This is a genomic window from Kineococcus esterisolvens, from assembly GCF_050871405.1.
Taxonomy (GTDB): Bacteria; Actinomycetota; Actinomycetes; order Actinomycetales; family Kineococcaceae; genus Kineococcus.
The window spans coordinates 1-43,751 of sequence record NZ_JBJLRI010000032.1 but is presented as its reverse complement, the minus strand read 5'-3'; the positions used below and the strand labels follow the sequence as shown (position 1 = coordinate 43,751).

42 protein-coding genes and 1 tRNA gene are annotated in these 43,751 nt (G+C 74.0%); 16 read left to right on the top strand and 27 right to left on the bottom strand.

Features of this window, described 5'->3' with window-relative positions; genetic code table 11:
* Positions 1-156: 156 nt before the first annotated feature.
* Both ACRYR8_RS11785 and ACRYR8_RS11780 read right to left on the bottom strand, forming a co-directional pair.
* Positions 157-900 (bottom strand): HAD family hydrolase, encoded by a 744-nt coding sequence (locus ACRYR8_RS11785; protein ID WP_432484755.1) that lies wholly within the window; start codon positions 898-900, stop codon positions 157-159.
* Positions 897-2,423: a mannitol dehydrogenase family protein gene (locus tag ACRYR8_RS11780; RefSeq protein WP_432484753.1), complete on the bottom strand. Its 1,527-nt coding sequence runs from the start codon at positions 2,421-2,423 to the stop codon at positions 897-899. The genes ACRYR8_RS11785 and ACRYR8_RS11780 overlap by 4 nt, the downstream gene beginning before the upstream one ends.
* Before the next feature lie 187 nt (positions 2,424-2,610).
* Between ACRYR8_RS11780 and ACRYR8_RS11775 the strand changes: the two genes are divergently transcribed.
* Together ACRYR8_RS11775 and ACRYR8_RS11770 are read left to right on the top strand one after the other, a co-directional pair.
* The gene (locus ACRYR8_RS11775) at positions 2,611-3,417 is read left to right on the top strand and encodes a formate/nitrite transporter family protein (RefSeq protein ID WP_432484751.1); all 807 of its coding nucleotides are present in this window, start codon (positions 2,611-2,613) and stop codon (positions 3,415-3,417) included.
* A gap of 97 nt (positions 3,418-3,514) precedes the next feature.
* Positions 3,515-3,587 (top strand) — tRNA-Thr (locus ACRYR8_RS11770).
* A 439-nt stretch (positions 3,588-4,026) separates the two neighbouring features.
* Here ACRYR8_RS11770 and ACRYR8_RS11765 read toward each other — a convergent pair.
* Entirely contained in the window at positions 4,027-4,839 is an 813-nt protein-coding gene (locus ACRYR8_RS11765) for an alpha/beta fold hydrolase (RefSeq protein WP_432484749.1), read from the bottom strand.
* Positions 4,840-5,121: 282 nt separating this feature from the next.
* Positions 5,122-6,936 (bottom strand): ABC transporter ATP-binding protein, encoded by a 1,815-nt coding sequence (locus tag ACRYR8_RS11760; RefSeq protein WP_432484747.1) that lies wholly within the window; start codon positions 6,934-6,936, stop codon positions 5,122-5,124.
* 247 nt (positions 6,937-7,183) lie between these two features.
* Here ACRYR8_RS11760 and ACRYR8_RS11755 point away from each other — a divergent pair, with 247 nt between their 5' ends.
* On the top strand, positions 7,184-7,774 hold the full coding sequence (locus ACRYR8_RS11755; protein ID WP_432484745.1) for a TetR/AcrR family transcriptional regulator: 591 nt from the start codon (positions 7,184-7,186) through the stop codon (positions 7,772-7,774).
* A gap of 105 nt (positions 7,775-7,879) precedes the next feature.
* On the opposite strand, the gene ACRYR8_RS11750 is transcribed toward ACRYR8_RS11755, so the two are convergent.
* From ACRYR8_RS11750 to ACRYR8_RS11740, 3 genes are all read right to left on the bottom strand, one after another.
* Positions 7,880-8,983 (bottom strand): NAD-dependent epimerase/dehydratase family protein, encoded by a 1,104-nt coding sequence (locus tag ACRYR8_RS11750; protein ID WP_432484743.1) that lies wholly within the window; start codon positions 8,981-8,983, stop codon positions 7,880-7,882.
* 789 nt (positions 8,984-9,772) lie between these two features.
* Positions 9,773-11,332 (bottom strand): MFS transporter, encoded by a 1,560-nt coding sequence (locus ACRYR8_RS11745; RefSeq protein WP_432484741.1) that lies wholly within the window; start codon positions 11,330-11,332, stop codon positions 9,773-9,775.
* Between the two features lie 199 nt (positions 11,333-11,531).
* Positions 11,532-11,804, bottom strand: a complete 273-nt coding sequence (locus ACRYR8_RS11740) for a hypothetical protein (RefSeq protein ID WP_432484739.1) — start codon at positions 11,802-11,804, stop codon at positions 11,532-11,534.
* A gap of 303 nt (positions 11,805-12,107) precedes the next feature.
* Here ACRYR8_RS11740 and ACRYR8_RS11735 point away from each other — a divergent pair, with 303 nt between their 5' ends.
* Positions 12,108-12,716 carry a hypothetical protein gene (locus ACRYR8_RS11735; protein WP_432484737.1) on the top strand — a complete coding sequence of 203 codons (609 nt, stop codon included), beginning with the start codon at positions 12,108-12,110 and terminating at the stop codon, positions 12,714-12,716.
* Positions 12,717-12,841: 125 nt separating this feature from the next.
* On the opposite strand, the gene ACRYR8_RS11730 is transcribed toward ACRYR8_RS11735, so the two are convergent.
* Positions 12,842-13,630, bottom strand: coding sequence for an SDR family NAD(P)-dependent oxidoreductase (locus ACRYR8_RS11730; RefSeq protein ID WP_432484735.1), 789 nt, complete (start codon positions 13,628-13,630; stop codon positions 12,842-12,844).
* Positions 13,627-14,295, bottom strand: coding sequence for a GntR family transcriptional regulator (locus ACRYR8_RS11725; RefSeq protein ID WP_432484733.1), 669 nt, complete (start codon positions 14,293-14,295; stop codon positions 13,627-13,629). Before ACRYR8_RS11725 ends, ACRYR8_RS11730 begins: the two co-directional genes overlap by 4 nt.
* A gap of 246 nt (positions 14,296-14,541) precedes the next feature.
* Between ACRYR8_RS11725 and ACRYR8_RS11720 the strand changes: the two genes are divergently transcribed.
* A complete protein-coding gene (locus ACRYR8_RS11720; RefSeq protein WP_432484732.1) occupies positions 14,542-15,681 on the top strand; it encodes a mandelate racemase/muconate lactonizing enzyme family protein in 1,140 nt (379 codons plus the stop codon).
* A 131-nt stretch (positions 15,682-15,812) separates the two neighbouring features.
* Here ACRYR8_RS11720 and ACRYR8_RS11715 read toward each other — a convergent pair whose 3' ends face one another.
* Positions 15,813-16,568: a F510_1955 family glycosylhydrolase gene (locus ACRYR8_RS11715; RefSeq protein WP_432484731.1), complete on the bottom strand. Its 756-nt coding sequence runs from the start codon at positions 16,566-16,568 to the stop codon at positions 15,813-15,815.
* A 491-nt stretch (positions 16,569-17,059) separates the two neighbouring features.
* On the opposite strand from ACRYR8_RS11715, the gene ACRYR8_RS11710 reads away from it, so the two are divergent.
* From ACRYR8_RS11710 to ACRYR8_RS11695, 4 genes are all read left to right on the top strand, one after another.
* On the top strand, positions 17,060-18,592 hold the full coding sequence (locus tag ACRYR8_RS11710) for an esterase-like activity of phytase family protein (protein ID WP_432484730.1): 1,533 nt from the start codon (positions 17,060-17,062) through the stop codon (positions 18,590-18,592).
* Between the two features lie 160 nt (positions 18,593-18,752).
* Entirely contained in the window at positions 18,753-19,058 is a 306-nt protein-coding gene (locus ACRYR8_RS11705) for a hypothetical protein (RefSeq protein ID WP_432484729.1), read from the top strand.
* A 96-nt stretch (positions 19,059-19,154) separates the two neighbouring features.
* A complete protein-coding gene (locus ACRYR8_RS11700; protein ID WP_432484728.1) occupies positions 19,155-19,943 on the top strand; it encodes a ferritin-like domain-containing protein in 789 nt (262 codons plus the stop codon).
* A 43-nt stretch (positions 19,944-19,986) separates the two neighbouring features.
* The gene (locus ACRYR8_RS11695) at positions 19,987-20,613 is read left to right on the top strand and encodes a histidine phosphatase family protein (RefSeq protein WP_432484759.1); all 627 of its coding nucleotides are present in this window, start codon (positions 19,987-19,989) and stop codon (positions 20,611-20,613) included.
* An 18-nt stretch (positions 20,614-20,631) separates the two neighbouring features.
* On the opposite strand, the gene ACRYR8_RS11690 is transcribed toward ACRYR8_RS11695, so the two are convergent.
* The 9 genes from ACRYR8_RS11690 to ACRYR8_RS11650 form a co-directional block, all read right to left on the bottom strand.
* The gene (locus ACRYR8_RS11690; protein ID WP_432484726.1) at positions 20,632-21,804 is read right to left on the bottom strand and encodes an ATP-grasp domain-containing protein; all 1,173 of its coding nucleotides are present in this window, start codon (positions 21,802-21,804) and stop codon (positions 20,632-20,634) included.
* Between the two features lie 131 nt (positions 21,805-21,935).
* On the bottom strand, positions 21,936-22,682 hold the full coding sequence (locus ACRYR8_RS11685; RefSeq protein WP_432484725.1) for a cupin domain-containing protein: 747 nt from the start codon (positions 22,680-22,682) through the stop codon (positions 21,936-21,938).
* Positions 22,679-23,632 (bottom strand): DUF6807 domain-containing protein, encoded by a 954-nt coding sequence (locus ACRYR8_RS11680; RefSeq protein WP_432484724.1) that lies wholly within the window; start codon positions 23,630-23,632, stop codon positions 22,679-22,681. The genes ACRYR8_RS11685 and ACRYR8_RS11680 overlap by 4 nt, the downstream gene beginning before the upstream one ends.
* Before the next feature lie 30 nt (positions 23,633-23,662).
* Positions 23,663-24,778 (bottom strand): Gfo/Idh/MocA family protein, encoded by a 1,116-nt coding sequence (locus ACRYR8_RS11675; RefSeq protein ID WP_432484723.1) that lies wholly within the window; start codon positions 24,776-24,778, stop codon positions 23,663-23,665.
* Between the two features lie 79 nt (positions 24,779-24,857).
* The gene (locus tag ACRYR8_RS11670; RefSeq protein ID WP_432484722.1) at positions 24,858-26,192 is read right to left on the bottom strand and encodes an ABC transporter substrate-binding protein; all 1,335 of its coding nucleotides are present in this window, start codon (positions 26,190-26,192) and stop codon (positions 24,858-24,860) included.
* 54 nt (positions 26,193-26,246) lie between these two features.
* Entirely contained in the window at positions 26,247-27,572 is a 1,326-nt protein-coding gene (locus ACRYR8_RS11665; protein WP_432484721.1) for an ABC transporter substrate-binding protein, read from the bottom strand.
* Positions 27,573-27,684: 112 nt separating this feature from the next.
* Entirely contained in the window at positions 27,685-29,001 is a 1,317-nt protein-coding gene (locus ACRYR8_RS11660; RefSeq protein WP_432484720.1) for an ABC transporter substrate-binding protein, read from the bottom strand.
* A gap of 68 nt (positions 29,002-29,069) precedes the next feature.
* A complete protein-coding gene (locus tag ACRYR8_RS11655) occupies positions 29,070-29,984 on the bottom strand; it encodes a carbohydrate ABC transporter permease (protein WP_432484719.1) in 915 nt (304 codons plus the stop codon).
* Positions 29,974-30,897 carry a carbohydrate ABC transporter permease gene (locus ACRYR8_RS11650; protein ID WP_432484717.1) on the bottom strand — a complete coding sequence of 308 codons (924 nt, stop codon included), beginning with the start codon at positions 30,895-30,897 and terminating at the stop codon, positions 29,974-29,976. Before ACRYR8_RS11650 ends, ACRYR8_RS11655 begins: the two co-directional genes overlap by 11 nt.
* A 213-nt stretch (positions 30,898-31,110) precedes the next feature.
* Between ACRYR8_RS11650 and ACRYR8_RS11645 the strand changes: the two genes are divergently transcribed.
* From ACRYR8_RS11645 to ACRYR8_RS11630, 4 genes are all read left to right on the top strand, one after another.
* On the top strand, positions 31,111-32,316 hold the full coding sequence (locus ACRYR8_RS11645; RefSeq protein WP_432484716.1) for a hypothetical protein: 1,206 nt from the start codon (positions 31,111-31,113) through the stop codon (positions 32,314-32,316).
* A 178-nt stretch (positions 32,317-32,494) separates the two neighbouring features.
* Positions 32,495-33,100, top strand: coding sequence for a F0F1 ATP synthase subunit B family protein (locus tag ACRYR8_RS11640; RefSeq protein ID WP_432484715.1), 606 nt, complete (start codon positions 32,495-32,497; stop codon positions 33,098-33,100).
* A gap of 23 nt (positions 33,101-33,123) precedes the next feature.
* Complete coding sequence (locus ACRYR8_RS11635) at positions 33,124-34,263, top strand: globin domain-containing protein (protein WP_432484714.1); 1,140 nt, start codon at positions 33,124-33,126, stop codon at positions 34,261-34,263.
* Entirely contained in the window at positions 34,260-35,033 is a 774-nt protein-coding gene (locus tag ACRYR8_RS11630; RefSeq protein WP_432484713.1) for a DivIVA domain-containing protein, read from the top strand. The genes ACRYR8_RS11635 and ACRYR8_RS11630 overlap by 4 nt, the downstream gene beginning before the upstream one ends.
* A gap of 316 nt (positions 35,034-35,349) precedes the next feature.
* On the opposite strand, the gene ACRYR8_RS11625 is transcribed toward ACRYR8_RS11630, so the two are convergent.
* Entirely contained in the window at positions 35,350-35,568 is a 219-nt protein-coding gene (locus tag ACRYR8_RS11625; protein WP_432484712.1) for a hypothetical protein, read from the bottom strand.
* A gap of 373 nt (positions 35,569-35,941) precedes the next feature.
* On the opposite strand from ACRYR8_RS11625, the gene ACRYR8_RS11620 reads away from it, so the two are divergent.
* Positions 35,942-36,106 (top strand): type II toxin-antitoxin system PemK/MazF family toxin, encoded by a 165-nt coding sequence (locus tag ACRYR8_RS11620; protein WP_432484711.1) that lies wholly within the window; start codon positions 35,942-35,944, stop codon positions 36,104-36,106.
* Between the two features lie 284 nt (positions 36,107-36,390).
* Here the strand turns inward: ACRYR8_RS11620 and ACRYR8_RS11615 are convergent, their stop codons facing one another.
* Together ACRYR8_RS11615 and ACRYR8_RS11610 are read right to left on the bottom strand one after the other, a co-directional pair.
* Entirely contained in the window at positions 36,391-36,735 is a 345-nt protein-coding gene (locus tag ACRYR8_RS11615; RefSeq protein WP_432484710.1) for a hypothetical protein, read from the bottom strand.
* Positions 36,736-37,039: 304 nt separating this feature from the next.
* The gene (locus ACRYR8_RS11610) at positions 37,040-37,210 is read right to left on the bottom strand and encodes a nucleotidyltransferase domain-containing protein (RefSeq protein WP_432484709.1); all 171 of its coding nucleotides are present in this window, start codon (positions 37,208-37,210) and stop codon (positions 37,040-37,042) included.
* 332 nt (positions 37,211-37,542) lie between these two features.
* Here ACRYR8_RS11610 and ACRYR8_RS11605 point away from each other — a divergent pair, with 332 nt between their 5' ends.
* Entirely contained in the window at positions 37,543-38,028 is a 486-nt protein-coding gene (locus ACRYR8_RS11605) for a GNAT family N-acetyltransferase (RefSeq protein ID WP_432484708.1), read from the top strand.
* Here the strand turns inward: ACRYR8_RS11605 and ACRYR8_RS11600 are convergent.
* The gene (locus ACRYR8_RS11600) at positions 37,989-38,555 is read right to left on the bottom strand and encodes a hypothetical protein (protein ID WP_432484707.1); all 567 of its coding nucleotides are present in this window, start codon (positions 38,553-38,555) and stop codon (positions 37,989-37,991) included. The genes ACRYR8_RS11605 and ACRYR8_RS11600 overlap by 40 nt on opposite strands.
* Positions 38,556-39,071: 516 nt before the next feature.
* Between ACRYR8_RS11600 and ACRYR8_RS11595 the strand changes: the two genes are divergently transcribed.
* Positions 39,072-40,016: a LysR family transcriptional regulator gene (locus ACRYR8_RS11595; RefSeq protein WP_432484706.1), complete on the top strand. Its 945-nt coding sequence runs from the start codon at positions 39,072-39,074 to the stop codon at positions 40,014-40,016.
* 248 nt (positions 40,017-40,264) lie between these two features.
* Here the strand turns inward: ACRYR8_RS11595 and ACRYR8_RS11590 are convergent, their stop codons facing one another.
* Genes ACRYR8_RS11590 through ACRYR8_RS11575 form a run of 4 tightly spaced genes read right to left on the bottom strand, consistent with a single transcriptional unit; the run spans position 40,265 to position 43,601 of the window.
* Complete coding sequence (locus ACRYR8_RS11590) at positions 40,265-41,170, bottom strand: NADP-dependent oxidoreductase (RefSeq protein WP_432484705.1); 906 nt, start codon at positions 41,168-41,170, stop codon at positions 40,265-40,267.
* A gap of 48 nt (positions 41,171-41,218) precedes the next feature.
* Entirely contained in the window at positions 41,219-41,833 is a 615-nt protein-coding gene (locus tag ACRYR8_RS11585; RefSeq protein ID WP_432484704.1) for a DUF624 domain-containing protein, read from the bottom strand.
* 5 nt (positions 41,834-41,838) lie between these two features.
* The gene (locus tag ACRYR8_RS11580; RefSeq protein ID WP_432484703.1) at positions 41,839-42,756 is read right to left on the bottom strand and encodes a carbohydrate ABC transporter permease; all 918 of its coding nucleotides are present in this window, start codon (positions 42,754-42,756) and stop codon (positions 41,839-41,841) included.
* On the bottom strand, positions 42,753-43,601 hold the full coding sequence (locus ACRYR8_RS11575) for a carbohydrate ABC transporter permease (RefSeq protein WP_432484757.1): 849 nt from the start codon (positions 43,599-43,601) through the stop codon (positions 42,753-42,755). The genes ACRYR8_RS11580 and ACRYR8_RS11575 overlap by 4 nt, the downstream gene beginning before the upstream one ends.
* Between the last annotated feature and the right edge of the window lie 150 nt (positions 43,602-43,751).

Below are 43,751 nucleotides of genomic sequence, written 5' to 3'. Positions count from 1 at the left end.
GCCTCGCCGTCGTCGTCGAGGACCTCCTGCTCCACCTGGGTGCAGGACGGTCCCAGCCGCACGGCCTGCATCTCCTCGTCGCGCGCGAACACCGGCAGCAGCCCGGGGGGTGCGTCAGGTCTCGGGCGCTGGCCGGTGGCCCGGCGCACCGCCGGCTCAGTCGCGGGCCAGGAGCCCGACGACCTCGTCCCAGGACGACACCACCGCGAGCGCCCCGGCCTCGCGCAAGGCGCCGGCGCGGGCCTCGCGCTCGTGCTCGGGCACGAACTGCACCGTGCCGATCGTGCGGACACCGGCGGCGACCGCTGACAGGGCCCCGTTGATGGAGTCCTCGACCGCCACGGCCTCGTCGGGGCTGATGCCGAGGTCCTGGACGGCGTGCACGTACACCGCCGGGTCGGGCTTGCTCGTCGGCTCGGGCAGCGAGTCCTCGGCGCTGTAGCGGCGCCCGGCGTCGAAGAAGCCGGCCAGGCCGGTGACCTCCAGGCACGCGTCCAGGCGGGAGGCCGCGCTGGAGGTCACGGCCGCGAGCGTGAACCGCTCGGCCAGGCCGACCAGCGGGTCGTGCACCGCGGGGTCCTCGCCCAGCACCGTGCGCAGGTGGGCGGTGACCACGTCCTTCTCCTCGGCGACCCACTGCTCCAGGTCGCCCGGAGCCAGGTCCCGCCCGTAGCCGCGCGCCAGCTCCTGCGCCGCGGCGCGGAAGTTCTTGCCGTTGGTCATCGCCTGCAGCTCGGCGGGGCTGTACGGCCGTTCGGCACCCAGCTCGGCCAGGAAGCGGTTCGTCACGTCCGCCGACGCGGCGTACGCCGGTTCCTCGGACGGGAACAGGGTCCCGTCGGCGTCGCACAGCAGGGTGGTGACCCCGGTGGGGTCGAGGTCGGTGGAACGGTCGGTCACGCGGCGCCCTCCTCGTCGAGCGTCAGGTACAGCTGGATCACCTCTCGTGGACCCTGCTCCTCCAGGGCCCGCAGCGCCACCTCGACCGAGGCGGCGAAGTGCTCGTCCCGGGCGAGGCTGTCGAACACCTTGCGCTCGCTGAGCAGCGAGTCGGGTTCCACGTGCCCCTCCCTGGCGAGGTCCACGAGCCGTTCCGACAGCGGGCCTTCCACGGGGATGTGCTCGCCGGCGTAGTCGTACCCGCGCAGGAACCGCATCCACCCCGCCACGGCGAGCACCAGCAGCTGGTGCGGCCGGTGCTGCTCCAGCGCGGCCCGCAGGGACGGGAAGACGTAGTTCGGCATCTTGGACGACCCGCGCCGGCACAGCCGCAGGAGCTGGTCGCCCATCCGCGGGTTCGACAGGCGCTCCACGAGGGTGCGCTGGTACTCGTCGAGGTCGATGCCGGGCACCGGCGGGAGCAGCGGCACGATCTCGTCGCGCATGAGCTGGACGAGGTACTCCCGGAAGACCTCGTCGGACAGGAGCTCGTCGATGGTCCGGTACCCCGCGAGGTAGCCGAGGTAGCCCAGCGCGCAGTGGCTGGCGTTGAGCAGGCGCGTCTTCATCGTCTCGTAGGGCGTGACGTCCTCGACGAACTGCACCCCGACCTCCTCCAGCGGCGGGCGGCCGGCGCAGAAGGAGTCCTCGACGACCCACTGGGTGAACGGCTCGGTGATCACCGGCCAGCGGTCGTCCACCCCGGTCGAGGCGGCGACGGCGTCGCGCTCCTCGGGGGTGGTGGTGGGGGTGATGCGGTCCACCATCGAGCTGGGGAAGGTGACGTTCTCCTCGATCCACCCGGCGAGGTCGCCGCCCAGCCGTTCGTCGCGCAGCCGCGCGAAGGAGACGACGGCGGTGCGGGCCGCGTGCCCGTTGTGCTGCATGTTGTCGCAGGACAGGACCGTGAACGGGCCGCTGCCGGCGCTGCGCCGGCGGGCCAGCGCCTCGGTGAGCAGGCCGAAGACGGTGCCGGGCCGGCCGGGGTCGTCCAGGTCGGCGCGCAGGGCGTCGTCGTCGGCGTCGAACTCCCCGGTGTGCGGGTCGATCCGGTAGCCGGTGCCGGTGATCGTCAGCGTGACCAGGCGGGTCCGCTCGTCGGCCAGGACGTCCAGCACCGCACCCGGGTCGTCCGCGGTCAGCAGGTAGCGGGTGACGACCCCCACCACGCGGGCGTGCTCGTCGTGCGGACCGCGCTCGACGACCGTGTAGAGCCGGTCCTGCGCCTGGAGCACCTCGCCGATCTGGGGGCTGTGCATCCCGACCCCGACCAGGCCCCAGCCGCGGTGCCCGCGCCGGGCCAGCTCGTCGAGGTACACGGCCTGGTGGGCGCGGTGGAAGCCACCGACGCCGATGTGGACGACCGACGGCACGAGCGCGGCGCGGTCGTAGCCCGGCACCGCCACGGCGTCGGGGAGGTCGTGCAGCGTGCGGTCCGAGAGGGGGACGGCCCGGTCGTGACCGGGGGTCGGTGCATCAGCCAACGCGGCTCCTTCCAGAGGTGCCCGCGGTGCGGGTCGTGTGCGCCCTCCTGCTGGAGCACTCGGCTCGTACCCGGCGGTGCGGCGTCCAAACCCCACCCGACGCGGCGGCGGGTGCATCACTCCGGCCGGGGAGGGTAGGGGAGGACCGGGTGGACGTGCACCGCCCACCGACCCCCAGGAGACCCCCGTGACCGATCAGTCCGCGGCCCCCACCGCTGAACCGCCCCACCCGGAGCAGGAGATCGAGGAGGCGTTCGACCGGCTCGTCAGCGAGGGCAGCGAGCGCCTCGACCGCCCGTTCCTGCCGCTGCTGAGCACCGGGCTGCTCGGGGGCATCGACATCGGCACCGGTGTGCTGGCGTACCTGCTGGTGCTGGACGCCACCGACAGCCACCTGCTGGCGGGCCTGGCGTTCTCCATCGGGTTCGTGGCGCTGCTGCTGGCGCGCAGCGAGCTGTTCACGGAGAACTTCCTCGTGCCGGTCACCGCCGTCGTCGCCCGGGAGGGGAGCGTGGTGAGCCTGCTGCGCCTGTGGGGGGTGACCCTGCTCGCGAACCTCGCGGGTGGCTGGGTGATCACCTGGTTGGTGATCGGCGGCCTGCCCGATCTGAAGGCCACGGCGATCGAGGCCGGGACGCACTACGCGGACCTGCCCATCGGCTGGCAGTCGTTCTGGCTCGCCGCCCTCGCCGGCGTGGTGATCACCCTGATGACGCGCATGCAGCACAGCACCGAGAGCATCGGGGTGCGCATCGTGCCCGCCATCCTCTTCGGTGCGCTGCTGGCGGGCGGTCAGCTGTTCCACTCGGTCCTGGACTCGCTGCTGATGTTCGCGGCCATCCACGCCGGGTCGGACTTCGGCTACGGCGAGTGGCTGCCGCGCCTGGGCTGGTCCGCCCTGGGCAACCTGGTCGGTGGGCTGGTCCTGGTGACGGCGCTGCGGCTCCTGCGCGTGCCGCACCGCGTGGCCGAGGCGCAGCGCGAGGCGTCCTGAGGAGCGGCGACGCGCCCGCGGCCGCGTGGACCCGCCGACCGGTCGGCCGGTGCGCGGGGCGGCTACGATCGGCGTGCCGGGCTTCGCGGCCCGGCACGCCGGCATGGCGCAACTGGTAGCGCACCCGACTTGTAATCGGGCGGTTCGGGGTTCGAGTCCCCGTGCCGGCTCTCCTCCGACCTGCGGAAGCGCTCGGCGCGACCTCGATCGGGTGTCGGGGTGCAGCCAAGGCCCCGATCGGCACGATCGTCACGGCTCCTCACCCCGCGGCGCCGACTGCATCGACGTCGCCGCCTCCCGGCGGGTGCGGCGCAGCTCGCCGGTGTGCACCGGCGGCAGCTGCCCGCCGGCCATCAGCTCGTGCACCTGTCACCGGCTCACCCCGAGCACCGTGGCGGCCTCGTCGGTGGTCGGCGGGCAGCTCGTCCACGAGTGGTTCCCGCGCTCCGTCGAGGGCCCGCTCCGCGGGCCGGGCAGCAGGAGGCCCCGGGCTGCGGCGCCGGCGCGCCGGTCCCGGGGCTCGCTGCTGCCCGTGCGAGGGGGTGACGAGGTCGTCGAGCGGTCGGTGGTGCGCGGAACCCGGTTCACGTGCGAGCAGCTCGGGGACGGTCAGTCGCGGTCCAGGAACGCGAGCACGGTCGCGGCGAACAGCGGGGAGGAGGCGATGTCGTAGTGCGTCAGGCCGGGGAGGACGGCGAGTGCGTGGCCGCCCCCGGGGCGTCCCTCGCCGGTCCAGCCGCCGTCGCGCTGGCCGCCGCCGAGCAGCCCGAAGACCTCGGCGAAGTGGCTCGGCGGGGCCATGTCCGCGTCGGCGGCCATGATCAGCGTCGGCACGGCGAGCCCGCGGACGTCGTCGGTGAGGTCGAAGTCCTGCGCCAGCGCCGCGCCGATCTTGTCCAGCAGGCGTGGGAAGTCCTCCGGGCGAGGCGCGACCCGCTGGTACAGCTCGTGCATCGGGGTGCCCTTCATGAGCTCCGCGGCGGCCGCACCGACCTGCTCCTGCTGCGCGAGGACGTCCGGGTAGGAGGCGTCGCGGCGGATGGTGACCGACGCGGCGACCAGGCGGCGCACCTCGCCGGGGTGCCGGATCGCGACCTGCAGCGCCACCCTGCCGCCCAGGGAGTACCCGGCCACGTCTGCTTCGTCCATGCCCAGGTGCTCGATCAGCGCGGCGACGTCGTCGGCCATGAGCCGCACGTCCAGCGGCCGGTCGACGTCCGCGGTGCGGCCGTGTCCCTGCAGGTCGACGAGGACCACCTGGTGGTCGGCGGTGAACGCGGGCAGGAGCGGGGCGAACATCTCGCCGGACGCCAGTCCGCCGTGCAGCAGGACCAGCGGGCGCCCGCTGCCGTGCGTCTCGAAGTGCAGGTGGACGCCGTTGACGTCGGCGTAGCGACCGGGAGCGGTGGTCGTGGTCGTCATGGTGTGCTCCTCGCGTGTCTGTGTGAGCTGACCGCTGCGTAGACCGCCGTCGTGCCGCGGACTCATCGCAGAGCTCGTCGAGCGGCGCCGCTCGGCTCGGAACCCCTGGGGTCCGGACCGACCGGGGCGGACCGCGCCTCGTTCGGTCCGGTGATGTCCACCCTCGGTGCGGACGTGACGCCCGAAGTGCTCGGTGGGGGCATCGATGCTGCTCCGGGAGGACTGTGCCGACTGCGTGGACCGTGGGTCGAGCACGTCGGCGGTGACGTACCGACGTGGTCTTCACCGGTGGCTGGGGGCGGTGATGCGCAGGGCGGTGATCAGTTCCCTGTACAGGCTGTCCGCGTGCAGGAGCTGCTCGTGGGTGCCGCTGCCCCGGATCCGGCCCGCTTCGACGACGACGATGAGGTCGGCATCGATGACGGTGGACAAGCGGTGAGCGATGGTGACCACGAGCCGGTCGCGAGCCAGGTCGGCGATGACGTCGTGCACGGCCGCTTCGGTGAGGCCGTCCAGTTGCGCGGTCGCCTCGTCCAGCAGGAGCGCGCGAGGTGCGTGCAGGACCGCCCGCGCGAGGGCTACGCGCTGACGTTCCCCGCCGGAGAGGGCGGTGGCGCTCAGCGAGGTGTCCAGGCCTTCGGGCAGGGTCTTCACCCGTTCGGTGAGCTGCACGGCAGCCAGTGCGTCCCACAGGCCGTGCTCGGGGGCCGAGGGGTCGGGCAGCAGCAGGTTCTCGCGCAGCGTGCCGGGGACCAGGGGGCTGTCCTGCTCGACGTAGGCGAAGCAGCGGCGCACTTGTTCGAAGGTCAGGTCCTCGTACCTGGTGCCCTCCAGCTCGACGGTTCCGCGCTCAGGGGTCAGGAAGCGCAGCAGCAGGGCGAACAGGGTGGTCTTGCCCGCTCCGGAGGGGCCGACGATCGCCACTCGGCCGTGGTGCGGCAGTTCCAGCGAGACGTCGGTCAGGGCGGCGCGCCCACCGGGCAGGTGACGGGCGGTGACGTTCTTGAGGGCCAGCAGGGGTGCGTCCGCCGATGACGTGGTCCTCGCAGCGGCCGTGGGCGCTGCGGCGGTGGTGGTCGCGGCACGGAGGGGGCGGTCGCTGCGGGCGGGGCGGGGTTCCGTGGTCTCGGGTTCTTCGAGTTCGAGCTGCTGCACCTCGCGGATGCGGCGGGCCGCGGCGGTGCCGGCCTGCAGTTGCCCCAGTTCCCGGGCCAGGCCGGTGACCGGCTCGACGATGCCGAAGGCGTACAGCAGGAAGGCCACCAAGCTGGACACGCTCAGCAGGCCGGCGTCGATGCGCCAGGCGCCGATGGCGAGCACGGTGATGACGGAGAGGTGGGCGCCGGCGGTCCCGGCGGTCCAGGTCAGGGCCTCGATGCGCACCGCGCGCACGCTGTGCTCGGCGGAGTCACGGGCCTTGCCCAGGATCGTGCCCACTTGGCGGTCCTCGGCACGGTTGGCCTTGACCGTGCGCACCGCACGCAGGGCGCCCTCCAGTGCTCCGCCGAGTTCGCCCAGGGAGGCCTGGGCGGCCTCCTGCGCCCGGCCGATGCGGGGCAGCAGCACACCCACGACGACGCCGACCACGGTCAGGACGACCGCAGTGGACAGCAGCAGCACGCGGTCCAGGACAGCCATGAGCACGATCGTGCCGACCAGCATGACGATCGAGTTGATGATCTCGATGACACCGGAGGAGGCGGCTTCGCGCAGCATGACGGTGTCGGAGGTGACGCGGGTGACCAGTTCCCCGTTGCTGCGCCGGGTCAGGGCACCGGGGCGGGCGGCGAAGTAGCGGCGCACCATCGAGGTGCGCGCCTGCAGGACCACGCGCTCGGCCAGCGTTCCCAGCAGGATCCACTGCCACACCCCCAGCAGGGATCCCGCTCCCAGCAGCACCACCAGCAGGGTGATGGCCGGGGTCAGGGGGGCGTCGGTGCCCAGGGTGTCCAGCAGGCGCTTGGTCACCATCGGCAGGGCCAGCGCTGCGCCGGTCGAGGACAGCCCGAGCACCAGGCCCAGGGCCAGGGCTCGCCGGTGGGGGTGCACGAACTCCCACAGCACCGCCAGGCTGGAGGTGCGCGTTGCACGGTTCACGGTCCGTCCCTTTCCGAAGGTGGGGCGCCGTGCGGCAGCGGTGCTCGCGTGCTGATCGGCAGCGAGCAGGGGGTGGGCCGAGATCCGGGGCGCAGTGGATCGGTGCGACCGAGCGGGCACCGGCACCCGACTGTACCGACCAATTGGGCTGTATTGCAAACCATTTGGTCGGTATTAGTCTGGTGCCGCACGCGCTCGTCGGGAGTGCCGCAGCAGGCCTCCTGAGGGCCGTGGACGGGGGGACCGGTTGCCGGGCAAGGAGCGCGACACCGCCAGGACTCGACGGCTGGTGCTGGACGCGACCGCGCGAGTCGTCGCCGAGCAGGGCGTGGGAGTCAGTCTCGACTCCGTCGCCCAGCTGGCCGGGGTCTCCAAGAGCGGTCTGCTGCACCACTTCCGCTCCCGCGACCTGCTGCTGCTCTCCCTCGCCGAGGACCTGGTGGAGCGGTTCCGCGCCGCGGTCCACGCGGCGATCGACCCGCGTGACCACGCGCGGGGCCGGCTGGTGCGCGGCTACGTCAACGCCACCTTCGACGAACTGCTCGACGGGACCCCCGTGGCCGAGCACGCGCTCGTCATCGCCTCGCTGGCCGTGGTTCCCGGGGTCGGCGAGCTGCTGCGCGAGGACACCCGGCGCTGGGAGGAGGAGTTCGCCGATGACGGCCTGCACCCCCAGCGGGTCACGCTCATCGTGCGGGCCGCCGACGGCGCCGGCATCGCGACCCTGTACGAGGGCAGCAGCGACGCCGCGGAGCTGGAGAGCACCCGCCAGCTGCTGCTGGCCCTGAGCCGCGCCGAAGGGCCGCTGGTCGAGGTCGAGCCGCGCACCGTCGCGTAGGTGCGCGCGGGTCGCGGCCGCGTGCGTGAGCGGGTGGCGGTCAGGGCCTCGCCCCGACCGCCGGCTCCGACCGCCGGCCCCGATCGCCCGCTCCCGCGGATCCGGTCAGGCCGGGTTCGCCGTGGCCGCCGCGCCCGACACCGGGTGCACCGATCGCGTGAACCGGGCGTCGACCTCGCTCAGGCGGCGCAGGACGTGCGAGCCGTGGAGGAGGTGGTCCGAGTAGTGGAACCCCGGGTCGGGGGGGAGGCCCCCGTCCAGGCCCAGCAGGCGCTCGACGAGCAGCGCCGCCCCCAGGCCGGTGAGGTCGCCCAGGCCACCGGGGTGGACGAGGTCGTAGCGGTTGACCGTCGGTGCGCCGTGGCGGTTGCGCCCGCGCAGCAGCACGACGACGTCGTGGGAGGGGTCTTGCCCGATGAGGGTGCAGCTGGAGTCCTCCACGGCGATGGCGAAGCGGGTGCGGGCCGGACGCAGAGCGTCGCCGAGCACCAGGACGTCGACGGAGCTGAACTCGCGCGCACTGGCCCGATCGCCGCTGACGGTCTCGAAGGTGAGGCGGGAGCGGGTGCGCTTGCGGGTCCAGGACCATCCACCCCCGTTGGCGGTCAGCGGTAGGGGGTGGGCCCCGGCGATCTCGGCCATGACCGACTCGTCGTTGGCGGGACCGAGCTCGTCGTGGGGATCGATGCTGGCGACGAGCGTGGCGACGGTCAGGTCGTGCAGGTGGCTCGCCGAGCGGAGCGTCAGGGCGGACACGATGCCGGCGGCCCAAGAACTCGCGTGCACCACGGTGCTCGATCCGGGGTCGGCCAGGTGCACGGTGAGTTCCTGGGCGATGGTGTGGATCCCGCCCGCGAGGTTCACGAACGGGACGCCGAGGCGCTGGGCGTGGCGCTGGGCGTGGTGGCCGGCGTCGGGGACCGCTGCGACGATCGTGGAGAAGCTCCGGTGGGCGGGCAGCAGCAGTCCTGGAACCGTCACGTCGACGGCGAAGGGTTCGGTGCAGTCCACGGCGGCGCTGGCGGCCTCCAGGCGTCGGGCGTCGCGCGCGCCGATGGCGAGGGGCAGGTTCGGGTGCAGTCGGCGCAGGTGGCGGGTCAGGGCGGACCCGACGACGCCGGTGCCGCCGAGAACCAGGACGGGGTCCAGGGCGGCGCTCCAGTGCGCGCCGCGCGGCGTGCGGTCAGCGGCGGGTGCGGGGGTTGTCATGACTCCTCGTTCCAGGTTTAGCAGACCGTCTGGTCGGTATAGTAAGCCGCATGATGAACGAGCACCAGAACCCCCCGGCACCCTTGACCTCGCGCCGGCTCCTCGCAGGGCGTTCCCGCACGCCGAACGTCCCCTCGGTCCCCGTGCGCGTGTGGCGACTGGAGGGCGGCGGAGGGGGGCGATCCCGCCCGCTGCCCTCCTCGGTGCGGTCGTTGCTGAAGTGGGCGGTGCGCCGGATCGTGGCGCGGCGAGGGGTGCAGTCGGTCGACGCCGAGCGGATCTCCTTGCAGGTCAGGGCGGCGGTGCGCGCCTGGGGAGCTCGGAGCGCCTCGCGACGACGCACCCGGAGCCGGTGACGAACCTGCATCGAGAACTGCGGGAGCCGGACCGGGAGGCGCACCGGCAGGGGCGGGAGTTCACTGTCCTGCTCGCACCACGTCGCGACGGGCTCCACCCGCAGCAGTCGCTACCGGCCTGCCGGGTGGCCGACGGGATCGCGGGCTGCGGGTTTCGCCGGGAACCTGGTCGCGCGAGCTGTGCCGGAGGGTCCGGGACCTCCTGCTCGGGCTCGCTCGACCAGGTACACCGCGGAGCCGGTCACCCGGATCGGGGCCCGACGACCGGGCGCCCGGGTGTGGCCGGTCGCGGGGTGGGAACGCGCGACGGCGGGGACGGCCCGCTGTCCCCGGGCCGTCCCCGCCGTCACCTCCTCCGGTGACGTCTCGTCGCGGCGCCCTCGCCGTGCTGCCGGGTGTCGTCGGTTCGCGCAGGTCCGCCGCACCCGCACCGTCAGGGGCGTCGCGCGGCGGAGGGCACGACCCGCCACGCGACGACCGCGGCGATCGAGAGCAGTGCGGCGGCGATGACGGACGTCGTCTGCATGGCCTCGGTGAAGGCGTGTCGGGCCGCGGCCAGGGCCAGCTCGCCGGTCCCACCCAGACCCTGCAGGGCTCGGGTGCCGTTGGCCAGGGACTCCTCGACGCCTTCGACCGCGCCGCGCGGCAGGTTCGGGAACTGCGGCAGTGCTGCGCGGTACAGCAGGGTGTGCAGGGTGCCCAACAGCGCGATGCCCAGCGCCAGCCCCAGCTCGAAGGACATCTCCGAGATGGCTGAGGCCGCACCGGCGCGTTCGCGCGGCACGACGCTGAGGATCGCGTCGACGGAGACGGTGAAGGTGATCCCCACGCCCGTGCCGATGATCACCAGGCCCAGGGCGAGCACACCGTAACCGGGGCGACTCTCCCCGGCGGCCAGGACGAGCAGGCCGGCGGCGGCCACCAGCAGCGAAGCGCCCAGGGAGCGCCCGACGCCCAGCCGGTTGACGACGCCGGCCACGACCGCCACGACCGCGATCGAGGCGATCGTCATCGGCAGTTCGCGCAGTCCTGCCTGCAGCGGGGAGTAGCCGCGCACCAGTTGCAGGTACTGCGAGAAGAAGAACAGCAGGCCGCTGAAGGCGAAGATGGCGATGAGGGAGGCGACGACGGTGCCGGTGAAGGCCGGACGGGTGAAGAGGGTGACGTCCACCAACGGGTCCTCGAGCCCGCGCTGACGGCGCACGAACCACACCACCGCGCTCGCGCCCAGCAGGACGGCGGCGCCTCCGAGCAGGTCCACCCCTTCCTGGGCGGTGTGCTTGACCGCCCACACCAGCGGCACGATCGCACCGATCGAGAGCAGCGCGCTGAGGAGGTCGAAACGCCCCGGGGCGGGGTTGCGCGACTCCGGCACCAGGACGGCGACGCCGACGAGCACCAGGGCCATGACGGGTAGGTTGATCAGGAAGACCGAGCCCCACCAGTAGTTCTCCAGCAGCGCTCCCCCCACCAGTGGCCCCAGGGCCGCACCGCCGGAGGATCCCGCGGCCCACACCGCGATGGCGCGGGTGCGCTGGACGGGGTCGGGGAAGATGTTGCGCACGATCGACAGGGTCGAGGGCATCAGGGTCGCCCCGGCCACGCCCAGCAGCACCCGCGCCACGATCAGCGTGCCGGGGGTGGAGGCGAGAGCGGCCAGCAGGGACGCGCCACCGAAGCCCGTCACGCCGATCATGAGCAGCTTCTTGCGTCCGATCCGGTCGGCCAGGGTGCCCATGCTGATCAACAGCCCGGCCAGGGCGAAGGAGTAGGCGTCGCCGATCCACAGCAGCTGCGTGGAGGTCGGCTCCAGGTCTGCGGTCAGCGACGGTACGGCCAGGGCCAGGACGGTGCCGTCCACGGCCAGGAGGGTCACGGCGAGGGTCAGAGCCGCCAGGGCGGCCCACTGTCTCGCGCCGGCGCGCCCGGCGCTCGGGCGGGCCGGGGGAGTGGGGTGCGGGGCGTCAGCGGTCCCGGCGGGCAGGGAGGACATGGCGGCAACATACCGACCAGACGGTCTGAGTTGCAAACCATTTGGTCGGTAAATGGGTGACGTCCACACCTCCCTCGTGTCTCACCGACCGCGCTGGTCCGGCTGGACCGCCCACCCTCGGATCCGTGCGCATCGACGTCGCCCTCGAAGACCGGGTCGGAGCTGTCGCCGTCGCAGCCGTCGCTCTCGCGGTTCACCGTCAGCGCGGGTGGCGGCCCGTCCCCGAGGCCGTGGTCGTCGGCCTGCCCGCCGGTTGAGGCGCCCAGGCGTCGACGCCCGAGCGGGGGCCACCAGCACCGACCTGCTTGTCGGAGTCGCCGGGGTTCTCGGTGCGGACGAGGCGTGGGTGAGGGGAGTCGACGGCGGCCTCGCCGGAGGGGATCAGCCGCGCACCGCTGCGGCCCTTCGAGACCCGCGCCCCCGCAGGTCGCTGCACCCGGCACGCGCCGTCGTCGCCGTGCCGCAGCAGCACCCCGCTCCGGCCCTGCAGGCCCGCGAGGACGCGCAGGTGCTGTTCGTCGAGCGGGACGCCGACGCCCTGGACGCGCAGTCGCGGAACACCGACCTCGGTCCCGTCCTGGTCACCGGACCGGAGCAGGCCCTCGGTGGGATGATCGGCCGTGCCCGGGGTCCGGGGTGTTCGGGCCGCTCCGGACCTCGGTGGGGTGGTCCTCCTCGCCGGCGACGAGAGGAGACGGTGTGCGGTTGCGGGTCACCCGGGCGTGGTCCGGTTCAGCGGCGCCGTCGGGTCACCGGCCGGAGGAGTGGTGAGCGCGTGAGCGCGCCCGAGGGCGGGGCTCGTGTCCGTTCGCCGCGCGCCCGGCGCGTGGCCGACGTGGTCAACGACGTCCTGGCGCCGTGGAACCTGGCCGTGGTCGTCCCGCCGCTCGTCGGCGCGATGACCACCGTGCCGTGGTCGCGCGGGCTCGCGCTGGGGCTGGTGACGAGCCTGTTCGTCGGCGTCGTGCCGGGGCTGCTGATCCGGGCCGGTCGGCGCTCGGGCCGCTACGGCGACAAGTTCCTGCACGAACGGCGGCACCGGCCGCGGTTCCTGGCCGTCGTGACCGCTCTCGTCGTCCTGGCGGGGGTGGTCACCCGGGCGCTGGGTGCCTCCGGCTCCTCCCTGGTCTTCCTCGGGGTCATGGCGCTCATGGGCGTCGTCGCGGCGGTCGTCTCGCGCTGGTGGAAGATCTCGATGCACGCGATGGTCGTCACCGGCTCGGTCGTGCTGCTGGCGGTGCTGAACTCGTGGCTGGTGCCGCTGCTGGTGCTGGTGCCGGCGGTGTGCTGGGCGCGGCTGGTGGCCAGTGCGCACACGCCGGCGCAGCTCGCAGCAGGCGCGGCCGTCGGCGCGGTCCTCGGTGCCGCCGCGGGCGTCACCTGATCGACACCGCCGTCGGCCTCCACCACGACGACCCGCAGTCCGGCCGCCGCTCCACCGCCGACGGGTTCGCCGACGACGGTCGAGCGGGACCCGGGCGGTTCCGGCTGCTGGAGCGTGGAGGGCGGTCAGAAGGTGTTCGCGCCCTTGGCCATCAGCCCTCCGTCGCAGGTGAGGTGGCTGCCCGTCACGTAGGAGGCTTCGTCGGTGAGCAGCCAGATCGCTGCGTGGGCGATCTCGCCGGGCTCGGCCATCCGGGCCAGCGGGATCTGCTGTGCGGCGGCACTGCGCAGTCGGGCGCGTTCGGCCTCGAGCGCGTCGCCGTCGAGGCCGGAGTAGAGCATCGGCGTGTCGGTGGCGCCGGGGACGACGGCGTTGACGCGGATGCCGTGGGGTGCCAGGTCGAGGGCCGCCGCCCGGACGAAGGCGGAGATCCCGCCCTTGGAAGCGCCGTAGGCGCTGTTGGAGCCGCCGGCGAAACCGACGAAGGCCGAGGGTGAGGACACGCAGACGATGGACCCCGCCCGTCCGCTGGCCTGCAGTGCTCGCGCTGCGGTGCGGACGGTGAGGAAGGTCCCGGTCAGGTTCACCTCCAGGACGCGGTGCCACGTGTCCAGGGACGTCTGCGAGACCGCGGCGCTGATCTCCAGGCCTGCGCCGGCGACGACCGCGTCCACCGGGCCCAGCGCGGTGCCGGCGCGCTGGAACGCGTCGGCGAGCTGGTCCTCGCGGGTGACGTCGCACTCGCCCCACCAGACGTGACGGGCGCCGAGGGCTCCCGCTCCGGCGGCGGCGAGCTCGGCGCCGGCACCGTCGCGGTCCAAGGCGGCCACGGCCCAGCCGCGCCGGGCCGCTCCCAGCGCGGTGGCCTTGCCGATACCGCTGGCGGCACCGGTGATCAGGACGGTGCGGGTCACCGCCCGGCCTCCTGCGCGGTGCTGAAGTGGGTGTGGATGTGCGCGGTCACCGCGCGGTCGAGGGCCTGTTCATCGCCTCCGCGCAGGGCGTCGACGAGCGCCACGTGCTGCGTCGCGACCTCGGTGGGGTCGGTGTAGCAGCGGGCGTCGCGGCGGAAGTAGGCGCGGACGCGCGGCTGGATGCTCCGCCAGATCTGCAGGCAGTGCTGCTGACCGGACAGGGTCACCACGGCTTCGTGGAAGCGGATGTCGGCATCGGCCAGCAGGCCCGCGTCCGCCGCCGCCGCAGCGGTCCGCATGCCGGCGATGAGGGAGTTCAGGTGGGTGTAGTCGGCCTCGCTCAGGCGCGGCATCGCCTTGCGGAAGGCGAAGCGCTCCAGGGCCACGCGAACGGGCACGAGCACGTTGTCGATCTCCTCCTGGGAGACCCCCAGGACCTCCGTGCCGCGGTAGGGGTAGGAGACCACCAGGCCCTCCTGCTCCAGCTGCCGCAGCGCCTCGCGCACCGGTGCGCGGCTGGTTCCCATCTGCTCGGCCAGCGACGTCTCGGTCAGGCGTTTCCCCGGGGGCAGGTGCCCGGTGGTGATCGCCTCGCGCAGGACGTCCGCGACGCCCGCGCGGCGCGAGGCGAGCGCGGGAGGCGGCAGCGGGAACGGATCGCTCACGCGCGGACCCCGCACGTGGGCGGCAGGTGCCGACGGGGGTGGCGGTCCGGCGACATGGCGACCTCCTGGTCGTGTCGGGTGGCGCGGGGCCCGGGGTGGGTGCCCGGGTGGTCGACGGCGGGCGGCGACGTGCCGTGATCGCCTCTGCGGACGGTACCCGCATCGTCGATTGTCGACAACCGGTCGGGTGGCTGGTTACCGTGCGGCAGGTACGCCGGTGCGTGGAACTGCGGACGAGAGGTGCTCATGAGAATCACCCGGGTCGAGACGTGCGGTCTGCGGGGCGCCACCCCCGAGGGGGGCTGGTCCAACGAGCTGCGTCCGGACGACGTCGTCCACACCCTGGTCGCGGTGCACACCGACGACGGCGTCGTCGGTGTCGGCAGCGCCTTCACCAGCGAGGACCTGGTGCGGGCAGCGGTCGACCTGCTGCGGCCGCACCTGCTGGGGCAGGACCCGGTGGAGGTCGAGCGGATCGTGGAGACGTTGCACCAGAGCGCCTTCTGGATGGGGCGTGGTGGCGCGCTCACCCACGCCACCAGTGCGATCGACATCGCCTTGTGGGACGTCGCCGGTCAGGTGCTGGGCCAGCCGGTGGGTCGCCTGCTCGGCGGGCGCCACCGCGAACGGGTCCGCCCCTACGCCTCGGTGCTGATGGACGAGGTGGGGCCGATGACCGAGAACCTCACCGCACTCGTGCAGGAGGGCTTCACCGCGTTCAAGATCGGGTGGTGGAAGTTCGGGCGCGTCGACACCGCCCTCGACGAGCGGACCGTCGCCGCTGCCCGCGCGGCGGTCGGCGATCGGTTGCTGGCGGTCGACGTCGGCGGTTCGGAAGCCTTCTTCCCCGGTGACCTGGCCTGGGCCAAGCGGACGGCCCGCATGCTCGCCGACCACGACGTCGCCTGGTTCGAGGAACCCCTGAGCCCTGACGACCTCGAGGGCTTCGCCGAACTGCGCAGCGCTTCACCGGTGCCCATCAGCGGTGGCGAGGTCCTGACCCGCAGGCAGAGCTTCGCCCCCTACCTGCAGCGGCGGGCCTTCGACATCGTCCAGCCCGACACGACCAAGGGTGGGGGGCTGAGCGAGTCGCGGCGCATCGGCTGGCAGGCCCAGGACCTGGGCATCCGGCTGGTGCCGCACGGGTGGAACACCGGCATCGGCCTGGCGGCCGACCTGCACCTGTCGTCCGCGCTGGTGGCCACGGACCTGGTCGAGCACAAGACCGGGTCCGCCTACGTCGACGACCTCGTGCGCGAAGGCTGGCACCTGGACGCCGAGGGCTTCCTGCGGATCCCCACCCGCCCCGGGCTCGGGGTCACCCTCGCCGCCGATGCGCTGCAGCGGTACGGCACGCGCCCGGCCTTCGCGCAGCCCGCAGCCTGAGCGAGCCGCCACCGCCCCCGGCGCGCGCCTGAGCACGTCGGCCCGCCCGCGAGCGGTGCACGACTCGTGCGTCGTGGTGCTCGCCGGGGTCGGGCCGCGAGGACCTGCGCGGTGGGGCCGGTGCCTCCGCTTCAGCCGGGCAGGGGCGAGAAGCTCCGGCCGCCGTCGGTGGAGCGCAGGATCGTCTCCCCGTCCACCACGACGACCTGCAGCTCACCGTCGTCCGTGCGCGTCCCGCTGATCGCCTGCACGGAGCCATCGATCCGGCCGCGGTCCCGCCACGTCGCACCGGCGTCCTCGCTGACCGCGACGACGCCGTCGGGAGTCACGCCGACGACCTCGGACCCGCCGCTGCCGCCCTGGACGAAGTCCACCAGCACCAGCAACGGCGCCTGCGGCACCTGCGCCCACGTCCGGCCAGCATCGGTGGAGCGCGCGGGCCCGCTCTCGCTCGTGACGACGATCGTGCGGGCGTCCGCGGAAACAGCCAGCGAGTAGGGCCTCACCGGCGGCTCCAGCGACGTCCACTCCCGGCCGTCGGTGCTCGCCCGCAGCGCGCCGTCGAAACCGACCACACCTGCGGAGGAACCGTCCAGGGCGTGGAAGTCGGACTCGCCCTCGCGGGACAACGGGGTCCACGTCGCGCCGCCGTCGCGGGACTCGATCAGGCCGACGGGGTCGGGCAGGTCGGTCCCGGGCCCCGGGTGGCCGGACGCGTAGAAGTGATCGGGACCGGCGATGGAGAAGCCCATCAGGTCGATCACCGGACCGACGCGCACGGGACCGCTCGGCTCGAACCGGAACAGACCGTCGTGGCTGGCGAGGTGGACCAGCCCGTCGGCGGGGTCGACGCCGACCCCGTGGACGTGGGCGCTCGGCAGCGTCACGGCCGGACCCCCCGGAGCGGTGCTGCCGGCGCCGGTCCCCGCGGACGCCGGTGCGCTGCTCGCAGGACGCGTGCCACCGTGGTGCGCGACGCCCTCGCCGGCGTCACCACCACCGCAGGCTGCCGGAACCGTGCCGACGAGGGCCGCCAGTGCGCAGAGGCGAGCGCGCCGAGCGGGGGGACGCCGAGACGGTGCCGGCGCGCGCCCGTCCTGCGCCGCACCGGCGGATCCTGGTCGAGTCCTGAGAGCCACGCCGTCGTCAACGCACGTGTGGCTGCGTTCGTGCCCGGGGCACGCGGTGCGCGCCGGGGCGGGGGTCGACCACGAGCAAGCATCCGGCGGCCGCGGCATCGGCGGGCAGCGCAGGTGCGTGCGGCCCCCCGAGCCGGGGGCGGACGGCCGTGCTCACTCGTCACGCACATCGCTCGTCGTCGAGCGATGTGCGTGACTGAGTCACACCCTGTTCGTGCTCACCCTCGGGGGGGGGGGGGGTGACCTCAGGAGCGGCACTCGCCGCCGGCGCACCCGCCGGCGGACCGCAGGCCTTCGACGACGTGTACGCCGCCGCGGCCGGGACGCCGCTGCGCGTGGCCGCCGGTCAAGGCGTCGTCGCCAACGACGTCACCGACTACCAGGCCGGGCGCACCGTCGTGTGCAGCACCGACGCCGCCCACGGCAGCGTCACCGTCGCCGCGGACGGCTCCTTCACCTACGTCCCCGACCCCGGCTTCACCGGCGAGGACACCTTCACGTACACGGTCACCGACGCGGTGACCCTCCACCCGACCGTCGTCGCACCGCTGGCGACGATCGGCGGCACCACCATCCCCGGAGGCGCGTTCGGTTCCGCGTTGACGCCCGTGCCGGGCGTCGAGGGCGAGTTCTACGGCCTGACCGACCGCGGCCCCAACGTCGACGGGCCGAACGGGGAGAAGGTGGCGCCGCTGCCCGGCTTCGTGCCGGCCATCGGCCGCTTCCGGCTCGTGCGCGACGCCGACGGCCCGCGCGCGGAACTGCTGGCGACGATCCCGCTGCGCGCCGCCGACGGCGTGCCCTGCGACGGGCAGGTCAACCCCCTCGCCCGGACCGGGGAGACGATCGTCGACCTCGACGGGCAGGTGCTGCCCACCTCGCCGCAGGGCTACGACCCCGAGGGGCTGGTGGCGCTGCCGGACGGCACCTTCTGGGTGTCCGACGAGCAGGGCCCGTTCCTCACCCACTTCGCGGCCGATGGCCGTGCGCTGGAGCGCCTGTCCCCGCGGTTGGGGACGCTGCCCCGTGAACTCGCCGACCGCTTCCCCAACCGCGGCATGGAGGGCCTGACCCTCACCCCCGACGGCCGCACGCTTGTCGGCATCCTCCAGTCGGCGCTGCAGGTCCCCGGCGGGACGGGCAACACCTTCGACGATCCGCTGCTGCGGATCGTCACCGTCGACCTGGAGACCCGGCGAACCCGGCAGTTCGCGTACCTGCTCGACGACCCCTCGACCAACAGCGGTGCGGTCAGCGAGATCACCGCGGTGTCGGACACGGAGTTCCTGGTCGTCGAGCGCGACGGGGGTTTCGGTGCCGACAGCTTCAAGCGGCTGTTCCGCATCGACCTCGCCGGCGCCAGCGACATCAGTGGCCGAGGCACCGACGAGCTGGAAACCCGGACCGCGACCGCCGACACCGCGACCGCCGCCGGGCTGCTCGCCGCAGCCGGTGTAACCCCGGTGGCCGAGGAACCGGCGCTGGACGTCAGCGGCCTGGTGTGGGACCTGGACCCGCAGGGTGGCTTCTTCGCGCACGACAAGATCGAGGGCGTCGCGACCATCGACGGCGGCACGACGCTCGTCCTGGCCAACGACAGCGACTTCGGCATCCCCGGGGTCGTCGGGGACGAACCGCCGTACCAGCTGGAGCCGAAGCTGCTGCCCGACGGCCGCCAGGACGACGGCGCCGTCCTCGTCCTCGACACCACCCGTCTCACCGACGGCCGTGCCCGTACGGCGCAGGCGACGGTGCGGGGCCAGGTCCGCTGAAGCCCGGCCCCCTGTCCGCCCCGACGATCGCGGCGATGAGCCCGTCACCCGGGTCGCGCTCGCCGGAGGCCGTCCAGCGCCTCCGGCAGGCGTGCTCAGCGGCGGGGGCGTGACCTGGTTACGGTGGGGCAGCAGCCGCCCACGCCGGAGAGGACGCAGCATGAGCACCGAACCCCACCACGAGGCTCCCGTTCCCCGTGAGGCTCCGTCCCCGCCCGGTGCCGAACTGCCCGCCCTCGTCGACGAGATCGAGGAGCGGGTGGACGCCGAGGTCCGCGAGGTCGCCGCGCGCAGCCGCCGGGAGGAGGGGGCCGGCGACCCCTCCGGCGACCCCTCCGGCGACCCCTCCGGCGACGTGGTGCCCGACGCCGCCGGCGCCGGGGCCGGGCAGGCCGCGGACCCGACGCTGCGCGAGGACGGCGGCGACGGCGACGGCGACGCCCCGGTGTCCGAGCCGACCGGCTGACACCCCCCCCTGCGGGCTCGGCCGGATGCGGCACCGCTGGTGCCGTGCCAGATTGAAGGTCGATCAGCTGAGACCCGACGTGGAGGAGAGCGCACGATGTTCGAGCGACTGAACAGCCCCGAGGAGATCTTCAGCTACAAGCTGGGGGCGGCGCTGACGATGGAGAAGGACACCCTCGCGATGCTGGGCCGCCTCGAGGAGGCCGCCCAGCGCGAGGAGCTGAAGCAGCTCCTGCGCGAGCACGCCGCCGAGACCCGCGAGCAGATCGAGGTCATCGAGCAGTGCTTCGCCCTGCTGGGCGAAGAGGTCGACGACTCCCCGTGCCCGGTGACCAAGGCGCTGGCGGCCGAGGCCGAGACCGTCCTGAAGAAGACCGACGACTCCCTGGTCGACGCGGTGATCCTCTCCGGCGCCCTGGAGACGGAGTACCACGAGCAGGCCGTCTACGAGACGCTCGTCCTCCACGCCCGCGCCCGCGGCGCCGAGCGCGTCGCGACCCTGCTGGAGACCAGCCTGGGCGTGGAGCGCACCGCCGGCTCCCGCGTCAAGGCGATGGCCGAGCGGATCGCCGTCACCGGCGTGGCCACCACCCCCCGGGACCAGGGCATGAGCAGCGGCGTCAAGGCGGGTCTGGCCGCCGGGGTGGCCGCCACGGTCGGCGCGGCCGCGGCAGCGGCGTCGAAGGTCGCCGACAACAAGGGCAAGGAGGAGGCCCGCGAGGCGGCGGCCGAGTCGCTGCGCACCCAGCCGGCCACCACCACCTCCACCACCACCACGACCTCCAGCACCGCGACGCCGGTGGGGGCCGAGCTGAACGACGCCGCCCTGGAGGAGCGCACCGCCGCCAGCGACGAGCGCGGGGGCCGTCACGCCGCCGGCAGCTGACAGCGGCCGGCCCCGGCCGGGCGCGGCGGAGGGCACGACCTTCCTGCTGGCCCGGCACGGGGCGACCGCCCACACCGCGCAGGGCCGCCTGAGCGGGTCCACGGGGCAGGACCCGCCGCTGTCCGAGGTGGGCCGCGACCAGGCACGCCGGCTGGCGGGTGCGCTGCGCGCGGCCGGCGGCGCCGACGTCCTGGCGTGCAGCCCGGTGCTGCGCGCGCGCCAGACCGCCGAGGAGGTCGCGACCGCCCTCGGGCTGGGACTGCGCGTGGAGGACGACCTGCGCGAGATCGACTTCGGCGACTGGGAGGGCCTGACGCCCGCGGAGGTGGACCGCCGCTGGCCGGGCGCCCAGGACGCCTGGCGGCAGCGCAGCACCGAGCCCGTCCCCGGCGGCGAGTCCCTGGAGCAGGTCGGTGACCGGGTGGCGCGGGTGCGCGAGCGCCTGGCCGCCGAGCACCCCGGCGGGCGGGTCCTCCTGGTCAGCCACATGTACCCCGTCAAGCTCACCGTGGTGGACGCGCTGGGGGTGCCGCGGGTGGTGATGCACCGGGCGCACGTGGACCCCACGGGCCTCAGCGAGGTTCGCGCCCTGCCCGCCGGGGATCCGCGCGGGCCGTGGACGCTGCTGCGGCACAACGACTCCGCGCACCTGCGCACCGGCCCGGCCTGAACCCCGCCGGGTCCCGGCTCAGGTGGCGGACGCGGGTGCGGGCACGCCGGTGGGCGCCGGTCGCCGGCGCTCCCGGCGCGCGAGCCCCGAGCGCAGCCGCGCCAGCGCCGGACCGGGGTCGCGCAGCGACGCCACGCTGTGCCGGGCCCCCGGTGCGGCACCCACGGTGGCGGCGAGGTCGCGCACGAGGCCGCCGCGGCGCTCGGTGAGGGCCCGGCGCACGTCGGCGCTGCCCCACTGGTAGCGCACGCCCGGCCGCGCCCGCACGGGGCGCGGCGCGCGGCCCAGGGCGATCTGCCCCCACGCGGCCGGCAGGTTCGCCCCGGCGGCCACCGCCAGCGACAGCGACCCGTAGAAGCGGGCGTTGAGGTCGATGAGCCGCGCAGTGCCGTCGGGGGCCTGCACGTACTGCAGTTCCGCCAGGCCGAGGAACTCCAGGGACTCCAGCAGCGCCTGCGCGCGCGCCGCGAGCTCCTCGTCCACGTCCACGGTGACGGCGCGGGCGCTGGCTCCGGCACCGGGCGGCCAGATGCGCTCGGCGCGCTGCTGGGACTCGGCGACCACCCCGCCCGGGCCGCGCACGACCGCGTACGCGACGAGGGTCCCGGGGTGCAGGACCTGCACCTCGACGTCCGCGCCGAGGGCGCGCACCTGCGCCACGCGGCGGGCGACGGCGGTGCGCCCGGTCACGACGGTCGTGTCGATGCGCGGCGGCGACCCCGGCAGGTCCGGGCGGGCGTGCCGGTCCGCCTTGACGATGCAGGCGGTGCGCTCGTCGGGCACGTCGGCGGGGTCGAGGACGTCCGGCACGGCGATGCCCACGGCCGACGCGGCCCGCGCGAGCTCCGACTTGTCCATCGCCCGCAGCAGCTGATCGTGCGGGCCGTGCGGGACGACCGCGCCCACCGCGTCGCGCGCCGCGGACAGGGCGGTGACCTCGGCCTCGCCGGCGCCGAAGACGACGTCGTAGCCGCCCTCGCGCACCGCCCGGGCCACGGAGCCGGTGAACCCGTCCGCGGGGTGCAGCGGCTCCGTGCGGTGGTGCGCGGACCGGGCGCGGGAGCGGACCGCCAGGCCGTCGCGGGGACCGGTGGGCGTGGCGACGCCCACCGTCCAGCCGGCGTCGTGCAGCGCGCGCGCCGCGGCCAGCGCCCCCCGGCTCCAGCCCTGTTCCACGATGAGCGCTCGCACCCGTCCCGCTCCTCCCACCGGTGTCCGGCCGCCCTCGCCGCGGCCCCCGGACCAGCATGTCGGCCGGGGAGCCGCACGGCGATCCGGCGGTCACGGTGGGTGGGGTGCTCGCGGAGGGCGGGGCGTGGTGGTCAGGCCCTGCCGGCGGCGGAACGGGCGGTGTCGTACGGGGCGAGGAACCCGCACATGCCCAGGGTGGTCGGTTCCGGCCGCGCGAGGCGGGTGGCGGTCCCGGTGGCGAGGTGCGAGGCGTCACCGCGCTCGAGGGCGTCGATCTGCTCGCCGGTGCGCCGTGCGACCGCGGCCGCGCCCCGTTCCCAGCGCGCGCGGAACTCGCCGGTGCGGGGACGGACGATGGCGGCGGCGGCGGTGTGGAACTCCGTCAGCGCGGAGGTGTCGCCGTCGCGGGTGCGGCGCAGGATCTCCGTGAACCCCTGCACGGCGAGGTCGCGGCGGGCCCGTGCGCGCTCGGGGGAGGGGCTGCCGTCGGGGCCGAGGATCGAGGCCGCCCGACGGTAGGTCTCCGCGTCGCGCAGGTGCTCGGGCGGGAACGTCATCACGGCGTCGCCGGCCTCGGGCAGTCCCGAGTTCTGCATGACGACGACGACCTTGAGGTCCTCCACGTCCACGGCCCGGTGGATCGTCCCGGGGGTGAACCAGACGACGTCCCCGGCACCGAGCGGGTGCTCGGCGTACCCGGAGGCGGTGAGGGTGTGCAGTTCCCCGCGGCCGCTCACCACGACGTAGCACTCCGAGCAGGTGGTGTGCAGGTGGGGCGAACCTCCGTGCAGGTCGTCGGCCGTCTCCCACGGGTACACGTTCAGCTCCGACAGGCCGACCGCCCCGGGGAACTCGGGGACCTCACCGGTGGGGGTCACGGGGTCGCGTCCAGCGCGTTCGCCGCGGCGACCTCCTCGATCTCCTCCCGGCCCCAGATCCGGTCGCCGACGACGACGCGGTGCCGCAGCCGCAGCGACTCGCCGTCGGCGAGGACGACCTCGTCGTGGAACGCGAAGGACGGGGCGATGGCCGGGAAGGGGGTGTGCCGCACGAACCACGTCAGCGGCACCGCGGGGTTCGAGGTGGTCGACGCCGAGCCGGCGAGCACGAGCAGCGTGCCGCCGCCGTCGACCTCGTCGTGCGGGGAGGAGTACGCCAGCCAGGCGCTGGAGGTGCCCATGGCGTCCTCGCCCTCGCGGTCCGGGGTGGTGATCGTCCCGCCGGTCCAGCCGCGCGGGCCGCGCCAGAAGTACCCGGTGTACCCGGCGGAGGGGCGCCCGTGGGTGGTGGGGCTGCCGAGCTCCAGCGGCTCACCGCGCGTGCAGGTGATCTCCGTGTCGAAGTCCAGGGTCCACGTCCCCCGGGCGGGGTCGACCGAGCCGAAGCGGTGGGACCGCACCTCGCGCGCCCACTCCTGCCCGCCGGAGCTGATCCACGTCAGCCGTTCGACGAGCTCGACGGTGCCGCCGGAGCTGCGGGCGGTGTCGAAACCGTCGTGCCGCATCTGCCCGACGTTGTCCTTCGGGACGTACCCCTCGCCGTGGACGTAGGTGCCGCCCCCCCAGAAGTTCTGCCCCGACACGTGCGAGGCGGTCATCTGCAGGCCCTTGTGCCAGCGGTGGTCGTGCGGGCGGTACGCGGTGACGACCGCGCCGTCGAGGGTGCGCAGCGGGTGCAGGTACGGCTTGCGCGACTCCTTCGCGGGGAAGTCGCCGTCGTGGACGTAGGTGGCGATGTCCACGTCGCCGGCGCGCACGACGGTGCGCCCGGGCGTCGTGGCGTCGAGCGCGAGCGCCGTCTCCGTCGCCGTGCTGGTGGTGGTGCTCATCGGGGTGCGGGTCCTCTCGCGGGTGGTGTCTCAGCGGGCGGTGGGGATCCGGGCCCACGGGGCGCCGGTGCCGTCCATGCGCGACGCGAACGGGTCCCCGGCGTCGATCTCGCCGCGGCGCACCGGGGCGCCGCCGGTGAAGGCCGACCGGTAGATCGCGGCGACGAGCTCCAGGGTGTCGCGCGCGTCCGCCAGCGGCACCGGCGGCAGCTCGCCGCGGTCCAGGGCGTCGAGCACCGCGCGGAACTGGGCCTCGTGGCCGCTCGGCACGCCCTGCGGTTCGCGCGCCCACGCGGCGGCTGCGGCCCCCTCGTGGCCGGGGGCGGCGGTGACGGTGAAGTCGTCGTCGTCGTAGCCGTACAGGTGGTGCAGCTCCACGGTGGCCAGTTCGAGGTCGAAGCGCAGGATCGTCGTCTCGCGCGGGGAGACCACCGAGTTCACCACGCTCGCCAGCGCGCCGGAGGCGAACCGCACGGTGGCGACGGAGACCTCCTCGGTCCGCGTGGGCCGCGCACCCTGCGAGGCCATCGCGCTGACCTCCTCCCACGGCCCGAGCACCGACAGCAGCACGTCCATCTGGTGGATGCCGTGGCCCATCGTCGGCCCGCCGCCCTCGACCTCGAAGGTGCCGCGCCAGGGCACGAGGAAGTACTCGTCGGGGCGGTACCACTGGGTGAGGCAGGTGGCGACGAGCGGGCGGCCCAGGGTGCCGTCGTCGACGATCGAGGCGAGCCGCTGCACGCCGGAGCCGAAGCGGTGCTGGGAGACCACCGCCACCGAACCGGCCGAGGCCGCCTCGGCGGCGGTGAGCCGGTCGGTCTCGGCGAGGGAGAGGGCGATGGGCTTCTCCACGACGACGCTCGCCCCGGCGGCCAGCGCCTGCTCGGCCACGGGGACGTGCGCGCTCGGCGGCGTGCAGACGTGCACGAGGTCGACGCGGGTGTCCGCCAGGACGTCGGCCAGGTCCGTGGCCGCGCGCGGCACGCCCCACTGCTCGGCGAACGCCTGCGCCCGCCCGGCGTCCACGTCGACGGCGGCCGCGATGCGGACCCGGTCGCCGAGCGCGGTCAGGGCACGGGCGTGGGCGGCGGCGATGCCGCCGGTGCCGACGACGACGACGGTGCGGGGGGACGGGGTGCTCGTCACGGGGACTGCCTCCTGGCGGGGTGGGGGAGCGGTGCGGGCGGGGCCGCGGCCCGGGCCGCGTGGCCCGGGCCGCGGGTCCTCAGGCCGAGGTCACGTTGTTCTGCAGTTCCGCGACCAGCGCCTCGGCGGCCGCCTGCGGAGTCTGCCGGCCGAACAGCACCTCGGAACCGTAGCGGGTGACGAGGTCCTGGACGGTGCTGGCGCCGGGGGGTGCGGCCGGCGGCGCCGGGACGACGACGTCCTCGAGGGATTCCACGTACTCCACGGACTGGGCGTCGGACGGCTGCAGCAGCGGGCCGATCAGCTCGCGGCGCTCGGGGTCGCTGGGGATCCCGCGCTCGGTGAGCAGGATCTCGGCCGCCTCCGGGGAGTTGGTGAGCCAGTCCACCAGGCGCGCCGCGGCTTCGGGGTGCTGGGTGCGCGAGGAGATGGACCAGAACATGGACGCCTTGTAGAAGGTGCCCGGCGAGCCGCCCGGTTCTTGCAGGGGCGGGCGCAGCAGCACCATCTCCTGACCGGCGGCCGAGGACAGCGCGGTGACCTGGTTGGCCCACCACACGGCCATCGCGGCCGTGCCGGTGGCGGTCCCGGACTGGCTGAGCCCGCCGGCCTGCCGCTCGACGGCCAGGGTGGCGGGGGCGGCCGCCCCGGCCTGGACGGTGCCGAGGTTGTACTCCCACCAGGACGCGACGTGGGCGGGGTCGAGGGTGACCTCGGTGCCGTCGCCGTAGAACTCCCCACCGAGCTGGGAGACCCACAGCTGCAGGCTGGCCTCGTCCAGGCCCATCGTCTGCCACCCGTGGACGTCCGGCTGCCCGCTCTGCGAGATGCGCAGGGCGATGTCCGCCGCCTCCTGCCACGTCCACGTCGTGTCGTCGGGCAGCGGCACGCCGGCCGCCTCGAACAGCGCCGGGTTGGCGACGACGACGTGCGCGTTGACGCCCACGGGGACGGCGAAGAGGCCGTCCGCGGTGCGGCCCGTGTCGAGGGTGTCGGACGGGATGCTGCCGGTGTCGATCTCGGTGTCCACCAGGTCGAGCAGCGCGCCGCGGTCGGCGTAGGAGCGCAGCTGCAGGACGTCCATCTGGATGACGTCCGGGGCGTCGTTGGCCGCGACGGTCGTGGCGAGGCGGTCCCAGTAACCGGACCACTCGGTGAACTCGCCCTTGACGGTGACGTCGGTGTTCTCCGCCTCGAAGGCCTTGATGGCGCGGTCGGTGAGCTGGTGGCGGGTGTCGGAGCCCCACCACGTGAAGCGCAGGGAGGCGTTCCCCTCGGTGGCGCCGGAACCACCGCCACCGCAGGCGGCCAGGCCGGTGGCGGCCGCGGTGCCGGCCAGGCCGGCGGCGAAGGCCCGGCGGGTGAGGGGGCGGTGGCTGCGGGCCGATGCGGCCGGCGTCGTCGACGGGTTCATCGGTTCTCCTCTCGGTGCGTGGGGGGTGTGGGGTGCGGTCCTCGTGGGGCCGGGTCAGGCGGACTCGATCTGGTTCGTCAGGTCGTCGACGAAGGCCTGCGCGGCCGCGTCGGGCGTCTGGCGGCCGAAGAGCACGTCGGAGCCGATGCGGGTCATGATCTCCCCGGAGGACGACCCGCCGACCGGGGGGATGGGTGGGGCCGGGTTGACGACGTCCTCGATGGAGTTCACGTACTCCAGCGCCATCCGGTCGGTCTCCGCGAGCTTGTCGACGATGCGCTCGCGGAAGGCGGGGTTGGCCGGGATGCCGCGCTCGGTGAGCATGAGGTCGGCGACGGCGTCGGCGGTGGACAGGTGGTTGATGAACCGCACGGCGGCCTCGGGGTGCTCCGTGCGCGAGGACACCGCCCAGTACATGGAGGCCTTGTAGTACAACCCCGGGTCGCCGCCCGGGGACTGCGCCGGCGGGCGCAGCAGGAGCAGCCGCTGTCCCGACGCGTTCGTCAGGGCGGTGAGCTGAGTGGACCACCAGGGGGCGAAGGCCACGGTGTTGGTGGCGGTGCCGGACTGGTCCAGGGCGGAGGAGGTGGGGTTGCGCTCGATGGTGAGGGTGACGGGGGTGCCGGCGCCCGACTCGGCCAGCCCCAGGTGGTACTCCCAGAACGAGGCGAGGGTGTCCGGGTTGAGGCCCACGCCGCCCTCGTCGGTGAACAGGGTCTCGCCGAGCTGCATCGCCCAGTTCTCCATGGGCGGGCCCTGCACGCCCTCGGTCTGGATGCCGTACACGTCCGGCAGCCCGGCGTCGGACACGGCCTTGCCGATGCGGGCGTACTCCTCCCACGTCCACGTGGTGTCGTCCGGCACCGGCACGCCGGCGGCCTCGAGGATCTGGGCGTTCGCCACGATGGCGTGGGGCACGACCCCCTGGACGATCGCGTACAGGCCGCCGTCGGACTCGCCGAGGGCGAGGTCGTCGTCGGAGATGGCGCCGGTGTCGAGGCCGTCCTCCTTCGACAGGTCCAGCAGCGCACCGCGGTCGGCGTAGGACTTCAGGTAGGCCGCGTCCATCTGGATGATGTCGGGGGAGTCGTTGGCGGCGGTCGAGGTGGCCAGGCGGTCCCAGTAGCCGGACCACTCGGTGAACTCGCCCTCGACGAAGATGTCGGGGTTCTCCTCGTTGAACTGCTTGATGATCTCCTGCGTGTACTCGTGGCGGGCGTCCGAACCCCACCAGGTGAAGCGCAGCCGGGCGGGCCCGGAGTCGTCGCCGCCGGAGCCGCCGCCGCAGGCGGTGAGCCCGGTCGCGGCGGCTGCCCCGAGGGCGCCGAGCCCGACGGTGCGGCGCGAGGGGGCGGAAGCGGGGCGGGGGGTCTGGGTCACTGTGTCTCCCACTGTCGTCGTCGACCGGTGGTGCTGCGCCCGGGCCTCGGCCGGGGCCGGGGCCCAGCGGTGGTGGTGATCGTAGGTGCGCGAGGGGGCGCGCCGGGGCCGGTCAGGCCGACTCGACGGAGTTCGTCAGCTCCTCCACCATCGCCCGGGCCGCGGCCGCCGGTTGCTGCTGGCCGAAGAGGACCTCGGAACCGTAGCGGCGCACGATCTCCTCGATGGTGGAGGCGCCCGCGGGTGCCGACGGCGGGGTGTCCTCGACGACGTCGGCGAGGGAGTCGGTGTAGTCGATCGCCAGGCGGTCCGTCTCGGAGAGCTTGGGGCTGATGTACTCGCGGATCTGCGTGTTGGCGGGGATGCCGCGCTCGGTGAGCATGAGGTCGGCGACCGCCTCGGAGTTCACCAGGTGGTCCAGGAACGTGGCGACGGCCTCGGGGTGCTCGGTGCGCGCCGAGGCGGACCAGAACATCGATGGCTTGTAGTAGACGCCGGGCTCGCCGCCGGGGGACTGGGTGGGCGGGCGCAGCAGTGTCAGCGGCTGGCCGCTGGCGCCGGCCAGCGCGGTGATCTGGGTGGCCCAGTACTGCTGCATCGCGGTGGTGTTGGTGGCGATGCCGCTCTGGTCGAGAGCGGCCACGGCCCGCTCCATCGCCAGGGTCACCGGACCGGCGGCTCCGGACTCGATGAGCCCGAGGTTGTACTCGTACCAGTCGGTGACCATGGCCGGGTCGAGGGTGACGTTGCCCTCGTCGTCGTAGAAGGCCCCGCCGAGCTGCTTCACCCACAGCTGCAGGCCGGCCTCGTCGATGCCGCCGTTGGCGACGCCGTAGGTGCCGTCGGGGGTGCCGGCGCTGATCGCCGCGCCGAGGGCCTCGTAGTCGCCCCACGTCCACGTCGTGTCGTCGGGCATCTGCTGCCCGGCCGCCTGCACGAGGGCGGGGTTGGTCATGATGCCCAGCGGGACGACGCCGGAGACCAGGCCGAACAGGCCGTCGCCGGTCTCGCCGGTGTCCAGCGCGGTGGAGTCGATCGCGGAGGTGTCCAGGCCGTCGAGCTGCGAGAGGTCCAGCAGGGCCCCGCGGTCGGCGTAGGAGCGCAGGTAGATGGCGTCCATCTGGATGATGTCGGGCGCGTCGTTCGCAGCCACGTTGGTCGCCAGGCGGTCCCAGTAGCCGGACCACTCGGTGAACTCGCCCTCGACGTGGATGTCGGGGTGCTCCTCGTTGAAGGCGTCGATGATCTGCTGGGTGTACTGGTGGCGGGCGTCGGAGCCCCACCAGGTGAAGCGCAGGTTCACCGGTCCCTCGCTGCTGGCCGACCCGCCCCCGCACGCGGCCAGTCCCGCGGTGGCGGCGGCGCCTGCGGCGAGACCGCCGAAGGCCCGGCGGGAGACGGGGCGGTGGCGCGGGGTGGGGGTGGGCACGGGGACCGTCCTTCCGCCGGGCGTCCGTGCCCGGCAACGTTCGAGGGTGCGTCGAGCTGGAGGGCGGGCTACTTGCCGCCGGTCGTGGCGATGCCCTTGATGAGGAAGCGCTGGCCGAAGAGGAAGGCCAGGAAGATGGGCACCAGGGACACCACGCTCATGGCGAACAGCGAGCCCCAGGAGGACTCGGAGGTCGCGTCGATGAACGAGCTCAGGGCGACCGGCACGGTGTACATGTCCGGGTCGGTGAGGAAGATCAGCTGGCTGAAGAAGTCGTTCCAGGTCCAGATGAAGGTGAAGATCGCGGTGGTGGCCAGGGCGGGCACCATGAGCGGCAGGATGATCCGGCCGAAGATGCGGAAGTGCCCGCAGCCGTCGATGCGCGCGGCCTCGTCGAGCTCGCGCGGGATGCCGCGGATGAACTGGACCATGAGGAAGATGAAGAACGCGTCGGTCGCCAGCACCTTGGGCACGATCATCGGCAGGAAGGTGTTCAGCCAGTCCAGCTGCGAGTACAGGATGTACTGCGGGACGATCACGACGTGGATCGGCAGCATGATCGTCATGAGCATCACGGCGAACAGCGCCTTCTTCGCCCGGAACTCCATGCGGGCGAAGGCGTAGGCGGCCAGCGAGCAGGAGACGAGGTTCCCCAGGATGCAGCCGATCGCGATGATCGCCGAGTTGAGCATGTAGTGCCCGAACGGGGACGTCAGGGCGTCCCAGCCGCTGGAGTAGTTCTGCGGCTGCGGGTCGGAGACCCACAGGCCGGGCGCCTGGAAGATCTGGTCCTGCGAGCGCAGGGAGCCGGCGATCATCCACAGCACCGGGTAGAGCATGACGAAGGCGGCCAGGATCAGGGTGGCGTGCTTCAGCCCGGACCGGAGCCGGCTCGGCCACGGCGCCTCGTCCCGGTGCGGGGGCCGGGACGGCGCGGGTGCTGCGGCGGTGCCGCGGCGGGTGGGCGAGATGTCAGTCGTCATAGAACACCCACAGCTTCGAGGCGTAGAAGTTGATGGCGGTGAAGATCGCGATGATGATGAGCAGCATCCAGGCGAGGGCGGAGGCGTAGCCCATGTCGAAGTTCTTGAAGCCGCTCTGGTACAGGTACAGCGTGTAGAACATCGTCGAGTCGCTGGGGCCGCCGGTGCCGCCGGAGACGACGAACGCCTGCGTGAACGACTGAAACGCGTGGATCAGCTGCAGCACCAGGTTGAAGAAGATGATGGGCGTCAGCAGCGGCAGGGTGATGGAGCGGAACTGCCGCCACCGGCCGGCGCCCTCGGTCGAGGCGGCCTCGTAGTACATGCGCGGGATCTGCCGCAGGCCCGCGAGGAAGATGACCATCGGGGCGCCGAACGTCCACACGTTCAGGATGATGATGGTGCCCAGCGCGGTGGAGGGGTCCGAGATCCAGCCGCGGCCGTCGACGCCGACGAGCGCCAGGAGCTGGTTGATGAGGCCCTGGGTGCCGAAGATCTGCCGCCACAGGACCGCGATGGCGACCGAGGAGCCCAGCAGCGAGGGCAGGTAGTAGATCGAGCGGTAGATGGCCAGGCCGCGCAGGCCCCGGTCGAGGAAGACCGCCAGCGCCAGCGCCAGCGCCAGCTGCAGCGGCACGGAGACGAAGACGTAGAGGAACGTGACCTTCAGCGAGTTGTGCAGCCGGTCGTCGCTCAACATCTGCTGGAAGTTCTCCAGACCGATCCACTCGGGGGTCTGGATGAGGTTGTAGTCGGTGAACGACAGGTACAGCGAGGCGGCCATCGGGCCGACCGTGATGAGGAACAGCCCCGCGAACCACGGCAGCAGGAACAGGTAGGCGATCTTCGTGTCGCGCTTGCCGGTGCCCTGCTGCCCGCCCTTGAGCGTGCGGAGCTCACCGAGCGCGCTCACCGCGGCGCTCCCGCGGCGCCTCGTGCCGGGACGTGCTCCATGGCCCCTCCAGTCATCATCGACCGAACTCTTCGGGAAACGCTTACCGTCGGACCCTAGCAAGCGGGTGCCCGTGGCGGAAGTGGTTCGGCGGACCCGCGCGCCGGGAGGTGACCGCCCGGGGGCCCGCTGCGCGGGTGGCCCGGCGCCCCGGGCGGGTGGCAGGGTGCAGGGGTGCCGACCCGAGACGAGCTGCCGCCCCTGGACGACCTGCGCGAAGCGGGTGAGCACGCGCTGCGCGAACTGCGGGCGCCGCTGGAGGAGTGGCTGCGCCACCGCGCCGTCATCGACGACGAGGTCGGTGCCGACGGGGTCGTCGATGCGCTCGCGACCTCGCTCGGCGGGCTGCTGACCTCGCGGCCGGGGGTGCGCGAACCCGTCGTCACCCGCTTCGCGCCGGAGGAGGTCGAGGTCCTGACCGCCCGGGTGCTGCCGGCCCTGGCCCGGCAGAGCGGCTCGCCCGAGCCGGAGGAGGTGGAGCTGGACCTGCGGGCGGTCTGGTACCAGTTCCTGGGGTTCCTGGGCGAGACCGGCCGCTGGAGCGGCACGGCGGGGCACCTGGAGACCTGCCTGGCCATCCTCGGGCCCGCCGAGACGGACGTGCTGGAGCTGCTCACCGCCGCGGCCGAGGAGGTCGGCCCCGAGGAGGAGGACGCCGCCGTCCTCGCCTCCTTCCCGGTGCGGGTCGCCTCCGCGGTCCTCGAGCACGTCGGGGAGGGCCTCGAGGTGCCGGACGACGAGGAGCTGTCCGCCGCCGACGTGGCGGCGCTCCTGACCGCCCTGGGCCGTCCAGGCCAGGAGGTCGGCCTGGAGGACGTCCCCTGGCTGCGGCAGGTGGTGCTCGCGATGATCGACCTCGACCTGCTCGACGGCGAGGACGAGACGTCCCTGACCCCGGGCGGTGAGGCGGCCGGGTGGCTGGACGCGGAACCCGCCGCGCGCGAGCTGCGCCGCGACCTGGTGGGCCGCTTCCTCCTCGACGACCCCGCCACCCTGGACGGCGGCTTCTCCGTCGCCGAGGCCGTACTCCCCACGGTCCTGGCGGCCGCCGTGGTGGGGGAGCCGTTCGACGAGGACGCCCTGGACGAGCTCGTGGAGGAGTCCGCGGACCTGGGCCCGGCCTCCGCCGCGGCGCTGGAGGAGGTGCGCGAGCGGATCGCCGACCTCGCCGCGGCAGGGCTCGTCAGCGCCACCGCGCCGTGGACGGTGGCGCGCGGGTTCTGGCCGGCGGTCGCAGCGGGCATCGCCGCCGGTGACGACGAGCCGGGCGGGCTGTTCGGCGACGAGGGCGAGCCGCTCTGGTTCGACTCGGTCGCCGACACGCTCGGCCTCGGGGACGCGCAGAAGCAGCAGATCCGCGACATCCTCGGCGGCCGCTGAGGCGGGCCGCGCAGGCCCGGTCCCCGCCCCGCCCACCGGCTGTCCCGTCGCACCCGGAGCACCACCGGCAGCGATCGGGTCGTGACAGTGGGCTCCCGCGTTGGTACAACTGGCGCGTCGCACCCGGTCCCCGGGGCCGCGGCGCGCAGCGTCCGCCACCGCGTCCACCGGAGGGACCATGGCCTCGACCGTCGACGGCACCCAGCACACCGGCCTCGTGCCGCAGTTCTCGACCGCGAAGAACGGGTACGCGGCGGCGGAGGTCGACGACTTCGTCAGCTACGCCCAGGAGATGGTCTGGGACCTGGCCCGGCGCCTGGAGAGCAGCGAGCAGGCGCGGCAACTGGCCGAGTCGCGCGCGGGTGCGCCCGGCACCCCGGACGTCCCGCAGCAGGCCGCCCGGCTGCTGGAGCTCGCGCAGCGCAGCGCCGACACGGCGCTCGCCGAGGCGCGGCAGCAGGCCGCGACGATCGTCGCCGAGGCGGAGGAACGGGCCCTCGCCACCGAGGAGCGGGCCCGTGAGGCGGCCCTGGCCCTGCACGTGGAGAGCCGCCGCCGGCAGGAGGAGGCCGAGCGGGCCGTCGCCGAGATCGAGCGCACCCGCACCGACGCGCGCGAGCAGGCCCGCGAGCTCGCCGGCCGGCTGCTGGCGCTCGCCGAGGGGCGCCCCGCCGCCCCGGCGGACGGCTCCACCGTCATCGACCTGACCGGGGCGGAACCCGCCACCGCGGTCGACGCGGACGGCTCGGCCGGCGGCGCCCGGCCCGCGCCGGCCGCGGGCTGAGCCCGGTCGGGGAGGCGACGACCGTGGACGTCGCAGCCATGCGGGCCAGTTTCGCCAAGGCGGCCGCCGCGGGTGACGAGGCGCCGTTGTTCTTCTACTCGCACCTGTTCCTGCGGCACCCCGAGACGCGGCCGATGTTCCCCGTGTCGATGGTGCACCAGCGCGACAAGCTGTTCAGCGCCCTCGGCCAGGTGGTCGCGCTCGTCGACGACCTCGACTCCCTGGTGCCGGTCCTGCAGGGCCTGGGGCGCGACCACCGCAAGTTCGGGACCCTCGCCGCCCACTACCCGGCCGTCGGCGCCAGCCTGCTGGCGACGCTGCGGCACTTCGACGACGAGTGGGACGAGGACCTCGAGCGCGACTGGACCGCCGCCTACGGGCTCGTTTCGCAGGTGATGGTGGAGGCCGCGGACGCCGTGGCCGACCAGCCCGCGTGGTGGGACGCGAAGGTCGTCGGCCACGAGCGCCGGTCCGTCGACGTGAGCGTGCTGCGCGTGCAGCCGCACGCACCCCTGCCCGTGCGCGCCGGCCAGGCGATCTCGGTGGAGACGGAGCTGCGCCCGCGCCTGTGGCGGTACTACTGCCCGGCGGGCGTCCACGGCCCCGACGGGGCGCTGGAGCTGCACGTGCAGGCCCACGCCGGCGGCCCGGTGAGCTCGGCGCTGGCCCTCCACGCCGGTGTGGGCGACGTCCTGCGCCTGGGCCCGGCGGTGGGCGAGCCGGCCCTGCCGCCGGAGTCCGACCGCGACCTGCTCGTGGTGGCGGCGGGCACGGGGCTCGCGCCGGCGAAGGCGCTGATCGCCGAGGTCGCCGCCGGGGCCTCCGGCCGCCGGGTCCACCTGTTCGCCGGAGCCGGCGACGACGCGGGGCTGTACGACCTCCCTGCCCTGCGCCGGCTGGAGTCCGAGCACCCCTGGCTGACCGTGACGCCCGTCGTCTCCGACGACCCCCGGTCCGCCCACCTGCACGGCGACCTGCCGGAGGTGGTGCTGCAGCACGGCCCGTGGAACGCGCGCGACGCCCACGTGGCGGGGGACCGCCGCGACGTCGAGCGCACGGTGCAACTGCTGACCGCGCAGGGCCTGCCGCGTGAGCGCGTGCGCGCGCAGGTGTTCGCCCCGAGCCGTTCGGGGCCCGACGTCGGAGGGAAGGTGTCGCGGTGAGCGACGAGGGAACCCCGCGGAGCACGTCGGAGGACGTGGCGCTGGACGTGGCGCAGGAGGTGACGGGGGACGCCCGCTTCGGCGTCGCCCCGCTCCTGCAGCGCGGCTACGACCGCGCGGAGGTGGACGCCTTCCTCGCCCGCGTGCGCAGCGAGGTGGGGCGGCTGGCCGCCGAGAGGACCGCTCTGCGCGAAGAGGTCCAGACCCTCCGCCGGAACCTGCAGGCGGCGGGCGAGGCCGGCGCGCCGGTCGATCCCACGGACCACGCGGTGGGGATCCTCTCGGCTGCCCAGCAGACCGCCGACCAGTACGTCGCCGACGCGGAGAGCTTCAGCAGGATGCTCGCCACCCAGGCGCGCGAGCAGTACGAGAACCTCCTGCAGCAGGCCCGCGACGAGGCCGACGAGATCGTGCGGCGCGCCGCCCGCCCCGGTGCCGAGCCGAGCGCGCCGGTCGCACCGGCCGGGACCACCACCCCCGCGGACGGGCTGACGCCGGAGCAGGTGCACGAGCAGGTCGTCTACCTGCAGGCGTTCGGCCGCGCCTGCCGCGCGCAGCTGCGCTCCTACCTGGAGGGCCTGCTGGAGGACGTCGAGGCGCAGTGGGGGCGTGCGGACCCCGCGGCCCTGCCCGAGGGGGTTCCCGCGTCCCGGTCCGAGGGGTCCGCCGGTACGCCCCTGGACACGCCGCCGGGTGGCACGGGCACCGCGAACGGGCGCCCGGCCGTCGTCGACCTCACCGGCGACGGGGTCGCGCCGGCCCGCGGCTGAGGCCGGGGCCGGCCGGAGCCCCGCTGCCCGGTGCGGGCCCCGGGGCACCGGGTTCAGGGCTCTCCGGACCCGCGGACCGATCGGGAGCGGGAGCACGAAGGTCGGGTGCTCGGTCTCGGGGCACGCGGTGGACCACTCCTCCGCCCGCGCGGCCGGGGTGCGCACGACGCTGTAGCGGCGCAGGGACGACGGGGAGCCCCGGCCCGTCGCGGTGGGGGAGCCGTTCCCCTCGTCGGGGGGCTCCTCCAGTCGTGCGGCACCGGTGGTGCGTGCCGGGCCGGCGACGTCGCCGGCCCGGTGGGGATCCCCCGGTGGGTCAGCGTGTGCGGGCCCGCTCCGGTGCGCGCAACGGGGCGCGTTGCGCGCTGTGGTGGTTCCGGGGGGAGCGCCGCAGCCAGTAGCCGGCCACGATCGCGGCTCCGCTCGGCGTGGCCAGCACGATGCCGGTTCGCGCCTGCGGGTACGCGAACAGCAGCCGCGACAGGCAGATCGCACCACCCAGGCCCAGCAGGGCGGCGAGGGTCTTTCGCAGCACGGTCTCGTTCCCTTCCCCGGTGCAGCTGCGGTCGTCCTCGACGCAGCCGGGACGGTGCCCGCAGGCCCGTTCCCGCGGTCGTGCTCGCCGCGGCGGTGGCGCTGCGTCCACGCGCGCCCTGACGGTGGTCCGCGGGTGCGCGATCTCGTCCACCGTAGGCGTCTTCGCGGCAGCCGTCACGGTGGAGCGGGGGTGGGCCGGTGCCTGCGTGGCGCGGCCCCAGCGGCCGTGCCGGTGTGCAGCGCTCCGGCTGGCCGTCCGGGCACTGGTCCACCAGCGGCTCGGAGCAGGACCGCGCCACTGCCTGGCAGGACTGGGACGAGTGCGGGGACCGTGAGGTGGGGGAGGGCGCTGCGGTTGACGGACTGCGCTGGTGCGCTGCGCAGGAGTTCGTCTGGTCGACCTCGGCCCGGTCCGGGGCGGCGAGGCGAGCGAGCGCCGCCCCGCGGTCGTGGTCGGCAGCGAACGGGCCGAGGCGGCTGCAGAACGCCTGGGGCGGAGCGTGGTCACCGTGGTTGCGGTGAGCGGTGAGCGGTGAGCGGTGAGCGGTGAGCGGTGACACGGCCGGGGTGTTCCCCTTCCAGGTGCCGCTCGGCGCTCGGGTCGCCGGTCCGCACGTCGATCGCGGGGTCCGGTCCGAGCAGGTCCGTGCCGTCTCGGTGGATCGTGCGGGACCGGTGCTGGGGCGGTTGCCGTCGAAGGCGTTGGACGCCCTCGACGGCGCCTCGCGGCTGCACCTGGCCCTGTGGGGGCGACGGCGGGAGCGGCCCCCACGGCGTCACGACCGAGCGGACGGTGTGCTGTGGTCGTCCACCCGGTGTCTCAGGCGCCTTCGCGGGGTGCCCCTGCTCGGGCTGCTTCCATCGCCCAGTCGGGAACGGCGGAGGTGAAGGCGACCGTGGCCCAGTAGTCCTGCTGGGCCGGCGTCAGCTCACCGGTGGTTCCGGGCTCGGCGGGGGGCTTGAGGAGGACGTGGAAGGGGTCTGAGTCCACTTCGCCGCTGCGCACCACGGTGACCGGGGCATCTCCCAACGCTGCTTCGCAGGCGGGTAGCTCGTCGCGGCAGACGATGACACCTGAGCCGTCGCTCATGACGTCGAGGACGGGGTGCTCCCACCAAGTGCTGGTGAAGGCCAGGTGGATGTCGGCGGGCAGCTCGACAGGCACGGCGAAGGTACCGGGGTGGCGCTGCACCGATTCGCGCACTTGGCGGCGCCAGTCGATGAGGTCGTCGCCGGGGCGGTCCGGCCCGTCGATCGGCGGTTCGACGAACGCGGGCCGGGTGTAGGGACCTGGCTCGGGAGTGACCGTCGGGGTGGAGGGGGACGCGGCTGACTCACGTGCAGGTGCTGGCTCGCCCGTGGAGGCCTGCGAAGCCTGCGGGGCGGCGGGGCTCCGGTCAGCACAGGCGCTGGGGACCAGAGCAGCCACGAGCGCGGCGGCGAGGCCTGAGCGTGTCCGCATCCTTCGACTATGCCCCAGCGCTACCGGCGGAGGTGCTGGTTCGGGCGGCAGGTGGGCTCGGCCCCAGCTCCGGTTCGCGCACGTCGGGCTTGAGCCCGTCCTCGGGGACCGGGTCGACGTCGGAATCGGGACGCTCGGTACCCCGCGCGGTGCTGCCGAAGACGCGCACGCGGTGCACGCCGTGGGTCGCGGCGATCTCTCGACCTCGTGGCGGTGCCGGCGCAGGCGCGCTCCCGGGGGTCCGGACAGCGGGGCGGCGGGCGGTGCGTCGACGGCGAGCAACGAGGCCTCGAACAGGTGGCCGCCGGCGCGCAGCAGGTGCAGCAGCGCGGCGGCGGAGTCGATGACCGGCACGACGTCGAGAGAGCGGATCGTCGACACCTGCGAAGGGTCCTGAACGTCCTGGGATCGACGAATCCGGGCGGTCGGCGACGTCCTGGCTCGTGCCGTGGGAGTGCCTGGTTCGGACCCCGTGGCCTTCTGCGCACCCACCCGCGGGAGGCTGGGCCGGTGAGCACCGCGGACACCGCCACCTGGACCGTCACCCCAGCCACCGACGCGGACCGGGCCGAGTGGCAGCGGCTGTACCTGGCCTACGGCGAGGTCGCCGGAGAGGTCTTGAGCAGCGAGCACCTGTCCCGCGTGTGGTCCTGGATCCTCGCCCCGCAGGCCCAGACCCGCTGCCTGCTCCTGCGAGAGCACGAGCAGCAGCAGGTGGTCGGCCTGGCGCACTACCGCCTGTTCGAGCGGCCCCTGGCCGGGTCGCTCGGGTGCTGGCTGGACGACCTGTTCGTCGACCCCGGCCAGCGGGGGCGTGGCGGGGCTCGTGCGGTGCTGGAGCACCTGCGCACGATGGCCGCGGGCGAGGGGTGGAGCACGGTGCGGTGGACGACGGGACGGGCCAACGGCGCCCGGAAGCTCTACGACCGCCTCGCCGACCGCAGCCCCGTGATCACCTACGACATGGCCCCGGAGTCGTCCTCAGGCGCGCACTGAGCGCGGCACGACCGTGAAGCCGGTGGACTGGAACCCGTGACTCGAACGGTCGTCTCCGATCGGGCTTCGAGCAGTGGTGGTCGCTGCCTGGCGTGGACGGCGCGGTCGAGGGGGACGCGGCCGACGAGGGTGGGCAGGACGCCTGTAGCGACGAGGGCGACCGGACCCCAGCCGGTGCGCAGCGCGGCGATGGCGAGCAGCCCGGTGATCAGACTGATGCAGTTGAAACCAACGGCGGCGACGTAGCCCGCGGACGTGCCCTCGCCGTCGGGTGGGCGGTGCTGCCAGGCTCGGACGCTGCGGTAGCTCATGACCAGTGACAGGACGAGCAGGGCCAGGAACACCACGTCGAGGACGACGGCGTTGCGGCCCCGCCCGACCCACAGGGCGCCGGCGAGGGTGGCGCTCATCAGCACGGTTCCCACCGCGTGCGCTCCGACGAGGACGGGGCGTCGGAACGCGGCCAAGCCCGCGGCCAGGGCGACGGTGGCAGCGGCGGCGTGGATGAAGATCAGGGTCGTGTGCATCGGGTGGCCTTCCGGGGGGTGGTCAGGTGATCGACCACACGTCGCACCACGGTGATGACGGTGGGCCCGAGCCCGGTGAGCATCAACAGGTTCGCGCCGTGGAGCAGGACGGCGGTCGAAGGTGGTGGATCCGGCACGGCCACCACCGGGACGCCCTGGCTGACCGAGGTGTCGAAGGAGCGGTCCTGGTCGGGGTGGTGCCTCCAGGCGCCGGCGTGCTCAGGTTCTCGTCGTAGGTCAGCACCGCGGTGCCGCGGCGGGCGAACGCGGCCGCGACGTGGGCCGGTGACGTGCGAGAGCCCGCACCGCTGCCGGTGGCCAGGAACGCGCCGGGCACCGCCCCGGTCGTCTCGGGCCGCAGCATCACAGCCTGCCGGCGTCTCCGGCCCAGGCCGCTGACCGATGGTCGTCGTGGGCTCCTCGATCACGCGGTCGAGTAGACCGGGCGACGGCGGAGCGGGTCCAACAACTCTCCCCGTCGTTGACAACCGGTGGTTGTCGTGCGTTCGTTCGGGGGTGGACATCGACACCGGACTGCTCCGCGCGCTGGTCGTCCTCGCCGACGAGTTGCACTTCGGCCGCGCGGCCACCCGCCTGGGCCTGACCCAGCAGGCGCTGTCCAAGCGGATCAGGCGGCTGGAGACCGAACTGGGTGTGCTGCTGGTGGATCGCAACGACCGGCGCCGGATCCGCCTGACCGCGGCGGGGCAGCGTGCCCTTCCCACCGCGCGCGAGGTCCTCGCCGCTGTGGACCGTCTCGACCTCACCCGTGAACGCGCCGGACGTCTTCGCGTCGACGTGATGGGCGGCGACCTCGTCACGACGACCTGGGTGCGCCACGCCACCCGCACGCACGGCCTTCCGCTCGACATCGTGCACCGGCCGGTCGAGACGACGGCGGAGCACCTGCTGCGTCTGGGCGGCGCGGACCTCGCCTTCGGCAGGGCTGGCGCCGTCCCGTCCCCGTGGCCCACGGGGATCCGTCGCCGACTCGTGCTGCTGGAGCCTCTCGCCGTCCTCGTCCCCGAACACCACCGGTGGGCTCAGCTCGATGAGCTCCCGCTGCTCCAGCTGTCCGGGCAGCACCTGTGGTTCCCGATGGCCGCGGCGCCGCTGGAGTGGCGCGGCTACGCCGCCGAGCTGTGCGTGGTCGCCGGCATCGACCTCGACACCACGGGATCCACCTTCGGGTTCCAGCAGTGGGCTGAGGACGTCACCACCGGCGCCTCCGCGCCGTCGCTCATCGGCGAAGCCATGCGCACACCCGATCCGCGCATGCGCACCGTGCCCGTCGTCGACCCGACCCCCGTCTTCCCCTGGTCGCTGCTGTGGCGCGACGATCTGCCCGCCGACACCGTCACGAGGGTCCTCACCGGGATGGGCCTCGCCACGTCCGCCCCTCGCCCGGACCCCGGGGTCTGGATGCCCACCGCTGACCGGGCGTTCCTCGACCCGGGCTGAGCTGCGCCCAGTGACGAGCAGCGAGAGCCGAAGCGGACCGCGGGTCGACGCGGAGTCCGGTCCCAGCACCTGGTGATGGCCCCTGCTGCCGATCGCTCCCGGGGCGTGATCGTGCGCCCGTCGCGGTCTCGCGGACATCGACGTCGTGCGGGTGGCCCCGATCACCCACGTGTCGCGCACGACCGTGAAGTCGGCGGCGACCCGCCGACGGCCGGGCGCGCCTTCCCCGCAGATCCGGAGAGCAGGGGTCAGGGCTCGAGGACGACCTTCCCGCGCCGGCCGTGCTCCTCGGCGGCGCGGTGAGCGTCGGCGGCCCGCTCCAGCGGGAACGTCGACGACACGCGGGTGCGCAGCCGCCCGGCGGCGACCTCGCCGACCAGCCGGGTCAGCAGCGGCAGGTCCAGTTCCACGAGCATCACCCGCTGGGTGATGCCCGCCGCGGCGGGCGCCTCGGTGACGGGACGGGTGGACAGGACGGTGCCGCCGGGAGCCACGGCGGGGAACAGGGCCTCGCCCACCGGGACGGCGTCCACGACGGAGCCGAACGTGCCGATCGAGGTGTAGTCGGTGTCCCGGCCCAGCACCACGGCCGCGCCCAGGCCGCGAACCCACTCCCCGTCGCCCGTGCCGGCCACGGCGGTGACCCGGTGCCCGGCCTGCGCGGCCAGCTGCACCGCGTACCCGCCGACCGCGCCGCTGGCCCCGGTGACGAGGACGTCCGCGCCGGGCGGCGGGGCCAGCAGGTCCAGCAGCTGCGCGGCGGTGAGGGCGTTGAGGGGGATCGTGGCCGCCTCGACGGCGCCGAGCCCGTCCGGCCGCGGCAGCACCCACGACTCCGGCACGGCGATCCGCTCGGCGTAGGCGCCCACCCGCCCGTGCTCGGCGTACCAGGGGACCATGCCGACGACGGGCCGGCCGGGGCGCAGCTGCGCACCCGGGCCCACCGAGACGACGGTGCCGGCGAAGTCCCACCCCAGCACGTACGGCGGGCGCGCGGAGTCGCCCACGGTCATGCCCTGCCGGGCCGCGAGGTCGGTGGGGTTCACCCCGGCCGCCTCGACGGCGACCACCACCTCGCCCTCGCCCGGCTGGGGCTCCGGGCGCTGCACGACCTGCAGGACGTCTGGACCACCGGGTTCGCTCACCTCGACCACGCGCACACCACGTTCCTACGCGCTCGCGGTGCCGGCCGCACCCCGGGATCAGGCGGTGGGGGAGCGGCGCGCCTCGACCGCCACCAGGCCCAGCACGACGAGCCCGGCGCCGGGCAGCGCCAGCGGCGGCAGCATCCACGCCAGCAGCACCACGAAGGCGACGGCGGCGCCGAGGAGGACGGACCCGCCCGGGTCCGCGGCAGCGTCGCGGGCAGCGGTGCGCACCAGCGAGGGCCACGCCGCGCCCGGCCGCCACGCCGCCGCGGCCCGCAGCGCGAGCACCACGACGGCCACCGCGAGCAGGCCGGTGACCGCCAGCAGCACGTCGCCGCCGGGGAGGGGACCGACGGCGAGCAGCGCGTTGAACCCCAGCAGCGCCAGCGCCGCGAGCAGGGCGAGGGAGACCCCCCACGACCCGCGCAGCGCGGCGCGCGCCGTGCGCAGCAGCACCCGCGTGCCGGAGACCTCCCCGGCCCGGTGGCGACGCAGGTGCTCGGTGCCCCCCGCCACGGCCGGCAGGGCGGTGACGAGGGGCAGGGCCAGGACACCCACGACGACGCCGGTCAGGAGCGTCTCGGCGAACAGTTCGAAGGAGTCGCGGGTGCCTCCCGCGCGGGGCCCGGCGGGACGCCGGGTCCCGGCGGGACCTGCGCTGCGCGGCACGCCGCTCAGCCCTTGAGGCCCTGGGTCGCCACGCCGTCCACGAGGAAGCGCTGGAACACCAGGAAGAAGAGCATGACCGGCATCAGCGCGAGCACCGACATGGCGATCATGGCGCCGTAGTCGGACACGCTGGTCTGGTCGACGAACAACCGCAGCGCCAGCGGCAGCGGGTACTTGTCGGGGGAGTTCAGGTACAGCAGGGGCCCGAGGAAGTCGTTCCAGCTCCAGATGAAGGCGAAGATCGACGCGGTGATGAGCGCCGGGCGCATCAGCGGCAGCATGATGCTCGCGAAGGTGCGAACGTGCCCGCAGCCGTCGATGCGCGCCGCCTCATCCAGTTCGCGCGGCACGTTGCGCATGAACTGCACCATGAGGAAGACGAAGAACGCCTCCGCAGCCAGGAACTTGCCGATGAGCAGTGGGACGTAGGTGTCGACCAGGTCCAGCTTCTGGAAGACGATGTACTGCGGGATGATCAGCACGTGGAACGGCAGGAGCAGCGTTCCGATCATGAGGGCGAACCACAGCTTGCGGCCGGCGAACTCGATGCGGGCGAAGGCGTAGGCGGTGACCGCCGACGACAGCACCGTGCCGATCACCGACAGCACGGCCAGCATCAGGGAGTTCCAGGCGAAGCTCCAGGCGGAGATGCCACCGATGCCGGCCATCGCCGTGCGGTAGTTGTCGAAGCCGGCGTTGCTGGGCAGCAGCGAGGCGTCCCCGACGATCTCGTTCGTCGGCTTCAGCGACGACACGAGCATCCACAGCACGGGGTACAACGCGACGAGGAGGATGGCGATGGAGATCGCGTGCAGCAGCACGGACCTGCCCAGCGCCCCCTTCCGGCGCTTGGCCCGGTGGGAGACCGGCCGGTCGTCGCCGGTCAGCGTGGCGGCGGTCGTGGTCGAGATCGCGGTGCTCACTTGGACTCCCCGCTGTAGTGGACCCAGGCGTTCGAGGTGCGGAACATGGCCGCGGTGATGAGGCCGATGACCAGGGCCAGCATCCACGCCATCGCCGAGGCGTACCCCATCTGGGAGTCCTGGAAGCCGCGGATGTAGAGGTACAGCGTGTAGAAGAGCGTGGACCCCGCCGGGCCGCCCTGGCCGCCGGAGATGATGAAGGCCGAGGCGAAGATCTGGAACGCGTTGATCGTCTCCAGCAGCAGGTTGAAGAAGATGACCGGCGAGAGCATCGGCACGGTGATGCTCCAGAAGCGGCGCAGCGCACCGGCTCCGTCCACCGACGCCGCCTCGTACAGCTCGCGCGGCACCTGCTTCAGTCCGGCGAGGAAGATGACCATCGGGGCGCCGAACTGCCACGTGGTCAGCAGGATCATCATCGGCATGGTCTTGGACGGGTCGCCCACCCAGCCGCCGGAGGCGAACCCCAGGCCGGTGAGACCGAGGTCGACGACGCCGCCGTCCGAGAACATCGCCTTCCACACGATCGCGATCGAGACGCTGGCGCCGATGAGCGAGGGCGCGTAGAACGCCGACCGGTAGAAGCTCTGCCCGCTCAGCGCGCTGTTGAGCAGCAGCGCCACGGCGAGCGCGGCGGCCAGCTTGATCGGTGTGCCCAGGAGCACGTAGATGAGGGTGATCTTGACCGACTGCAGGTAGCGCGGGTCGTCGAACAGGCGCTGGAAGTTCTCCAGCCCGATCCACTCGGGGGCCTGGAACAGGTTGTAGTCGGTGAACGCCAGGTACAGCGAGGCCAGCATGGGACCGGCGGTGAGGACGAAGAACCCGATCAGCCACGGTGCCAGGAAGGCGTAACCGGTGCGGGTCTCCGCCCGCCGGGGGGGGGGGGGGGGGGGGGGGGGGGGGGGGGGGGGGGGGGGGGGGGGGGGGGGGGGGGGGGGGGGGGGGGGGGGGGGGGGGGGGGGGGGGGGGGGGGGGGGGTGGTTGGTGGGGGC

Bases quoted from the DNA above. Each gene is read 5' to 3' on its own strand.
- ACRYR8_RS11765 (WP_432484749.1), bottom strand. From the start codon at position 4,839: ATGACGACCACGACCACCGCTCCCGGTCGCTACGCCGACGTCAACGGC.
- ACRYR8_RS11750 (WP_432484743.1), bottom strand. From the start codon at position 8,983: ATGACAACCCCCGCACCCGCCGCTGACCGCACGCCGCGCGGCGCGCAC.
- ACRYR8_RS11745 (WP_432484741.1), bottom strand. From the start codon at position 11,332: ATGTCCTCCCTGCCCGCCGGGACCGCTGACGCCCCGCACCCCACTCCC.
- ACRYR8_RS11720 (WP_432484732.1), top strand. From the start codon at position 14,542: ATGAGAATCACCCGGGTCGAGACGTGCGGTCTGCGGGGCGCCACCCCC.
- ACRYR8_RS11705 (WP_432484729.1), top strand. From the start codon at position 18,753: ATGAGCACCGAACCCCACCACGAGGCTCCCGTTCCCCGTGAGGCTCCG.
- ACRYR8_RS11700 (WP_432484728.1), top strand. From the start codon at position 19,155: ATGTTCGAGCGACTGAACAGCCCCGAGGAGATCTTCAGCTACAAGCTG.
- ACRYR8_RS11680 (WP_432484724.1), bottom strand. From the start codon at position 23,632: ATGAGCACCACCACCAGCACGGCGACGGAGACGGCGCTCGCGCTCGAC.
- ACRYR8_RS11670 (WP_432484722.1), bottom strand. From the start codon at position 26,192: ATGAACCCGTCGACGACGCCGGCCGCATCGGCCCGCAGCCACCGCCCC.
- ACRYR8_RS11655 (WP_432484719.1), bottom strand. From the start codon at position 29,984: ATGACGACTGACATCTCGCCCACCCGCCGCGGCACCGCCGCAGCACCC.
- ACRYR8_RS11640 (WP_432484715.1), top strand. From the start codon at position 32,495: ATGGCCTCGACCGTCGACGGCACCCAGCACACCGGCCTCGTGCCGCAG.
- ACRYR8_RS11600 (WP_432484707.1), bottom strand. From the start codon at position 38,555: ATGCACACGACCCTGATCTTCATCCACGCCGCCGCTGCCACCGTCGCC.